50 protein-coding genes (2 of these 50 running past the window's edge) are annotated in these 57,671 nt (G+C 44.1%); 24 read left to right on the top strand and 26 right to left on the bottom strand.

What is annotated here, in order from left to right; genetic code table 11:
- Positions 1-1,130, top strand: the 3' portion of a protein-coding gene (sppA, locus tag B7P33_RS15980; RefSeq protein ID WP_097443229.1) for a signal peptide peptidase SppA. Its footprint begins 628 nt before the window's first position; only the last 1,130 of its 1,758 coding nucleotides appear in the window; the start codon falls outside the window, past its left edge; it ends in the stop codon at positions 1,128-1,130.
- 140 nt (positions 1,131-1,270) lie between these two features.
- On the opposite strand, the gene B7P33_RS15985 is transcribed toward sppA, so the two are convergent.
- Positions 1,271-3,358 (bottom strand): DUF5723 family protein, encoded by a 2,088-nt coding sequence (locus B7P33_RS15985; protein WP_097443230.1) that lies wholly within the window; start codon positions 3,356-3,358, stop codon positions 1,271-1,273.
- A 187-nt stretch (positions 3,359-3,545) separates the two neighbouring features.
- Here B7P33_RS15985 and B7P33_RS15990 point away from each other — a divergent pair, with 187 nt between their 5' ends.
- Both B7P33_RS15990 and B7P33_RS15995 read left to right on the top strand, forming a co-directional pair.
- Positions 3,546-4,271, top strand: coding sequence for a queuosine precursor transporter (locus B7P33_RS15990; protein WP_097443231.1), 726 nt, complete (start codon positions 3,546-3,548; stop codon positions 4,269-4,271).
- Positions 4,272-4,302: 31 nt separating this feature from the next.
- A complete protein-coding gene (locus B7P33_RS15995) occupies positions 4,303-6,984 on the top strand; it encodes an AsmA family protein (protein ID WP_097443232.1) in 2,682 nt (893 codons plus the stop codon).
- A gap of 55 nt (positions 6,985-7,039) precedes the next feature.
- On the opposite strand, the gene B7P33_RS16000 is transcribed toward B7P33_RS15995, so the two are convergent.
- Positions 7,040-7,834 (bottom strand): DUF2797 domain-containing protein, encoded by a 795-nt coding sequence (locus B7P33_RS16000; protein WP_097443233.1) that lies wholly within the window; start codon positions 7,832-7,834, stop codon positions 7,040-7,042.
- A 168-nt stretch (positions 7,835-8,002) separates the two neighbouring features.
- Between B7P33_RS16000 and B7P33_RS16005 the strand changes: the two genes are divergently transcribed.
- Together B7P33_RS16005 and B7P33_RS16010 are read left to right on the top strand one after the other, a co-directional pair.
- Entirely contained in the window at positions 8,003-9,517 is a 1,515-nt protein-coding gene (locus B7P33_RS16005) for a GH3 auxin-responsive promoter family protein (protein ID WP_097443234.1), read from the top strand.
- A gap of 71 nt (positions 9,518-9,588) precedes the next feature.
- Complete coding sequence (locus B7P33_RS16010) at positions 9,589-10,128, top strand: hypothetical protein (protein WP_097443235.1); 540 nt, start codon at positions 9,589-9,591, stop codon at positions 10,126-10,128.
- Positions 10,129-10,207: 79 nt separating this feature from the next.
- Here B7P33_RS16010 and clpX read toward each other — a convergent pair whose 3' ends face one another.
- From clpX to B7P33_RS16045, 7 genes are all read right to left on the bottom strand, one after another.
- A complete protein-coding gene (gene clpX / locus B7P33_RS16015) occupies positions 10,208-11,443 on the bottom strand; it encodes an ATP-dependent Clp protease ATP-binding subunit ClpX (protein ID WP_097443236.1) in 1,236 nt (411 codons plus the stop codon).
- Positions 11,444-11,534: 91 nt separating this feature from the next.
- Entirely contained in the window at positions 11,535-12,215 is a 681-nt protein-coding gene (clpP, locus tag B7P33_RS16020; RefSeq protein WP_097443237.1) for an ATP-dependent Clp endopeptidase proteolytic subunit ClpP, read from the bottom strand.
- 181 nt (positions 12,216-12,396) lie between these two features.
- The gene (gene tig, locus B7P33_RS16025; protein ID WP_097443238.1) at positions 12,397-13,719 is read right to left on the bottom strand and encodes a trigger factor; all 1,323 of its coding nucleotides are present in this window, start codon (positions 13,717-13,719) and stop codon (positions 12,397-12,399) included.
- Between the two features lie 228 nt (positions 13,720-13,947).
- Positions 13,948-14,289, bottom strand: coding sequence for a phage holin family protein (locus B7P33_RS16030; RefSeq protein ID WP_097443239.1), 342 nt, complete (start codon positions 14,287-14,289; stop codon positions 13,948-13,950).
- A 165-nt stretch (positions 14,290-14,454) separates the two neighbouring features.
- Positions 14,455-15,966 (bottom strand): SGNH/GDSL hydrolase family protein, encoded by a 1,512-nt coding sequence (locus B7P33_RS16035; protein ID WP_097443549.1) that lies wholly within the window; start codon positions 15,964-15,966, stop codon positions 14,455-14,457.
- 128 nt (positions 15,967-16,094) lie between these two features.
- Entirely contained in the window at positions 16,095-16,877 is a 783-nt protein-coding gene (locus B7P33_RS16040; protein ID WP_097443240.1) for an alpha/beta fold hydrolase, read from the bottom strand.
- A 58-nt stretch (positions 16,878-16,935) separates the two neighbouring features.
- Positions 16,936-17,649 carry a pyridoxine 5'-phosphate synthase gene (locus tag B7P33_RS16045; protein WP_097443241.1) on the bottom strand — a complete coding sequence of 238 codons (714 nt, stop codon included), beginning with the start codon at positions 17,647-17,649 and terminating at the stop codon, positions 16,936-16,938.
- Positions 17,650-17,730: 81 nt separating this feature from the next.
- Here B7P33_RS16045 and B7P33_RS16050 point away from each other — a divergent pair, with 81 nt between their 5' ends.
- The 8 genes from B7P33_RS16050 to murI all read left to right on the top strand — a co-directional run bounded on the left by B7P33_RS16050 (position 17,731) and on the right by murI (position 25,784).
- Positions 17,731-18,387, top strand: coding sequence for a CBS domain-containing protein (locus B7P33_RS16050; RefSeq protein WP_097443550.1), 657 nt, complete (start codon positions 17,731-17,733; stop codon positions 18,385-18,387).
- Positions 18,388-18,391: 4 nt separating this feature from the next.
- The gene (locus B7P33_RS16055) at positions 18,392-19,267 is read left to right on the top strand and encodes an NAD kinase (RefSeq protein ID WP_097443242.1); all 876 of its coding nucleotides are present in this window, start codon (positions 18,392-18,394) and stop codon (positions 19,265-19,267) included.
- 109 nt (positions 19,268-19,376) lie between these two features.
- On the top strand, positions 19,377-20,060 hold the full coding sequence (porG, locus tag B7P33_RS16060; RefSeq protein WP_097443551.1) for a type IX secretion system protein PorG: 684 nt from the start codon (positions 19,377-19,379) through the stop codon (positions 20,058-20,060).
- 6 nt (positions 20,061-20,066) lie between these two features.
- Positions 20,067-20,810 carry an isoprenyl transferase gene (locus tag B7P33_RS16065; RefSeq protein WP_097443243.1) on the top strand — a complete coding sequence of 248 codons (744 nt, stop codon included), beginning with the start codon at positions 20,067-20,069 and terminating at the stop codon, positions 20,808-20,810.
- A 1-nt stretch (position 20,811) separates the two neighbouring features.
- Entirely contained in the window at positions 20,812-23,400 is a 2,589-nt protein-coding gene (gene bamA / locus B7P33_RS16070; protein WP_097443244.1) for an outer membrane protein assembly factor BamA, read from the top strand.
- A gap of 99 nt (positions 23,401-23,499) precedes the next feature.
- A complete protein-coding gene (locus B7P33_RS16075) occupies positions 23,500-24,354 on the top strand; it encodes an OmpH/Skp family outer membrane protein (protein WP_097443245.1) in 855 nt (284 codons plus the stop codon).
- 33 nt (positions 24,355-24,387) lie between these two features.
- Entirely contained in the window at positions 24,388-24,897 is a 510-nt protein-coding gene (locus B7P33_RS16080) for an OmpH/Skp family outer membrane protein (protein WP_097443246.1), read from the top strand.
- 101 nt (positions 24,898-24,998) lie between these two features.
- Positions 24,999-25,784 carry a glutamate racemase gene (murI, locus tag B7P33_RS16085; protein ID WP_097443247.1) on the top strand — a complete coding sequence of 262 codons (786 nt, stop codon included), beginning with the start codon at positions 24,999-25,001 and terminating at the stop codon, positions 25,782-25,784.
- A gap of 193 nt (positions 25,785-25,977) precedes the next feature.
- On the opposite strand, the gene B7P33_RS16090 is transcribed toward murI, so the two are convergent.
- Positions 25,978-26,472 carry a dihydrofolate reductase gene (locus B7P33_RS16090; protein WP_097443248.1) on the bottom strand — a complete coding sequence of 165 codons (495 nt, stop codon included), beginning with the start codon at positions 26,470-26,472 and terminating at the stop codon, positions 25,978-25,980.
- Positions 26,469-26,849, bottom strand: coding sequence for a 2TM domain-containing protein (locus B7P33_RS16095; RefSeq protein WP_097443249.1), 381 nt, complete (start codon positions 26,847-26,849; stop codon positions 26,469-26,471). Before B7P33_RS16095 ends, B7P33_RS16090 begins: the two co-directional genes overlap by 4 nt.
- Positions 26,850-26,881: 32 nt before the next feature.
- Between B7P33_RS16095 and B7P33_RS16100 the strand changes: the two genes are divergently transcribed.
- Positions 26,882-27,967 (top strand): aminotransferase class V-fold PLP-dependent enzyme, encoded by a 1,086-nt coding sequence (locus tag B7P33_RS16100; RefSeq protein WP_097443250.1) that lies wholly within the window; start codon positions 26,882-26,884, stop codon positions 27,965-27,967.
- A 30-nt stretch (positions 27,968-27,997) separates the two neighbouring features.
- Here the strand turns inward: B7P33_RS16100 and B7P33_RS16105 are convergent, their stop codons facing one another.
- From B7P33_RS16105 to B7P33_RS16150, 10 genes are all read right to left on the bottom strand, one after another.
- On the bottom strand, positions 27,998-28,279 hold the full coding sequence (locus B7P33_RS16105; protein WP_097443251.1) for a DUF427 domain-containing protein: 282 nt from the start codon (positions 28,277-28,279) through the stop codon (positions 27,998-28,000).
- Positions 28,280-28,287: 8 nt separating this feature from the next.
- Positions 28,288-29,241 carry an L-histidine N(alpha)-methyltransferase gene (locus tag B7P33_RS16110; RefSeq protein WP_097443252.1) on the bottom strand — a complete coding sequence of 318 codons (954 nt, stop codon included), beginning with the start codon at positions 29,239-29,241 and terminating at the stop codon, positions 28,288-28,290.
- Between the two features lie 16 nt (positions 29,242-29,257).
- Positions 29,258-30,418 carry an ergothioneine biosynthesis protein EgtB gene (gene egtB / locus B7P33_RS16115; protein ID WP_097443253.1) on the bottom strand — a complete coding sequence of 387 codons (1,161 nt, stop codon included), beginning with the start codon at positions 30,416-30,418 and terminating at the stop codon, positions 29,258-29,260.
- 76 nt (positions 30,419-30,494) lie between these two features.
- Positions 30,495-31,166 (bottom strand): energy transducer TonB, encoded by a 672-nt coding sequence (locus B7P33_RS16120; protein WP_172435975.1) that lies wholly within the window; start codon positions 31,164-31,166, stop codon positions 30,495-30,497.
- A gap of 221 nt (positions 31,167-31,387) precedes the next feature.
- Positions 31,388-32,224, bottom strand: a complete 837-nt coding sequence (locus tag B7P33_RS16125; RefSeq protein WP_097443255.1) for an energy transducer TonB — start codon at positions 32,222-32,224, stop codon at positions 31,388-31,390.
- A gap of 86 nt (positions 32,225-32,310) precedes the next feature.
- Positions 32,311-33,165, bottom strand: a complete 855-nt coding sequence (locus B7P33_RS16130) for a thymidylate synthase (RefSeq protein ID WP_097443256.1) — start codon at positions 33,163-33,165, stop codon at positions 32,311-32,313.
- Positions 33,166-33,359: 194 nt separating this feature from the next.
- Positions 33,360-34,772 (bottom strand): NupC/NupG family nucleoside CNT transporter, encoded by a 1,413-nt coding sequence (locus B7P33_RS16135; protein WP_097443257.1) that lies wholly within the window; start codon positions 34,770-34,772, stop codon positions 33,360-33,362.
- Positions 34,773-34,778: 6 nt separating this feature from the next.
- Positions 34,779-35,414: a bifunctional nuclease family protein gene (locus B7P33_RS16140; RefSeq protein ID WP_097443258.1), complete on the bottom strand. Its 636-nt coding sequence runs from the start codon at positions 35,412-35,414 to the stop codon at positions 34,779-34,781.
- Between the two features lie 90 nt (positions 35,415-35,504).
- Positions 35,505-36,473, bottom strand: a complete 969-nt coding sequence (locus tag B7P33_RS16145) for an electron transfer flavoprotein subunit alpha/FixB family protein (protein ID WP_097443259.1) — start codon at positions 36,471-36,473, stop codon at positions 35,505-35,507.
- 16 nt (positions 36,474-36,489) lie between these two features.
- Complete coding sequence (locus B7P33_RS16150; protein ID WP_097443260.1) at positions 36,490-37,236, bottom strand: electron transfer flavoprotein subunit beta/FixA family protein; 747 nt, start codon at positions 37,234-37,236, stop codon at positions 36,490-36,492.
- Between the two features lie 192 nt (positions 37,237-37,428).
- Here B7P33_RS16150 and B7P33_RS16155 point away from each other — a divergent pair, with 192 nt between their 5' ends.
- From B7P33_RS16155 to B7P33_RS16175, 5 genes are all read left to right on the top strand, one after another.
- On the top strand, positions 37,429-38,406 hold the full coding sequence (locus B7P33_RS16155) for a pyruvate dehydrogenase complex E1 component subunit beta (RefSeq protein ID WP_097443552.1): 978 nt from the start codon (positions 37,429-37,431) through the stop codon (positions 38,404-38,406).
- Positions 38,407-38,570: 164 nt separating this feature from the next.
- Positions 38,571-41,078, top strand: coding sequence for a DUF5686 and carboxypeptidase-like regulatory domain-containing protein (locus B7P33_RS16160; protein ID WP_097443261.1), 2,508 nt, complete (start codon positions 38,571-38,573; stop codon positions 41,076-41,078).
- Positions 41,079-41,196: 118 nt separating this feature from the next.
- The gene (locus B7P33_RS16165) at positions 41,197-41,724 is read left to right on the top strand and encodes an inorganic diphosphatase (protein ID WP_097443262.1); all 528 of its coding nucleotides are present in this window, start codon (positions 41,197-41,199) and stop codon (positions 41,722-41,724) included.
- Between the two features lie 117 nt (positions 41,725-41,841).
- Positions 41,842-44,091: a sodium-translocating pyrophosphatase gene (locus B7P33_RS16170; RefSeq protein WP_097443263.1), complete on the top strand. Its 2,250-nt coding sequence runs from the start codon at positions 41,842-41,844 to the stop codon at positions 44,089-44,091.
- Positions 44,092-44,173: 82 nt separating this feature from the next.
- A complete protein-coding gene (locus B7P33_RS16175) occupies positions 44,174-44,920 on the top strand; it encodes a glycerophosphodiester phosphodiesterase (protein ID WP_097443264.1) in 747 nt (248 codons plus the stop codon).
- A gap of 28 nt (positions 44,921-44,948) precedes the next feature.
- Here the strand turns inward: B7P33_RS16175 and B7P33_RS16180 are convergent, their stop codons facing one another.
- The 3 genes from B7P33_RS16180 to B7P33_RS16190 all read right to left on the bottom strand — a co-directional run bounded on the left by B7P33_RS16180 (position 44,949) and on the right by B7P33_RS16190 (position 47,680).
- Complete coding sequence (locus tag B7P33_RS16180) at positions 44,949-46,061, bottom strand: acyltransferase family protein (protein WP_097443553.1); 1,113 nt, start codon at positions 46,059-46,061, stop codon at positions 44,949-44,951.
- A 110-nt stretch (positions 46,062-46,171) separates the two neighbouring features.
- Positions 46,172-47,050, bottom strand: a complete 879-nt coding sequence (locus tag B7P33_RS16185; protein WP_097443265.1) for a LytTR family DNA-binding domain-containing protein — start codon at positions 47,048-47,050, stop codon at positions 46,172-46,174.
- A gap of 15 nt (positions 47,051-47,065) precedes the next feature.
- Positions 47,066-47,680 carry a deoxynucleoside kinase gene (locus B7P33_RS16190; RefSeq protein WP_097443266.1) on the bottom strand — a complete coding sequence of 205 codons (615 nt, stop codon included), beginning with the start codon at positions 47,678-47,680 and terminating at the stop codon, positions 47,066-47,068.
- A 168-nt stretch (positions 47,681-47,848) separates the two neighbouring features.
- Here B7P33_RS16190 and B7P33_RS16195 point away from each other — a divergent pair, with 168 nt between their 5' ends.
- Positions 47,849-48,406 (top strand): hypothetical protein, encoded by a 558-nt coding sequence (locus B7P33_RS16195; protein WP_141402501.1) that lies wholly within the window; start codon positions 47,849-47,851, stop codon positions 48,404-48,406.
- A 21-nt stretch (positions 48,407-48,427) separates the two neighbouring features.
- On the opposite strand, the gene B7P33_RS16200 is transcribed toward B7P33_RS16195, so the two are convergent.
- Both B7P33_RS16200 and B7P33_RS16205 read right to left on the bottom strand, forming a co-directional pair.
- Positions 48,428-49,111, bottom strand: coding sequence for a response regulator transcription factor (locus tag B7P33_RS16200; protein ID WP_097443268.1), 684 nt, complete (start codon positions 49,109-49,111; stop codon positions 48,428-48,430).
- Positions 49,108-50,580 carry a sensor histidine kinase gene (locus tag B7P33_RS16205; RefSeq protein WP_097443269.1) on the bottom strand — a complete coding sequence of 491 codons (1,473 nt, stop codon included), beginning with the start codon at positions 50,578-50,580 and terminating at the stop codon, positions 49,108-49,110. Before B7P33_RS16205 ends, B7P33_RS16200 begins: the two co-directional genes overlap by 4 nt.
- 119 nt (positions 50,581-50,699) lie before the next feature.
- Here B7P33_RS16205 and B7P33_RS16210 point away from each other — a divergent pair, with 119 nt between their 5' ends.
- The 4 genes from B7P33_RS16210 to B7P33_RS16225 all read left to right on the top strand — a co-directional run.
- The gene (locus B7P33_RS16210; RefSeq protein WP_097443270.1) at positions 50,700-51,539 is read left to right on the top strand and encodes a GLPGLI family protein; all 840 of its coding nucleotides are present in this window, start codon (positions 50,700-50,702) and stop codon (positions 51,537-51,539) included.
- Positions 51,540-51,643: 104 nt separating this feature from the next.
- Positions 51,644-54,301, top strand: a complete 2,658-nt coding sequence (locus tag B7P33_RS16215; RefSeq protein WP_097443271.1) for a TonB-dependent receptor — start codon at positions 51,644-51,646, stop codon at positions 54,299-54,301.
- Positions 54,302-54,398: 97 nt separating this feature from the next.
- On the top strand, positions 54,399-55,229 hold the full coding sequence (locus tag B7P33_RS16220) for a GLPGLI family protein (protein WP_097443272.1): 831 nt from the start codon (positions 54,399-54,401) through the stop codon (positions 55,227-55,229).
- A gap of 48 nt (positions 55,230-55,277) precedes the next feature.
- Positions 55,278-57,671, top strand: the 5' portion of a protein-coding gene (locus B7P33_RS16225) for a TonB-dependent receptor (RefSeq protein ID WP_097443273.1). 285 nt of this gene lie beyond the right edge of the window; 2,394 of the gene's 2,679 nt are visible here — the first part of the coding sequence; its start codon is at positions 55,278-55,280; its stop codon lies beyond the right edge, outside the window.

Below are 57,671 nucleotides of genomic sequence, written 5' to 3' on the forward strand. Positions count from 1 at the left end.
TGCATTCCGTTTGGGGGGCTATGGCCGCAGAAATTGCTGATTCTCGGAATTTAGATTTGACCGCACTGAATAAAATAGCCGATACCTTGGGTGCACGTTCTACCAAAATGGCCGTGCAAAGTGGTTTAATAGACGGAATCCCATTTTACGATGAGTTCGAGACCATGATCAAAGAAGGTATGGGTAAGGATTCCGAGGAGGATCTAGATTATATTTCATTGGCAAAATACATGCAGGCAGCCAATACCAAAAAACCAAGCACTAAGAATCGCATTGCGGTTATCTATGCCCAGGGCGATATTTTGTTCGGTGAGGGCAATGAAAAGTATATAGGTCAGGGACTCATGACCAAGGCGCTAAGAAAAGCGCGTGAAGACGAAGATATAAAAGCTATAGTGCTTCGGGTAAACTCCCCGGGAGGTTCCGCTTTGGTGTCTGATATTATTTGGCGAGAGGTAGAACTGACCAAGGCCGAGAAACCTGTAGTGGTTTCCATGGGGAATGTAGCGGCTTCGGGTGGTTATTATATTGCTACCGGGGCGCACAAGATTTTTGCCGAGCCTACGACCATAACCGGTTCTATTGGAGTTTTTGGAACCATCCCGAATGGGGCTGAACTTATGGGCGAAATTGGTATCAATGCCGAGCAAGTGGGTACCCATGCCAACTCTATTGATTATTCCTTTTTTGAACCCATGGGCGAAGGCTTCCGAAATCGGGTACAAGAGGGTATAGAAGAAACCTATAACACCTTTTTATCCCGTGTTTCCGAGGGAAGGGGCATGACGGTAGATCAAGTAAATGCCGTGGCCCAAGGCCGTGTGTGGAGTGGGGTAGATGCCCTTGAAAACGGCTTGGTCGATGAATTGGGCGGATTGGAAGATGCTATTGCGGCCGCTGCCGAACTGGCGGAAGTCGATACCTATAGAATTAAAAACCTTCCACATTTTAAAACCGGTTTAGAACGTTTTATGGCAGACCTCTCTGGAGCCAAGGCCGAATTCATGTCCGATATGGTAAAACAAGAGTTAGGCAGCGAAAGCTATGAGGTTTTACAACAGCTCAAGGCCATGTCGCAAAACGCACAGACCATTCAGGCACGTATGCCTTTTGCGTTGGAGATAAAGTAATTGCAAGGAATTACATAAAGGAAGAATGTTAGATTACCAAAATAAAAAGGCCCCAACGCATTGGGGCCTTTTTGTTTATCTATAGTCTACCCATGCCATGGGGCAGGGCGGGGTCAGCGAAGCGGTCTACAATCTAATTTCTACTTGATTAGATTGATCTCTACCCTTCTATTTTGCTTACGACCGTGTTTGTACATATTGGTAGCTATAGGCTTCATCTCACCAAATCCTTTCGATTCCAATCGTGAGGCATCGACCCCGGCACTTACTAAGAAATCCAAAACGGATTTGGCCCGGTTTTCCGAGAGTTTTTGGTTGGTCTCATACGAGCCGATACTGTCGGTATGACCCTCAATACTGAATCGGGCATTGGGATATTCGGCCAGTATGGCTACGATGTCGTTCAGAACGGTATGCGAGGCGTCTTGTATGTTAGCTGTACCCGTGTCGAATAATATCGTTTTGGCGTAATCGTTCAGGGCTTTTTGTACGGTTTCGGTAAGCTCGGGGCAGCCGTTGTTGGCCACGGTGCCCACGGTTTCCGGACATTGGTCGTCTTTGTCTAAAACCCCATCACTATCGGTGTCTGGCCAAGGGCAACCGTTATTGGCAACGGGACCGGCTTCCTGTGGACAACTATCGTCTTGATCCAATAAACCATCACCGTCGGTATCGGGCCATGGGCAGCCTTTGTTTTCTTCTGGACCGGCCTGTTCTGGGCAGGCGTCGTCTTTATCCAAAACATCGTCTCCATCGGTATCTGGCCAAGGACAACCATTGTTTTCTACAGGCCCATGTTTATCAGGGCACTCGTCCAGTTTGTCTTTAATACCGTCGCCATCGCGATCCCGCACTTTGGGTTGGTATACCGGAATCTTAAGACCGGCATATACATCGGCCGAATTGAATTTATCGCTTAACAATACGGTAAGTACCGAGCCAGAACCTATATATAAAGGTCCGGCACGTAATCCGGCTCCCCATTGAAAACCGAACTGTTCTACCATTCGAATGGGTGAATAGAAGCTGAACCATTTGCTCTCATATCTTGGGGTAAGGGCCACTTCGTTCAATTGACGGTTGGCATCTACCCGAGATTTGGAAACCAAGGAAAGGTCGGTATTCAGATTCAAATAAAAGTGATTCGTAAAGCTGTAATCGACATTAGCATGAAGCATGGTCGGCAATTTTGCGGTTACCGCATTTTGGGAAGAGACTTCGGTATACAAATCGTCCAAAGCTTCTTCCAAGGTGTCGTAATCGTCAAAGGCGTCTTCATCTATAGTGGCATTGATATCGTAGAGCTTTTCGGTACCGTTGGGGTATTTGATAGAACCGAAATCGGTTAACGAAAGTCCGGCCTTTAGCTTGTATTTGTTGGCGTATTTGGCCAAATAGGGTCCGTTGTCGGGGTCGTTTAATAAGTATTTGTCCTTGTCGGGCCGCCATTCGTACACGAATCCGATATCGGCCCCAAAACCATTTACTCCTTTAAGGACCTCAAAGTCGTCCTCTTGCAAATTTTCGGAGAAACCATAACGCAGGTTTCCGGTTGAGGTAATGCTGCCCACCGTGCCTTGGCCGGGTATGGTTATACCGTCCGCATCATAATCTACCGACAGGTTTTCACCAGAACCATAGGCCTGTCCAAAACCTTGTAAGTATTTTAAACTGATACCACCCTTTACAAAATGGGCGTCTTTTTGATATAGGATACGGGCGTAAGTAACACCTATTTCTGCCCAACCATGGGCATTTCCGTAGAGATCTTCTTCATCGATCATAAAATCTTGTTCCTCGTCGAAACCGTCGATCAGGGTGTCTAGGTTTTCGCCATTTACATCGTTAATGTTCACCATGGCCCGGGCCCGGGTAAAAATGGCTATCGAACTTTTAGGGTTTAAGTTGAACATAAAAGATGGACCCAATACATCGACATGGGCAATGCCATTATTCGAGCTTTTGGTCGATTTTTCGGCATCTTCCTCAAAATTGAAATCGTCTTCAAAAAGATCCTTGAAGCGAACCGAATACAAATCGTTGCCGCCAAGGGCACTGACACCGATCAGGTTAATGTCGGTTTTGAAGCGGGAGTCGGCAATATTGGCCGGGTTGGCAATTAGTCCATGTACACCACTGTAGTTATCCGTTAAGAAACCGGTGTAAGATTGGGCCAGTAATCCGTGTAGCATACAGAAAAAAAGTACGGGGGTCAAAAACTTTTTCATGGGTTATATGTTGTTGGTAGGCGTTTTTTAGGTTGTTAAATCGTGGACTAAGTAACATATTTCCAAAATACTGGAGCTAAAATTGCTGGATATAGCCCCATTTTTGTTGTGTAAACCAATTCTGTAAAGGTGTAGTTGGCCTGGGCGCGGGTTTGCGCGTCCGCTTAATTTTCGGTAGTTTCCCTCTATGGAAAAAGCGACACTTAGTGTTAAAGACCGCCGATTGGCTTTTAACCTGTACCTGTACCTTGGAGCGCTGTTCATCACTTCATTGGTGGTCTCCAACCTTATCTTCCAGAAATTTTTCCATTGGTACCCATTCGGCGATATAACTGTTTTCGGGGCGCCTTTATTTGAGATTTCCGTTGGTATATTGCCTTACCCAATTACTTTTTTAATAACCGATCTTATTTCTGAGATCTATGGAAAAAAGAATGCCAACCGTATCGTAATCACAGGTATTTTTGCTTCTTTTTTCTCTTTAGGTATTATTTACGTAGCCAATGAGACCGATGCCACCAGTTGGTCGCCGGTAAAGAACGGCATGTTCTCCGATGTGTTCGGCAATACCAAAATTGCGGTACTGGCCTCGATGTTGGCGTATCTGTTCGCGCAATTCATTGATATCCAGATTTATCATTTCTGGAAAAAGCTCACCAAAGGCCGTATGCTTTGGCTACGGAACAATGGGTCTACCTTTGCTTCCCAATTTATAGATACCTTTACCGTAGTCTTTCTTTTATGTGCTTTTGGAGAGATTCCGTGGGAACGTTTTAAAGGACTTTTGATTAGTGGATTTTTATTCAAAATTTTTGTTGCCTTTTTAGATACGCCATTGCTATATTTTTTCGTTTACCTCTTTAGAAAAAGATTCGGACTACAGGTGCAGGAAGAAATCCCCTTGGATAACTAAGACCTTGTAGCCGTTTCAAAAATTGCTCACGATGAAGAAATGGCTCAAAATCTTACTGTCTGTTTTAGTGTTGGTAATCATAGCCTTGGTTGCCATTCCCTATTTGTTCGAAGATCGTTTGGCGCAAATGGTCAAAGATCAAGTTAACGCCCAAATACACGCCGAATTTGATTTTGATGCCGTAGACCTGTCGTTGCTTTCCAGTTTTCCTAAGGCCGAACTAGAATTACAAGGCGTACACATTATTAATAAGGAGCCTTTCGCCGGTGATACTTTGTTCGCAGCCAAAAAAATTGATTTGGCCATGGGGCTTACCCAATTGTTCGGTTCCGACGGACTATCCATTTCTAAACTGGCATTGGATGGGGGTAGGGTTAATGTGTTGGTAGATGCCCAGGGAAATGCCAATTATGATATTGCCAAATCGGATGCGGAAACTACAACAGACGATGCTGGGGGTGAATCAAGCGGTAACACCGAACTAAACTTACAGTATTACGAAATTACCGATAGCCGTATCTCATATAACGATGCTACCCTCGATTTTCATTTGGTACTCGAGGATTTCAACCATAAAGGTTCGGGCGACCTTTCGGCTTTGCAAAGCGAACTGGTAACGGAAACCAAAACCTGGGTCTCTTTGACCATGGATAACACCAAGTATCTAAATAAGAATAGCCTAAGTTGGGATGCCGTTTTGGGCATGGACCTAGAAACCAATACCTATACCTTTAAAGAGAACAAGGCCTTGATCAATAGATTGCCCTTGGTTTTCGATGGGTTTGTTCAACTTTTGGAAAACGGGCAACAGCTCGATATTAGTTTTAATACCCCTTCTACCGATTTCGCCAACTTTTTGGCCCTGATTCCCGAAAATTACACGGCCGATATCTCTGGCGTAAAGACCAGTGGTAACTTTGAAGTATCCGGTTTTGCCAAAGGGGTTATGGGCGAAGAAACCATACCTGCTTTTAGTGTGGATATTGTTTCGGAAAATGCCTCTTTTAAATATCCCGATTTACCCAAATCGGTGGAAAATATCCGCATCGATACCCATATCGGTAATAAAACCGGACGTTTAGATGATACCTATGTAGATGTCAATACCCTCGATTTCAGTATCGGGCAAGATCGCTTTAAAGCCAATGCCGCCGTGCGCCAATTAATGCAGAACCCAAGGGTGAAATCAGATTTGGTGGCCCATTTAGATCTGGGTGGTTTGTCGCAAGCCTATCCCATGCCTGCCGATTTGGATTTAAAAGGCCGCTTGGATGCCGATATGCATATGGCATTCGATATGGCTTCCATAGAAAATGAGCAATACGAAAAAACGGAACTTAACGGCCAGTTCGCCTTACGCGATTTCGAATATGCCGATGCGGCCATGAAAAATCCGGTTCAGATTCAAGAAGCGGCCCTAGCCTTTACCCCTCAAAAGGTAGACTTGCAACGTTTTCAAGGAAAAACTGGGCAATCCGATTTTAATGCCAGTGGTAGTTTGGAGAATTTTTTAGGGTTTATGTTCCGAGATGAGGCCCTGAAAGGCGATTTTACCTTGAACTCCAATACCCTATCCGTACTCGATTTTATGATGGCCGATTCCGGGGAGCAAGAGACAATGGTCTCTGAAACCGTGAATGCCGAAGAAGAACCCTTAAAAATACCGGCTTTTTTGGATTGTACCGTAAAAGCCAATGCGGCCAAGGTAATTTACGATAACCTAAGCCTGACACAAGTAAGCGCCGAAATGCGGATTAAAGACCAAACAGTGCGTTTAAGTAATGTACGGTCCGATCTTTTAGGGGGTAAACTGAGTTTTAATGGATTGGTGGCCACCCAAAACGAGACCCCGAATTTTGATATGGAATTGCAAATGGACGGTTTCGAAATCGGAGGGGTCTTGCAAAACCTGGAATTGTTCAAAATGGTGGCTCCAATAGCGAAAGTGTTGGAAGGCTCACTAGATTCGAAAATTAAACTAAGTGGGGATTTAAAATCTGATTTCACCCCGAATTTGGCCAAAACTTCCGGGGATTTGTGGGGACAATTGGTTGGGGGCGAGCTTAAAGCTTCTAAATCGCCCATGATTGCATCACTAGATAACGAACTGAAATTTTTAGACCTCTCGCAGCTTAATGTTAAAGACCTGCAAGCGGCTTTTAGTTTTCAAGATGGTGCCGTGGCCATGCAACCTATTCAATTGGCCTATAAAGACATACCGATAACCATAAGCGGAAAACACAGTTTAGATGCCCAAATGGGGTATACCATGCAACTCGAGGTACCAGCCAAATATTTGGGGGAAGAGGTAAATAAATTACTGGGCCAACTTGGCGATGAAAGCACCCAAAATCTAAAAGTACCCGTTAATGCCGTAATCGGAGGCAGTTTGGGGGCTCCGGAGATCAAAACCGATTTGGCGTCGGGGACCAAAGACCTGACCAAGCAATTGGTAGATGTGCAAAAGAAAAAACTCTTGGATAAAGGAACCCAAAGCCTAACCGATCTGTTGGGTGGTGGTAACCAAGCCGATTCCACCGAAACGAATAGCTCCGATGTGGTTTCCGATGTGCTTTCAAGTTTGGGTGGTACCAAAAACGATTCTACAAAAGCCAAGGATAGTGTACCCAAAGACGATGCCGTTAAAAAAGCCACCGATGTTTTAGGCGGACTATTCGGTAAAAAGAAAAAAAAGGATAGTACGAATCAATAGTGTATAACAGTCCCGGTTTAGAAAAACTCTGGTTATTCGCAAGTAAAATAAATTATTAACCTATATCCAATCCAACATACAAGCCCTCATTCGCACGTACATTAAAAACATGACCGTCTTCAAATAGTAGGTATTGTCCTTTTATACCTTGTAAAACGCCTTGGTAGTTTCCTGTCTTCTCGAGGTTCAGACTTTTAATTTTGGGCGCATAGGTTTTGGCCGGAAAATGGAGCTGGGTTTCGTCCCTATCCGCCAAAAAGTAAGATTGGGTCTCTTCGGGAATAAACTCCCGAAGTTTTTCACGCCAAGCTTTAAGGTCGGCATCTTCAATGGTATTGGTAACCATTTTACGCCAGTTAGTCTTATCGGCCACATGGGCTTTTAAGGCTACCTCGGTTATTCCGGCCAAATAGCGGTTGGGTACTTCTACGATTTCAATGGCTTCATGGGCCCCTTGGTCTATCCAACGTGTCGGAATCTGGCTTTTCCGAGTCACCCCTACCTTTACATTGCTTGAATTGGCCAGGTAGACGATATGGGGTTGCAATTGCGCTCGTTTTTCATAATCCAAATCCCGGTCTGCTTGGTCTAAATGCGCCGTGCTGAGTTCGGGCCGCATGATCCAATCGCCCGTAGCGGGGCTATCGAAAAAGCAGCTTCTACAAAAGCCTTGGCGGTATATGGGCCGGTCGTTGCCGCAGTTCAGGCATTGGGTTTTGACAAAGTTTAGGTGTAAGGTTTTACCCAAAAGCGGGTTCATATGTAAAAAATCGGACTCGAATTCTAGAAAATATTGAATGGGATCCTCAAATTCGGTCCTCATTTTGCGTAAAACACCTTCAAAAAGCATGGAAAACTATTTTGGGTCCTATTCGGTTTGATAAAATCGATTTTAGGACTTATTTTTATTTTTATCGTTTGGGCTGTTGATCAGCTTGGTTAGATGTATCCGAATGCACCATTTTTTTGATGGTTACAGCTACAGCTAATCTCGATTATCGAGTAAAGATACCCAAAAATGCCTATACCCTTATTCAATTCCATAGCCTCTTGGTTGCTGAAAAAGCGTTTTCACCAAATCGAATTATTCCTAAAGTATCCGGAGGAGGTACAGCAAGAAGTGTTGCAACGCCTGTTGCAAATGGCACGTAATACCGAGCTAGGGAAGCAGTACGGTTTTTCAGAAATCAATTCCTATGCCCAGTTCGCTGAAAGGGTTCCCGTTTCGGCCTATGAAGATATTGAGCCCATGATAGAACGCACCCGCAAAGGGGAGCAAGATTTGTTTTGGCCAACCCCTATTAAATGGTTTGCCAAAAGTAGCGGTACCACCAATGCCAAGAGCAAATTTATTCCGGTAAGTTCTGAGGCTTTGGAAGACTGTCATTACAATGCGGGTAAAGATCTTTTATCGCTTTATCTGAACAATAACGAAGAATCGCAATTGTTCAAGGGCAAGGGGCTTCGCTTGGGTGGTAGTAAAGAGTTGTACGAAAATAACGGCACCTATTTCGGTGATCTCTCGGCCATTCTGATCGATAATATGCCTTTATGGGCCGAGTTTAGCAGCACTCCAAGTAATAAAGTATCGCTTATGGGCGAGTGGGAGACCAAATTGGGTGCCATTATTGCCGAGAGCATTCAGGAGAATGTGACCAGTATGGCCGGGGTTCCGTCTTGGATGTTGGTCTTATTGAATCAGGTATTGGAAGAAACGGGTAAAGACCATTTATTCCAGGTATGGGAGAATCTTGAAGTATATTTCCATGGTGGGGTTAGTTTTGCCCCATATCGAGAGCAGTACCGAAAATTATTACCACGCAAGAGCTTTAAGTATTATGAAATATATAATGCTTCGGAAGGCTTTTTTGCCATTCAAGACCGAAATAACTCGCACGAACTATTGTTGATGCTCGATTACGGTATTTTTTATGAGTTCATTCCCATGAGTACTTATGGTACCCCAACTGAAAAGGTAGTGCCGCTGTGGGAGGTGGAAATGCATACCAATTATGCCGTGGTCATTACAACCAATGCCGGACTTTGGCGTTATTTGATTGGGGATACGGTAAGGTTTACTTCCTTAAGTCCGTATAGGGTGCGTGTCACAGGCCGAACCAAACACCATATCAATGTATTCGGTGAGGAACTGATTATTGAGAATGCCGAAGATGCCCTGAAAAATGTTTGCGAAAAGACCCAGGCCGAAATTGCCGACTATTCGGTGGCTCCCATTTTTATGTCGGGCAAGGAAAAAGGGGCGCACGAATGGATGATTGAATTTAGAAAGCCTCCCGAAAGCATGGGGTATTTTACCGAATTGCTAGATAATGCCCTTAAAAGCTTGAATTCTGATTATGAGGCAAAACGTTATAATAATATAACCCTGACCATGCCTAAAATACATTGCGGTCGTAACCATCTCTTTCATGATTGGTTAAAGGAAAAAGGTAAATTAGGAGGCCAGCATAAGGTGCCTAGATTGTCTAATTCTCGGGACTATATCGAGGAATTGATCCAAATGAACCAATAAAACGGGTCTTTCTACGTTAATTTCCCATATTGAATCCACAACACAGAACAACCCTGAAAAATTAATGGATTATGGGAACAAAACTACTTATCATTTCGGATATGTGGGGTGCCAAAGGAGGGCATTGGATTACATCCTATTTAGGTTACCTGCAACAGTACTATGATATTTCGTTCTATGATAGCCAGCAATTGGCCAATCTAGACCTTACCGTGGGTTCCGAAGACAACATTATGGACGCCTTTTTCAATGGCGGAATCGATAGGGCCGTTACACATTTAATGGCCAAAGAACAAGAACCTGCCCATATATTAGGTTTTGGGGTAGGGGCTACCATTGCTTGGAAGGCTGGTTTGTCGGGTATGCCTATGGAATCGCTTTATGCCATTTCACCAACACGTATTCAGTTAGAAGCCCAAAAGCCGCAATGCGGACACAATATTCTTTTTGGTGAATACGACCTGTCCAAACCAACCTATGAATGGGCCGATCGTATGTGTGCCGAATTGGAGATTTTCCCCAATTTTGGCCGTAAGCTGTATACCGATGAAAAGATTATCCAAAAAATCAGTCAAGATCTCTTGGCCCAGATTATTAAGAAAGCTGGTTAAGACCCGGATACTGAATAGAAAAAAGGGCAGTGATTTTGATCACTGCCCTTTTTTTATGTTTTGAAATCACATTGAAGCCTTAACTCACCGCTTTTAGTTTGTTCATGGTTTCTAGTGATAATTTCTTTTCAGCATAGGGTTTACTTACCTTGAATTCTTTTTCTTCGCTGCTTGGCATTTCGAACATAGCATCGGTAAATATAGCCTCACAAAGCGATCGAAGTCCACGAGCACCTAGTTTGTATTCTACCGCTTTTTCAACAATATAGTCCAAAGCTTGGTCGGTTATCTTTAATTCAATACCGTCCATTTCGAACAATTTCTCATATTGTTTTATAATCGCATTCTTGGGCTCGGTAAGAATGGCACGAAGGGTTTTAGCGTCTAGCGGGTTCATATGGGTAAGTACCGGTAAACGCCCAATAATCTCAGGAATCAATCCAAATTCCTTAAGGTCTTTGGGTATAATGTACTGTAGAATGTTTGAACCATCTAATCGGTCTTCGGCCTTAGAGGCACTATAACCTACGGCCTGCATATTCAAGCGCTTGGTAATAATGCGTTCGATACCATCGAAGGCACCACCGGCAATGAACAATATGTTTTCGGTGTTGACTTCTATAAACTTTTGGTCGGGGTGTTTACGTCCTCCCTTTGGTGGTACGTTCACGACCGTGCCTTCCAAAAGTTTCAACAAGCCTTGTTGAACCCCTTCGCCCGAAACATCACGGGTAATCGATGGGTTATCGCTCTTACGGGCGATTTTATCAATCTCGTCTATAAAAACGATCCCGCGCTCCGCCTTTTCCAAATTATAATCGGCAGCCTGTAATAAGCGGGTCAATATACTTTCTACATCTTCCCCTACATAACCGGCCTCGGTCAATACCGTGGCGTCTACAATGGCCAATGGTACATTTAACATGCGGGCAATGGTCTTGGCCATAAGGGTTTTACCGGTACCCGTTTGCCCAACCATTACAATATTACTTTTTTGGATTTCTACGTCGTCTTCGGCCTTAACGGGCTGCAAGAGGCGTTTGTAGTGGTTGTATACCGCTACCGACATAACCCTTTTGGTACGTTCTTGACCAATAATGAAGGTATCGAGGAATTCTTTTATTTCCAGAGGTTTCCGAAGGATAAGCTCGGCAGATAGGTCTTGGTTCTTCGATTGTTGCGTTTCTTCGGCAACAATACCATGGGCCTGTTCTATACAACGATCACAAATGTGGGCATCCAAACCTGCAATTAACAGGTTGGTTTCCGGTTTTTTGCGTCCGCAAAATGAGCATTCCAAATTTTCTTTCGCCATAATCCTTGATTAATTCGTAATAGCCAGTAGGGTTTCGAATTTGTGTTGCGTTATAAGCAAAAGCCTTGCAACAGTTTGTTTTAAGTCGATATTAGCTTCTTTCCCTTACCAAAATTTCGTCGATCATACCATAGGTTTTGGCCTCTTCGGCCTTCATCCAGTAATCACGATCACTGTCGGCCGCTACTTTATCGAAAGTCTGACCGGAATGGTCGGCAATAATATGGTATAACTCGTCTTTTAGTTTTAAGATCTCACGGGCCGTAATCTCAATATCACTGGCCTGACCTTGTGCACCGCCTAAGGGTTGGTGGATCATTACACGTGAATGCCTCAATCCGCTGCGTTTACCTTTTTCACCGGCACATAAGAGTACCGCGCCCATAGAGGCGGCCATTCCTGTACAAATGGTGGCCACATCGGGTTTAATGAACTGCATGGTGTCGTAGATGCCCAAACCGGCATACACACTTCCACCAGGGGAATTGATGTATATCTGAATGTCTTTGGAGGCATCGGCACTTTCTAGGAATAATAACTGCGCCTGGACGATATTGGCAATATGGTCGTTGATGGCCGTTCCCAAAAAGATGATGCGATCCATCATCAACCGCGAGAAAACATCGAATACCGCAATATTCAATTGTCTCTCTTCAATAATGTTCGGGGTCATGCCTACCGGATACATCGCACTGATGATGTCGTCGTAATAGGTGCTGCTAATGCCCTGATCTTTAATGGCGAATTTTTTAAATTCTTTTCCGTAATCCATGTAGAAACGAAATTTTTTATCCCTATCAAAGGGTGTTTTGTTCGAATTGTATTATCCGAAACGATTAAATCCGTGTTTTCGTGCCGTGAACCGAAGCTTTTCGATTAGGTGGCCTACCATAAAAAAGGTGCCAAAACGTAAATTTTGGCACCCTAAAGATACTTATTTTTCTTTTGCTCGATTAACCGTAAACTTCTTTTACGAAATCTTCATAACTGAGCTCTTTGGTCTTCAGATTGGCATTTTCCTTGAAGAAATCCAACATTTTCTTACTCATCAATTGCTCAGAAAGACGTTTAACCTCGTCTTGGTTCGAAAGAATACGGGCGGCAATACTGTCCAATTCTTCTTCGGCCGGATCTAGTTGACCAAATTGGGCCATTTGAGTCTTGATGAAACCTTTGGCGAATTCCTTTAACTCGTCGAACTGTACCTGAAGGTCATTGTCTTTAATGATTTTACCTTCGATCAATTGATAGCGTAGGCCTTTTTCCGATTTGGAGTACTCTTCAGTAGCCTCTTCTTCGGTCAATTCCGTTTCACCGGTCATTTGAATCCACTTGGTCAAAAACTCGGCAGGCAGGTCGAACTTGGTGTTGTCAATCAAATGCTCGGTAACATCGTTAAGTAATTTTTGTTCGGCTTGCTGGGCAAACTGGCCTTCGGCATCTTCTTTGATCTTGGTACGCATTTCTTCCTCAGAAGTAACCTTGCCTTCCCCGAACAACTTATCGAAAAGCTCTTGGTTCAATTCCGCGGCCTCCCTTTGGTTGATTGCGCTAATGGTAAAGTTTACCTCTATATCCAAGCCTTCGGCCTTTTCACGATCAATACCCAGTGCGCTAGACAATAGATAGTCTTCTTCGAAAAGTCCTTTGGTTTTTACCGTTACCACATCACCGACTTTTTTACCAGTGAACAGGCCTTTGTTCTTTTTGGTCTTAATCTTGTCAAGCTCGATTGTGGTGCTGTTCTCTATTTCTTCGGCTTCATTGCTGAAAGTTCCGGAAATTTCGTTGTCAACGCCAACTACATCCTGGGATACCAACTTACCATATTGCTTGCTAATACGCTCAATTTGCTCGTCGATCATTTTGTCGTCGGCAACAATTTTATATTGGGTAATGGCTTTTTTGCCTTTCAAGTTTACATCGAACTCTGGGGCCAAACCCAATTCGAATTCAAAGTCCAAGGTTTCGGCATCCCAATCGAAATCGTCTTGCTGCTTAGGAAGCGGGTTGCCCAAGACATCCAATTTTTCCTCAGTAAGGTATTTGTTAAGGTTGTCTTGCAACAATTTGTTCACTTCGTCTACCAAAACGGCTTTGCCGTATTGCTTTTTGATCAATCCCATAGGTACATGGCCCTTACGGAATCCTGGAATGTTGGCCGATTTTTTATAATCCTTCAAAATACCATCTACCTTGTCTTGGTAATCGTCTTTGGTAATGGCGATCTTTACTACGGCATTCAAATTGTCAATCTGCTCTTTGGTAATGTTCATCTTCGTCCGATTGTTTTACTTCCCTCGATATTCGAGATTCATTGCTTTAGAAACTTGGGATTATATTAACCAATAATGCCAAGTGTCCATACCTTAATTGTTTTCCGCTGTGCGACCATGTGTTTAAACACTAAATGGCAGCTTTTACAAACGGTCTGCAAAAGTAGTACAATAAATAGAGCTGGACAAGTTTTTAACCTTCTGTAACCCAAGGATTAAAATCGCTCCCTATTCTTCTTTTAAGAGGGAATGCAGTATGCTTTGTAAAATGGACAAGAGTAAACTGAACAATACGGCCCACCAAATACTGTCTACGCTAAACCCACTTACCAAATTGTCGGCCAAAAGAATGATTAACGCGTTTACGATCAACAAGAATAGGCCTAGGGTAATGATGGTTACCGGAAGGGTAAGTAAAACCAAGATGGGTTTAACCAAAAAATTGAGAAAGCCGAGGACTATGGCAACTATAATGGCGGTACCATAGGAATCTACCCCAACCCCGGGTAGCACTTTAGCTAAAATAACAACGGCCAATGCGGTTAATAAAAGACGTAAAATAAGTTTCATAGTGTGTGATTTTGGTGCCAAAAAAAAAGGTGCCCGTTTGGGCACCCTTAATATACATTTTTGTTGGCACTGCCAAAAGGTTTTAAGAGCTCGAGGCGTCGAAATAAAAATCTCATTTCCCTCGTATGCCTCGTTCCGATAGCTATCGGGATTGTGGCAGAGTGATTACTGTAAGTAAAGTCCGGTATAGGCCAAGGGGTCTACATGTGGGAAATTTGACCCGTGTTTGGCGTTTATGGCATCTAAAAACAAGTTGGCCAATAAGGCGTACCCTCTAGGTGAAGGGTGTACCCCGTCTAAAGAAAAAGCACCTCCTGTGGCGTAGGTTGCGGTAACTGTGGTTCCGTCTCTCATAGGTATACCGGTGGTGGCCACAACTTTTAGATAGGCATTGGCATCAACAACGGGCAAATCGTATTGGGCTCCAAAATTGTCAATCGATTCGTTTAATAAATCGGTGGCATTGGCAATGGCGTCCTGTTCTTCTGGGGTTAACACCCATTTGTCGGCCAATGGAATGGCAACACCATTAATTGAGGTAGGGTTGTTCGGATCGGCCAAGGTGCCGATAATGGTTTGGGCAGTAAATACCAAAAGATCATCGGCAGTAGCTTGGCGCATATTTACCAAAGCCGGGTTAACGCCGGTAAGATCTGTTAAATCTTCATCTAGGATTACCACGGCATTATTTGCCCCTGCGGCAAAAGAAATGGTTCTTTTGGCCAATTCCTCCTGACTGATCATACCCAAACCGGCCAATTGGGCCAATCCGCCATTATAAGCGGCGTAAGCACCGTTCAATAGTGTAGCGGTCGCTTCGTCTAAAGGTACCGGATTGTGGGGTACGGTGGTAAAGAACGGAATGGTGGTTACATCGGGTACATTGGCCAAAACCCCTTTGGCGCCACCGGCCATTAGGCCTTGAATGTACTGGTTGTATACATTATTGAATACATTGATATTGGTCAGGTCGTTTCCGCCATATGTGCTAGGGTCAATGTTATTGGTTTCGTTATGGTCTTCGCCATCTCCACCGGCGGTAGCATAACTCAATACGTCGTTATTACCAATCCAAAGGGTGAAAAAAGTAGGCTGTTGGGCCAAGGCATCTCCGATAATCGTAGCATCTGGGGCACTGGCCATACGAGCGTAATACGGGTTTGCCAAACCAAGCGGTACCCCTTGTACGTTACCATAACCGGGAGCGGCCAAATGGAAACTTTTGGCGCCAGGTACGCCCATATTGTTAAAAGGCCCCGAGATAACATTCGAAATCTCCGTGGCACCTTGACCGTCTACAGGCGTAGGAGCAGGGCTTCCGGTTGCAAATGACAATATTAATCGGTTACCTAGAACGGGTTGTCCGCCCAAGGTGGCACCACCAAGGTTATCGGCCATATAGGGTAGGTTAAAATTTCCGCCCCCGGCCAATTTAAATTGGGTGGCCAGCATATTCGGAAAGGAAGCATCCTGGCCGTTTACGAACAAAGCACCGTCTGAGAAGCCGGCGGTCAAAGAGTTCCCGATACTTACATAGTTGGAGACATCGGCTGTGCCACTGGTATAATCCACAGGTTCGGGCGGGGCCGGTGGGGGAGGTGTTCGGTCAAAATCATGGTCATTACAGGAAACTGCCACTAGTCCGACAGCGGCTAGTAGCATAGCATACTTCTTCATCGATAGGTAATTAGTTAAAATAATCTTAGCGTAACGTAAATACAACATTACCAAAATTAACCAAAATTGCGACACTTGCAATTAATGCGGCAAAAAATTATGCACGCATAATAAAAATGCAGAAAAACTTACGATTTTAAAAACGCTAACGATTTTTCGAAAAACACCATTGGGTTTTCGGCATGTAGCCAATGTCCGGCATTGGGTACGGTCTCGATCATCGCTTCTGGAAAATGCCTTTTTATATTCGCCCGGTCAGTTTCTTGAATGTACTCCGATCGATCCCCTCTTAAAAATAAGGTAGGGCCATAATAAACATCGGTGCTGCCAATGTTTTCGCCAATTTCCTCCATACGGTTGGCCAGTACGGGTAAATTGCAACGAAAACCGAAGGTTTTGTCTTCGGTCCTATACAGGTTTTTCAGTAGAAACTGTCTAATGCCCGGTTCTTTAATGTAATCAGAAAGTGCCTCGTCGGCACCTTTTCTGCTTTTAACTTGGGTTAGATCTATTGCCTGAAGGCCATTCAATATCTCATGGTGGTGGGGCGGATAAAACCTAGGGGCGATATCGGCCACGATTAATTTTGTGGTATGGTTAAAGTAGTCGCAAGCAAACTGCATGGCTGTTTTACCGCCCATGGAGTGGCCTAAGATACAGGCCGAATCGATATGGTTGGTATGGATGTAGTTGTGAAGATCCTCGGCCATGATTTGATAATCAAAATCCGAAGAATGAAAACTTCTGCCGTGATTACGTTGGTCTAATAAATGTACTTCAAACCCAGCTTCTGCATACTTCATGCCTAGGGTTTTCCAGTTATCGGACATGCCTAAAAACCCATGGAGTATAATTAGGGGTTGGCCGGTGCCTAAGACATTGGCATATAAACTAGAACTACTTTGCTGCATAAACTCCAGATTGAAGGTTTGCTTTTGTTTTTGAGGGATTGTAATCTATTGTAACCGTTTATCGAAGGCGGTCCAGATACATGTTTACTACATTCTCGAGCCCTAGGTAAAGCGACTCGCAAATTAAGGCATGACCAATCGATACTTCCAGTAAATGGGGTATTTGTTGCTTAAAGAAACGCAGGTTTTCCAGGTTCAGGTCGTGCCCGGCATTTAGGCCTAGTCCTACTTCATGGGCTTTTTCGGCGGCTTTTATATAGGGGGTAATGCCATCGTTGTTTCCTAGGGCGTACTGTTCGGCAAAGGCCTCGGTATACAGCTCTACACGGTCTACCCCTGTTACGGCCGCGCCTTCTATCATTTTCTCTACAGGATCTACAAATATAGAGGTGCGTATGCCGTTTTCCTTAAAAGTAGATACAACATCGGTCAGAAAATCGCGATGGTTTAGGGTGTCCCAGCCAGCGTTAGAGGTGATCGCATCGATAGCATCGGGCACTAGGGTTACTTGGGTGGGTTTTACTTCTAGTACTAAGTCGATAAAAGAAGGGATTGGGTTGCCTTCAATGTTGAATTCGGTATTGACGATACTTTTTAAGTCCCGGGCGTCTTGGTAACGAATATGTCTTTCGTCGGGCCTAGGGTGTATGGTTATACCTTGCCCGCCAAAGCGCTCTACGTCTTCGGCTACCTGAAGTAAGTTGGGTACATTGCCTCCCCTAGAGTTTCGTAGGGTGGCTATTTTATTGATGTTTACGCTAAGTTTTGTCATTCGATGGATTGTTGCCGCAAAATTACGAATTCCGGGGTATTTGCCGCAAAAATGAGTAATTTGCAACATAATTGGAAGTGTATGCAATTACAAGCGCATCTTATTACTACTTTGCCTGTTTTTGGGCTGGAAGATTCAATAGCCGATATTATCGAATTTTTCAGTACTACAACCTATTCACACGTGGCCGTGGCCAATGAAGAAGGTTTGTTGGGGCTTTTGGCCGAAGACGATTTGGAAGCTTATAAAGAATGTAAGGTGGTGGCCGATTACCAATATAGTATGGAGGCCTTTTTTGTAAAGCGCGAAACTTCTTGGTTCGATGTTATGGAGGAGTTTTCCCGAAACGAAGCCAATCTGTTACCGGTATTGGATGGACAACGAAAAGTGTTGGGCTATTATGACCTGTCGGATGTGGTCTCCATGTTCATCGATACGCCTTTTTTTACGGAGCCGGGCAGTATAGTGGTATTGGCTAAAGGGGTTAAAGATTATTCCTTTAGTGAGATATCGCAGATCGTTGAAGGTAATAATACCCGATTGTTAGGTGGCTTTGTGTCTGAATTTCGGAATGATGTGGTCCATATTACCTTAAAGCTAGGGGCTGATAATTATAACGAGGTACTCCAAACCTTTAGGCGATATGGGTATAGTATCGAATTTGGGAATGATGATGATAAGTTTATTGAAAGCCTAAAGGAGCGGTCCAATTATTTGAGTAAATACTTAAACGTATAGCACATTGAAAATAGCGGTTTACGGTCAAGCCTGCCAAGAACAGAGTTTAGCTTATGTCTTGGCCTTGATGGAAGAGTTGGATCAAGGGGATTCCCTAGCCATTGAGTCTGATTTTTACGATTTCCTTGGCGGTGCCGACTGTTTGGGCGAGCTGCCCTGTTTTACTTTGACCGAAGGTTTGGATGCTTCCTTTGATATGTTCGTGAGTTTTGGTGGCGATGGTACAATTTTACGTGCGGTAACCTTTGTGCGTGATTTGGGGATACCTGTTGTTGGCGTGAATACTGGTAGGTTAGGGTTTTTGTCGACCTTTAAAAAAGAAGAGGTAAGGGAGGTGATAAAAGAATTCCGTGCGGGAGACTATCGTTTAGAGCCTAGGGCTTTGATACAGGTGGTAGGGCCTGAGGCCGAATTGTTCTTGCCTACCAATTTTGCCCTCAATGAAATTACGGTAAGTAGAAAAGATACTACCTCTATGATTACGGTGGAGACCCATTTGAATGATGAGTATCTTACCTCGTATTGGGCCGATGGCCTGATTATATCTACACCAACGGGCTCAACGGGTTATTCGCTAAGTTGCGGTGGGCCGGTAATGTCGCCCATGGCAGGTTCTTTGGTCATTACCCCAATAGCACCCCATAATTTAAATGCCCGCCCCTTGGTGGTGTCAGACGATACGGTGATTCGCTTAAAGGTGTCGGGTCGCGAAGATCATCATTTGGTGTCTCTCGATTCGCGTTTGGCTACCGTGGCCAATGGCACCGAGATACGTATTCAAAAAGCGCCGTTTACGGTTCCGTTTATCCAGTACAAACGCGAGAGTTTTTATAAGACCTTGAGGCATAAACTGCTTTGGGGTGAAGACGTTCGCAATTGACCCCTCTTATACAATAAATAGCTTTAAAAGTTGTTAATCAAGGAAGGGAAATACCATTCCTATAGGTTTAGGTAAGCCTTTAGGTATGTTGTTTCGAACTTTCGATACTATGAAGAAAATAACTTGGGGTCTTTTTATGCTCGTATCTTTTGGGTTACATGCCCAAACTTTTGAGGTAGGGGCGTTTTTGGGCGGAACCAATATGATCGGTGACGTAGGCAGTATGAATTTTATTTCACCTTCGGGGCCAGCCGTTGGCGGGATCTTCAAGTGGAACAAAAGTAAACGCTATGCTTGGCGTGCCTCGGTAATCTATGGCGAATATACCGCTGATGATTCTAAATCCGATTTGGCGAATAGACAACAACGTGGTTTTGAGATTTCCAATTCGCTTTTAGAGGTGTCTGCTGGTTTAGAAGTAAATTTTGTAGAGTATAACCTGCATAAACTAGGTCCGGCCTTTACCCCTTATCTGTATACAGGGGCTACCTATTTCCGATACGATTTTAAATACTTTGCCGGCCAGCTTCAAGATTTTGGCCAACGCGATGGCGCCTTTGCCATACCTATGGTGGTCGGAGCTAAATACCGGTTGGGCCAGCGCTTCGTTCTGGGGGCCGAAATTGGGGCCCGATATACCTTTACCGATAACCTCGATGGCAGTAATCCGGAAGGTTCAAATGTCGAACAATTTAGATTTGGAAACATTTTAAGCGACGATTGGTATGTTTTTTCAGGAATTACTCTCACCTTTGCCTTTGGTGAAAAGCGATGTCAGGATTGCTTTGAGTAATTTATTATGGATACATATCAACATCTGCGTGAAAAAGCTTTGCCAAAGCATATCGCCATTATTATGGATGGTAATGGGCGTTGGGCAAAAGAACGCGGTAAACTTCGAGTGTTCGGACACGAACACGGTGCCAGGGCCGTAAGGCGCACTGTTGAAGAGTGTGCCCGGATAGGCATTGAAAATCTTACACTTTACGCATTTTCTACAGAAAACTGGAACCGACCCAAACTAGAGATCGAGACCTTAATGCGCTTATTGGTAAGCTCGCTTCGTAAAGAGCTAAAGACCTTGGCCGATAATAACATACGCCTTAATGCCATTGGTAATATGGATATGTTGCCCAAGTTGGCCAAGAAAGAACTGAACGAAGTCATTGAAAAAACAGCCCAAAACACCCGCATGACGCTTACCCTTGCTTTGAGTTATGGCGCCCGCGAAGAGCTGAAACAGGCAGTAAAATCAATAGCTTCCAAAGTTAAAAATAATATAATTTCCCCCGAAGATATTGACGAAACCATTATTAATACCCATCTTTACACGCATGATTTGCCTGATGTAGACATGCTTATACGTACCAGTGGGGAACAACGTATAAGTAATTTTCTTTTATGGCAAATTGCCTATGCCGAGTTATATTTTTTGGATATATTTTGGCCCGATTTTAATGAGCAGCATTTGGTAGCCGCCATAGAAAATTACCAAAACAGAGAACGAAGATTTGGAAAGACAAGCGAACAACTCAATACCTGATATGAAAACATTCATGTCATTGAGCAGATTACTGAGTATACTTACCTTATTTACAGCCTTATCACTTAATGCCCAAGAACTGTCCTTTGAGAATGGGAAAAGATATATTCTTGGTGGCCTTACGGTAAGTGGCCTGGAAAGTTATAACGAGCAAACCGTAAAAACCTATACGGGGCTTAGGGTAGGGCAACCCATTACCGTACCGGGCGAAAAGTTAAGTTCTATCATCAATAAACTTTGGGGTCTCGAATTATTCAGCGATGTGGCCTGGTATATTACCGATGTACAGGGCGATAAAATATTCTTGGAATTAGAGGTAAAAGAACGGCCTACGCTTAGCAAAGTAACCGTTTATGGTATCAAAGAACGTAAGGTACAAGATATTTTAGATGATACCGATCTAAAAAAAGGAAAGAAAATTACTGAAAGTCTAATCGCCAATTCCAAAAATTATTTGCGTAATAAATACCGCAAAGAGGGATATTTAAACGCTAAGGTACATATCGCCACCGCCCCAGACTCTTCAGAGACCAATGCACAAAGCATGGTGATCAATATCAAAAAAGGGGAGAAGGTCAAGGTTAAGGAAATCGTATTTGAAGGTAATGATCAACTCAAGGCCAAAAAACTGCGTAAGGCCTTAAAGAATACGAAAGAGAAACGCTTTGGTAGGTTTTGGAAAAAATCAAAGTATATAGAAGCCGATTTTGAAGAAGATTTGGGTTCGCTTATAGATGCCTATGCTGAAAATGGCTATAGGGATGCCCGTGTATTATCGGACACCGTATATACCATAGACGAAAAATTGATAGGCATAAAAATTAAGGTAGAAGAAGGTAATAAGTACTATTTCGGTGACATCGATTTTGTTGGAAATAGTGTGTATACCGATCAACAATTGGCCCGGGTATTGGGTATCAAAAAAGGTTCTACCTATAATGGGGTGTTGTTAAAAGAGCGTATTGCAGACGACTCCGACCCCGATTCAGATGATCTTACGGCACAATATCAAAACCATGGGTATCTTTTTTCACAGATCAACCCGGTAGAGGTTTCTGCGGTAAACGATACGATCGATTTTGAGATTCGTATCATTGAAGGTAAAGAAACCTTTTTGAACCACATCGATGTGGTGGGTAACGATCGTACCAACGACCATGTTATCTTTAGGGAACTGCGTACACGACCTGGACAAAAATATTCGAAAGCCGATATTATTCGAAGTATTCGTGAACTAGGACAGCTGGGCTTTTTCGATGCCGAGAATATCAAGCCCGATATATTAAACCCCGACCCCAATACCGGAACCGTAGATATCAAGTATAGTCTTGTTGAAGCCGGATCTAGCCAAATAGAACTGCAAGGTGGTTATGGTGGCGGTGGTTTTATCGGAACCTTAGGACTTTCATTTAACAATTTCTCGTTACGTAATATATTTAAAGGTAAAGAGTATAAGCCTGTTCCTATGGGAGATGGCCAAACTTTGGCGATACGGGCCCAGGCCAGTAGAAGTTACAGGGTATATAGTCTTAATTTCTCGGAGCCATGGTTAGGAGGTAAAAAACCAGTGAGCTTTACCACCACCCTATCACGCACCGAACAATTTGGTTATGATTTTCAGCGTAGGGAACGCATAGATGGTCAGTCGTTTACCGTAACCGGAATTTCTTTCGGACTAGGTAAGAGGGTACGTTGGCCCGACGATTTTTTCTCCATATCCCATGGGTTGTCTTACCAGTTGTATGAGTTTAACAACTATAGGATCCAACCTTGGAATATTGGTAATGGATCTTCAAATTCTTTAAGTTACACCTTAGGTATCTCAAGGAATTCGGCTGGCCCGGGTAGAATTTTTCCTTTGTATGGATCTACCTTCTCGCTTTCGGGTAAGTTTACACCGCCTTATTCTTGGATCAGTGGTAAAGACTGGGGGCCGCTTAAAGAAGAACGCGATGATCTTATAGAAAAGTTCGCCGACGGAAGCGGTACGCCTGAAGATAATGCCCGTTTTGAGGAAATCGAGGAAGAACGTTTAAAATGGGCCGAATTCTGGAAAGTTAAGTTTAAAGGGGAGTGGTTTACCCGTTTAGTAGATAAATTGGTGTTACGTACCAATGTAGAACTTGGTTTCCTGGGTAGTTATAATAGCGATTTGGGCGACGTACCTTTTGATCGTTTCTACGTAGGGGGCGATGGTCTTGGAAACTTTACCTTAGACGGTAGGGAGTCTATTCAATTACGTGGTTATGAGAACAACTCCATAACCCCGTATAGCGATATTACCAACCAGCAAACCGGTGGTGTAGTGTACAATAAGTACTCTATGGAACTGCGATATCCATTGACCTTAAAACCAACCGCTTCCATTTATACCCTCGCTTTTATGGAAGCAGGTAATAACTTCAACAATTTTCGTGACTTTAATCCGTTTGAAGTTAAAAGATCTGCGGGCGTAGGACTTCGAATCTTCATGCCTGCATTTGGTTTATTGGGTATAGATTTCGGATATGGTTTCGATCAAGACTATCGTCCGTCTTCAAACGGACCTAGTGGTTGGCAGACCCATTTTATAATCGGACAACGTTTCTAAATGAAATAGCTGTTTACCTTTGAGCCAAGATCTTTATATTGATTTTTAGGAGTTTAACAATTTTGGCACGATATTTTCTGAGTGTAAAACAGCAATAAGATGAAAACAAAGGTTCTTTTGGTTATTGTAGCGCTTTCCGTTTCGGTATGCGCTTGGGCCCAGCGAGGTGTCCGTATCGCTTATGTAGATATGGAATATATTCTCGAAAATGTAGAAGAGTACCAACAGGCAAGCGATCAACTAGAGGCCAAGGCCCAAAAGTGGAAGTTGCAGATTGAACAAAAGCAGGCTGTAATAGACCAGATGAAAAAAGATCTACAGGCCGAAAAAGTATTATTGACCGATGAGCTGGTAGCTGAAAGGCAAGAAGAGATACAGATCAAAGAAAAAGAATTGATCGACTATCAGCAGGATCGATTTGGGCCAAATGGCGATTTGGTTTTACAGAAACAAATGTTGATTAGGCCCATACAAGATCAGGTTTTTGCTGAGGTTCAGAAGCTAGGCACTAATAAAAAGTACGATTTTATTTTTGATAAATCGGCAGATGTCGTAATGTTGTATTCCCAAAAAAGGCATGACATTAGTGATCAGGTACTACGGGCTATATCCCGGACCCGAAAACTAGCCAAGCCCAAAGGGAAAAAGACCGATCAGAATAGGATCGATCGTTTAAACGCCGAAGCTGCTGAAGATGAGATGACCGATGCCATGAAAGAAAGGTCTGATCGTGCCAAACAAGCACAAGATGCCAAGGCAAAGACGGCCGAAGAACGTAGGGCACAACAATTAAAGTTGCGCGAGGAACGTAAAAAGGCCTATGAAGAACGAAGGAAGAAGTTGCTCGAAGAGCGTGAAGCGAAACGAAAGGCCAAATTAGAAGAACGAGAGAAGGCCAAGAAAGATAACGAAAAAGAAGATTCCGATGATTCCAAAGAATCGACGGGGAATTAATAAGAACGAGAAATAAATTTGAATACCTATATCATGAAACACTTGAAAAAATTAGCTGTTGTATTGGTACTTTTTGTAGCTGCTACAAGTGCAGTACAGGCCCAAAGTAAAGTGGCCCATATCAATGTACAGGAGCTACTGTCCCAAATGCCGAAAATGAAGAATGCCATGGAGGAGCTTAAGAAATTGGAAGCTACCCATAGGGCAACCTTAGAGGCTTCTATGACCGAATTGAAGAACAAATACACCCAATACGAAAACGAGGCCGCTTCTAAATCCGATGAAGAGAACCAAAAACGTGCCCAAGAACTACAGGGGTACCAAAAAGGCATCCAAGAAGCCGAGCAAGCTGCAGCACAGGATATCAATAAAAAACGTGGTGATCTGCTAGGTCCAATAACCGAAGAGGCTAAGGCCGCTATTGAAAAAGTAGCCGCCGCTAAAGGTGTTGACTATGTTATCGATGCCTCTCAAGGTGGAGGTTTGATAGTTGCCAAGGGTACCGACCTAATGGCTGATGTTAAAAAAGAATTGGGCTTCTAATAAAAGAAGTACGACAATAGTAAAAAGGCCTCGATTCGAGGCCTTTTTTTGTATCTGATGTTTTCGAATTCCATAAATTTAATGCCATATACGTTAATTCTATGAGCCAAGCATCAATAGGTATTTTTGATTCGGGGGTAGGGGGTATGAGTATCACCCGTGAAATACAAAGCCTTTTACCGAAGGAACAACTGCTGTACTTGGCCGATAGTAAAAATGCGCCTTACGGCCCCAAAGGCGATGCGGCTATTAGGGCCTTGGCCAATAAGAATACCGAAATATTGTTGTCAAAAGGATGTAAGATGATTGTGGTGGCCTGTAATACGGCGACCACAGTGGCTATTTCTGAATTGCGTAGTACTTATAAAGTTCCATTTATAGGTATTGAGCCGGCCATAAAACCGGCGGCCCTGCAATCCCATTCCGGTGTGGTGGGGGTGTTGGCTACACGGGGTACGCTGGCCAGTAGCTTGTTCCAAAACACCTCGGCCCTACATGCCAGTGGTATTACCGTGGTAGAACAAGAGGGTAATGGTTTGGTGCCCTTAATTGAGGCTGCAGCTTTTGATTCCCTTGAATTAAAACGATTATTGTCGGCTTATATAGCGCCCATGGTCGAAGCACAAATTGATGCTTTGGTGCTGGGTTGTACCCATTATCCGTATTTAAAGCCCTTGTTAAACCAGTTATTACCTGAACATATTCAGATAATCGACTCCGGTATGGCCGTGGCCAAACAAACTTTTAGGGTTCTTGATGAGGCCGGGTTATTGGCTGATCAAAAAGTCTTGGATTCTGAGTTCTATACCAATACCGATTTGGATTTGCTCCGTAAATTCATGCAAATATCGGGTTGTAGCGGAAAAACAAGTTTTCTTGATTTTTAGAGCCTGTTTAAATTTTGTTTTTAGAATTTGTTATAGGCCATTCCCGCCTGCCGGACGGGCAGGTTAGTGCCAATTGAGACGTAAAAAACGGAGTTTGGCAGCGCCAAATGAGTATTTTATAACAAAAAGTGGTGATAAAAGAGCCATAACAAAGCTGAAGGGTAAAACTTAAACAGGCTCTAAGAACAGGGTTTTACCTTCTAATGTAGGTCAAATACGTAAAGGCAAAAGCATGACGTTCATCAGCAGGATGCAGTTCCTCTTTTTCCAAAATCCAATCCGCAAGATCTATTTCTGGAAAATAGGTGTCACCTTCCACCTTCGTATGTACACGGGTCAATTCAATTTTATGGGCCATGGGTAGCATTTTTTTATAGATTTCGCCTCCGCCTACTATATATGCGATAGCTTTATTTTGGGTAAGTGCTACAGCTTCTTCAATAGAATGCACCACCGTACAGTCTTTTGAGTCCACCTTATAGGATTGATCCCGTGTTATAATAATGTGATGCCGATTGGGTAAGGTGCCGGGTAAACTTTCAAAGGTCTTTCTGCCCATGATTATGGGATGACCCGAGGTCAGCTGTTTAAATCGTTTGAAATCGTCGGGTAATCGCCATACCAAATCGTTGTCCTTGCCCAAAACATGATTTCCCGATGCGGCCGCGATCATGATCAATTCGGTCATTCCGATTCTTTTTTTTTCTCCAGTGGTAAAACCTCGTCTACCTTTTGTTGAATTTTTACCAATCTCTTTTTTTGTACTTCCATAAGGCGGGCATATTGTTTTTCTTCCCACTCCTTACCTATAAATGGGCTTAAGATAAAAACCGATACCATATGAACACAGAGCAAGAACCCCCAGGCAAAGGCCACCCAGATAAACCAGTCGTGGGTTTGCCCATAGCCCAAAACCTTATTGGCCATAAAGCTGAATACCAGCCCGATTAAATACCAAACGGCATGGGTGTAGAACCATTTTTTTTGACGGATCCGTCTTTTGGCATGGATGCCCAATTCCGGGTCATCCATATCAGGTTCAGTGTTGGTCTTTTTAAAAAACATGGATTGGCTATCTTTAGCACAAAGATAACCAATTGGATATAGCTGCCCTATCGGCCCATTTTCCGGCCACAGAAACTAGCACGTATTTGAATACGCCCGCTACGGGCCTATTGTCACGACTCCTTTTGGAGTGGCGGCGGGATCATGATCAAGAGTTTTTGTTGAAAGGTAGTGGGTTTAAGTCCCGTTATTTCCAAGATATGCAAGGGGTGCGCCAGACCGTATCCGATTTTTTTGATGGGGAGGTGGCCCGCGTGTCCTTAGTGCAGAATTTTACCTTAGCGCTTAATGCTTTGGTTAGGGGTTTGGCCAGTACCGAAAAGGTGCTGGTTTTCGATTGCGACTATCCTTCGCTGTGGTGGCCGTTTAAAGAGCAGGGTTGTGAGTTGGTTCAGATTCCGATCGATACCCCGCCTAACGAACTTTTGGACCGTATCAAAAAAGAAGGAATTACGGTTTTCGCCTTTAGTTTGGTGCAGTATTTAAGTGGTATTCCCATGGATTTGGATTTGGTGAAGGAGATTAAATCCCGGTACCCTGAGGTATTGCTTATTGCCGATGGCACCCAGTTTTGTGGTACCCAGGCTTTTTCATTTGCCGATAGCGGTATTGATATTTTAGGGGCCAGTGCCTATAAATGGATGCTAGGCGGATTCGGTTGTGGGTTTTTTATGCATAAAGAAGGTGTCGAAGATCGACTTCAAATTTCACAGATCGGCTACCATGCCGCCCGATACGATATGGAAAACACCCGGCCCGCGTTGGCGGCGAGGTTAGAACCCGGCCATCTCGATACCTTGAGCTTTGGTAGTATGGCTTTTTCATTACGGTTTTTAGGGCAAATCGGGATGCAAAAGGTAGCGGCCCACTTAAACGAATTGTCCGAAAAATCGAAAGATGGTTTGGCAGCCTTGGGTCTTTTGGACCAACGGATCGGTCTAGAGGCTAAACATACTACGATTTATAACGTAGCTGGGGTACCGGGGCTGGACGAATATTTAGTGGCCAATGGCGTAGTTTGCGCTCCCCGGGGCCCTGGGGTGCGCGTCGGTTTCCATATCTATAATACTTTGGATGATGTCGATCGCTTTTTAGGTCTGGTTAAGGCTATTCGTTAAACGATTTCCCAAGGCATCATCCTATAAGGTTTATTCAATTACCTGAACCCCTTTCCAAAAAGCTACCCGGCCCTTAATGCCTTTGGCCAAGGCACTGGGTTCTGCATAATACCAAACGGCATCGGTATTGGTCTTGCCATCAACCACCAAGGAATAATAGGAAGCCTGCCCTTTCCAGGGGCAATGGGTGTGAGTGGCACTATCTGTCAAGAATTCCGAGTTCACGCTTTCCAAGGGGAAATAATGGTTGTTTTCAATGAGCAAGGTGTCCTCACTTTCCGCAATTAGCTGTCCGTTCCAAATGGCTTTCATAATACTTTTTAGACGTTAGGTTTTAAAATGTAGTTGCCATATTGGTCGTTGCCATCGGTAAATACTTCCACGATTTCCAAACCAGATTCAGAACAAAGCCAAGAGATGGTGTTATGGTCGTATTTCTGCGAAATTTCGGTATGTATGGTCTCCCAGGGTTCAAAGCTTACATCAAGACCGATTTTAGGTATGCTTACTTGTTGTTGTCTTTTGGAGACAAGAAAACTCTTGGCTGTGCCAGTCTCCGGGTCATACACCTCCCAATGCAAAAAGGCATCCAAATCAAAATTACCGCCCATTTCTGAGTTGATGCGGCTCAGTATATTTTTATTGAAAGCTTCCGTAACCCCTTGGGGGTCATTGTAGGCATCCAAGATCCGTTGTGGATGTTTTTTTAGGTCGAACCCAATGCACAGCAAATCTTCGGTATTCATGGATTCCCGTAGTTTTTTAAGGAAATCCAAGGCTTGTGGGTGCAACAAGTTGCCAATATTGGAGCCCATAAAGAGAATGACCTTACGGCTTCCCATTGTTTTTAGCTTGGCCAAACTAGTAAAGTAAGTGTCGTTCAATGGGGTGTAATGCAGTTGCGGGAACTGCCTTTGTAACGACTGTCCCAAACCTGTAAGGGCCGAACTACTGATGTCAATAGGGGTATAAGAGAATTGGGCTCCAGATTCGAGAAGTTCCTGTAGCAAAATCTTGGTTTTACTACCGTCGCCTGCGCCTAGTTCGCAGAGTTGAAAAGGAGTGCCAAGGGCCGTAAATTGATCGCATAGCTGTGCTTTGTGGCTGTTTAAAATAGCGGTTTCCGTTCGGGTCAGGTAGTATTCCGGCAGGCCCATAATCTGTTGAAAGAGCGCATCGCCCGTACTGTCGTAAAAGTACTTGGACGATAAATGCTTGGGGTAATCGGTCAACCCTTTATGGGTATCCCGTTCAAAATCGTTGGTAAAAGTCATGATTGATGATATGGTTTTATAGGTGTCGGGCCAAACGTATACCGGTATATTGCCAACGCAGATCCGGCTGGAAAAAATTACGATATGTATGACGACTATGCTGCGCAGGTGTTGCAACCGAAGCCCCACGCAATACCTTTTGGTTTACCATAAATTTGCCATTGTATTCCCCAAGGGCGCCATCGGCCTTTTGGTAACCCGGGTAGGGGAGGTAGGCGCTTTCGGTCCATTCCCAGCGTTGGCCCCACGCTACATGTTCATTTGCGGCCTCCCATTCGAATTCCGTAGGTAATCGATAACCGGCCCATTGGGCAAAGGCATAGGCTTCGTAATACGAAATATGAGTAAGCAAGGCTTTTGGGTCGATTGGCTGTAAACCGGAATAAGTATAGTGTTGCCATTGCCCATCGATTTTATGCCAATATAAGGGAGCTTCTATACCTTGGTTTTGCACCCAGTCCCAGGCCTCGGCATGCCAATAGCCAAAATGTTTATACCCTCCGGCTTCGATAAATTCCAAATACTCGCCTTGGGTAACCAGTTCCGAACGGATTTCAAACGCGGGTAAAAATACCTGGTGGACCCCCAATTCGTTATCGTAACAAAACCCCTGTGTTTGATGACCTATAGTGTACAGACCTTCATGGATTTGCACCCATGTGGTGGGTTTGGCTACCGGAAACTCCTCATAATCCATGACCAAGGACGGCAGAAGTGGGTTATGTCCTAAAATATATTTGATGTCGGTACACAACAATTCTTGGTGTTGTTTTTCGTGATGAGTGCCGATTTCTATGGTGTCCAACACCTGTTGGGGTAAGTCTGTGGCAAAAAGGCGGTCCATATGCTTGTCAACATTATGACGATAGCTATAGATTCGGTCTACAGTAGGCCGACTCAGATTACCTCGGTCGGCACGCATTACCCGTTTTCCGGCGGTTTCGTAATAACTGTTGAAAACAAAAGCGAAATCAGGGTCGAAGGGAGTGTATTTGTCAAGAAAAGGAAGCAAAACAAAGGTCTCGAAAAACCAGGTCGTATGCCCCAAATGCCATTTGGGTGGCGATACGAAAGTCTCAGGTTGTACTACATAATCTTCAGTCTCTAGTGGAAAGCAGATTTTGGCAGTCTGTTGTCGGGTCTGTTGGTAAAACGAGGCTAGTGCAAGTGTATCCACCTAAAAAGGGTTTCTTAAAAGGTAGGGAAAATGAGATAGACCTTACAGTTGAAACGGAATATCCTATAGAAGGGGTTTATAGTCGGAAGGTTATGGGTATCGCAAATGGGATTTTTACGGGCTTCCCGTTTATCTTTCCAGGAATCATTTTAGGTAATTTGCCAACGATACGGTCGGCTTCCTGGGTTAATAATCGGTGGGGGCCTTTGTATCGTTTGTTCCGGATTATACCGTCTTCTCCAATGGTGAACATAATGCTTACTTTACCACTAATCCCCATTTCCATGGCTTGTTGCGGGTAATTGAAATGCTCAGAAATATGTTCTTTCATTTTCTTATTGAAACACATTATGCGTTTCTGGGAATTAAGTTTGGGTTTGCAGCCTGGAAAAAGTGGGATTTCTTCAATAATGCCACCAGAATAAGGTCTATATTCAGTAGGTTCCAATTCAATTGGGGCCATATTTTCACTTATATTGAAGGCATAGGTGAAATAATGTTTAGAATCCCATTTAGGGTCTTTCAGGTTCTTGATATCCAAGCCAATGAAATCCCTAAGTTCTTTTTTTAAGGCTATGATGCCTGAAGGGGTTAATTCTTCATTTAGGTAAGATTCCATTGATTCATAAAACATACTCTTACCTTTCTTGTCTGCTTTTAGGTTGATGCTAAGGGATAAGGTGTCGTTTTTCGAAATGACAAATTCTTTATTTGAAGCCACAAAGGCAATGACCCGTTCACCGATCAACTTGTTTAGACAACGTGCGTTGTCTTTAGTGTTTTTACAATCCGGATGAACAATTTGTTCTTGGGGATAGTAAATTGAATGGATATCTTGAGCTAACGTTGTACTCAGACTAAATGAAATAAATAGGAGAAGCCATGGTTTTTTAGTCATCATTAAAGGGGGGTGGGTTTCTACGGTTACGCATTAACTAAAACAATTAGACGTTGGGTGCTATTCGGGTCTTAATATTTATCGGAAATTATGGTATTGTGTTGAATAGTACGGATGTTAATGCTGTTGCGTGTGGTATGCTGAAAAACGATGACACTCGCTTTACTAGGGTCTTTTGAAATAAGTTTTGCGAACCGTTTTTCAATATAGCTGATTATGGCTTTATCTGCAGATTTTTTACCGGTTTCGGCATAGGCATGTAGGGAACCTGATTCGACGTCGTAATAAAAAATGGCGTCATAACTAGTTTCGAGTTTGGTCTTGCTATGAACTTGCTTCGTTACCGGTAAACTACGACTCATTTCACGGCTCAGGCTCGTTTTAAGACACTTGGCAATGTTGGTAGAACCTTCGCAACCAATAAAAACGGGAGGGTTTTTCACTTCACTGATAAATGGGGTTTCCAAGATGTTTTTATCCGGGAATTTTAGTGCCAATTGATGGCGCATATAATGTTTTTGTAGAAATTTTATGGGATAGGTAACCTTGATGGGTTTTTCAAATACTGTGTCCGATAAACTTTTAAAAGAAGGAAGCTCGGCCAACAATCTTTTGGCCTCCGGCTCAAATACAGGGTGGGTACTTCTCAATTTTGTGTTAGACACCTCTCCAAGTGAGTCTATTTCGAAGTATACATAAACATTACCCGTTAGTTTTTCGGTACTGGCATCTGCCGGGTAGACTATGTTTTTAGCCAAATATTGTTGCAGGCTATTTTCCAAACAGGTTTTATCGCCACGCTCTTTCGCGCAGGGATACCCTTGTAGTTGTAGGGAGGTGTTGGTCTGGGTTTGGGCAAGCGTTTTTAAACAGCAGATTAAAAGGGCTAAAAGTATTACAGGTCGCATGTTGGTTTGGTTTTGGCTGACCTAAAATTACTGTCTAGTCCTGAATAAAACAAAAAGGGACGACTTGTTTTTATTGACTCTGTTAGTTATACGGCCACCACGCCTTTGATGTGTGGATGTGGGTCGTAGCCTTCCAGGATGAAATCGTCAAAGGTAAAATCGAAAATATCGGTTATTTCCGGGTTCAATTTCATTTTAGGTAGGGGGCGTGGCTCCCGGCTCAATTGTAATTTGATCTGCTCCATATGGTTGTTGTAGATATGGGCATCGCCAAAAGTGTGAATGAATTCACCGGGCTCATAACCGCAGGCTTGGGCCATCATCATAGTGAAAAGGGCGTAGCTTGCAATATTAAAGGGTACGCCAAGGAAAATATCGGCACTGCGCTGATAAAGTTGTAGGGATAGCTTTGGTTTTGCATTTGCTCCCCCGTCGGGGGTTGGGGGGCTTACATAAAACTGAAAAAAGGCATGGCAAGGGGGTAGGGCGGCCTTACCGTTGGCAACGTTTTCGCCAAAGGAAACCGAGGTGTCGGGCAGTACACTGGGGTTCCAGGCAGAGACCAGCATGCGTCTGCTGTTCGGGTTGGTCTTCAGGGTGTGGATCACTTCTTTGATCTGGTCGATCTCTTCGGAGTTCCAGTTACGCCATTGGTGGCCGTAAACCGGACCCAAGTCGCCTTTTTCATCGGCCCATTCGTTCCAGATACGTACCCCGTTCTCCTGTAGATAGGCAATATTGGTATCACCTTTTAAAAACCATAAGAGCTCGTGGATGATACTCTTTAAATGTAGTTTTTTGGTGGTGACCATAGGAAATCCTTCCGATAGGTCGAAACGCATTTGGTAGCCAAAAACACTTAGGGTGCCAGTACCGGTACGATCGCCTTTGGCAGCCCCTTCGGTCAATACATGTTGTAGTAAGTCGTGGTATTGTTGCATAAGCCTTCTTCCATTTTCCGCCTTACCGATAATTTTCGGTAGGGGAAACCGTCTTTAAGTTAAACAAAACTAATAGCATGTAAATATAAGCTGCTGGCCTTTGTTGTTTCGTCGGAAGCGACCTACAGTTTTACCAAACTTATCAACGATGGGCGATATGGCCTAGGGAATCGCGATAATTAGGGGAAAAGAGGTTATCCCAAAATCATACCGGCAATGGTAGCCGAAAGTAAAGAGGCTAAAGAACCTCCTAATACGGCTTTAAGGCCAAATTCCGATAAGGTCTTTCGTTGTCCTGGGGCCAAAGAGCCAATACCACCGATCTGAATACCGATCGAGGCAAAATTGGCAAAACCGCATAACATATAGGTGGCCATGATAATAGACTTATTGTAGGTGAAATGTGTAGCGTTACTTACATCTTTTAAAGTGGCGAGTTGCGTATAGCCAACAAATTCGCTAGAGGCCAATTTAATTCCAAGTAATTGGCCCATAAGCATAACGTCTTCCGTGTTTACGCCTATTAACCACATTAGAGGGGCAAAAACCGTACCTAGGACAGCTTCTAGTGAGAAGGAATCATAAGGTGTGTTTGCGGCCATCCATTCGTTGAAGCCGCCAATACCGCCAAGTAACCCAAAAAAACCATTGATCATGGCAATAAAAGCCACGAAAACCAATAACATGGCGCCTACATTTACGGCAAGCTTTAAACCTTCGGTGGTCCCATTACTTATGGCGTCCAATATGTTTGTGCCGATTTTTTCATTTGAAACGGTAACTTCCGTATCAATGGCTTCAGTCTGCGGGTACAATATCTTGGAAATTACAATGGCACCTGGCGCCGCCATCACAGAAGCGGCCAACAAATGACGCGCAAATTCTAGGCGAAGGGCTTCGTCCGTTCCGCCAAGGAATCCGATATATGCTGCCAATACACCGCCTGCAACGGTTGCCATCCCTCCGATCATAACCAACATGATCTCCGAACGGTTCATTTTTTCTAGATAGGCCTTTATTAGTAAGGGTGCTTCAGTTTGGCCTAAAAATATATTTCCGGCTACCGAAAGGCTTTCCGGACCCGAAATACCTAGGGATTTAGTAAGTAGCCAAGCCATGGCCTTAACCACTTTTTGAATAACACCTAAATAAAATAGCACGGAAGTAAGGGCTGAAAAGAATATTATGGTAGGAAGGATCTGAAAGGCGAATACGTAACCAATGTTTGGGTTTTCCACATTCAATAGATTGCCCAATAAAAATTGACTGCCAGCCATGGTGTAGTCTAAGATGCTAACAAAAACACGGCCCAACGATTCAAAGATCCATTGTACTGCGGGTACTTTTAGAATGCCAACCGCTAGTAAGAGTTGAATACCCAAACCAATACCTACTGTTTTCCAGTTGATCCCTTTTCTGTTGGCGCTAAAAGCATAGGCGATTGCTATTAAGGTAAGCATACCGATTACCCCACGATAAAGGCTACTTATGGAAAAGGAACTGGGAACAAAGCCATCCGTTTCTTGAACATTTATTATGGCAGAAGCCGCTAAAGGAATGAAAAGGCAAACTATGATAGTTAGCAAACGGGTAACCTTGCTATTCATGGTAAATTATTTGGTATGTTTCGATATTTCGTCGCGGAGACGGGCAGCTTTTTCGTAGTCTTCCTTTTGTACGGCCTTTTCCAATTCTTTTTGGAGTTCGGTAAGGCTCATGCTTTGATACGGATTGGCGTCACCCTTGGCCAGTGGTACGGTTTCTTCTTCCTGTAAGATTTCGTCTACTTCAATGGTCTCATCGTCCGAATCTTCGTCTTCTTCATCCTTGGCAGAGAATTTAAGATAGATTCCGGCCTTGTCCAAAATGTTCTTATAAGTGAAAATCGGGGCTTGGAACCGCAGGGCCAGACTAATGGCATCCGACGTACGTGCGTCGATAATCTCTTCGACCTGATCGCGTTCACAAATGATACTAGAGTAGAACACCCCATCGACCAGTTTATGGATAATGACTTGCTTGATCACGATATCGAAACGATCGGCAAAGGTTTTAAATAAGTCGTGGGTAAGGGGCCTTGGCGGCTTGATTTCTTTTTCCAATGCTATGGCAATGGATTGTGCTTCAAAGGCACCGATTACGATCGGCAGCTTTCGGTCACCATCCACTTCATTCAGTATCAAGGCATAAGCTCCGTTTTGTGTTTGGCTATAGGAGATGCCCTTAATTTTCAACCTTACTAGACTCATATACTGTAAAAATACAAAAAGGGTTGTTTGGTACGTAGGCGGGTGTCCTATGAGACCAAACAACCCTTAGCGGGTCACAATTTATGAAAATTACCCGTTTTGGGCCTTAAATTCCTTCAATTTTTCGATAAGCTTAGGTACAACCTCGAAGGCATCACCTACCACCCCGTAATCTGCCGCCTTAAAGAAAGGGGCTTCCGGGTCGGTATTGATCACTACTTTGACCTTTGAGGCGCTTACCCCGGCCAAATGCTGTATGGCGCCCGAGATACCTATGGCGATATACAAGTTACTGGCAACGGGCTTCCCGGTTTGTCCAACGTGTTCGCTATGGGGTCTCCAGCCTAAATCGGATACCGGCTTGGAGCAAGCGGTCGCTGCACCCAATACCTCGGCCAATTCTTCTACCATACCCCAGTTCTCTGGTCCTTTAAGACCACGGCCTCCAGAGACTACGGTGTCGGCATCGGCAATGGTAACCTTACCGCTAACTTTATCTACTTCGACACTTTTTGTAGCGGTATCTGCGCTGGACATATCTGGGCTAAACGCCTCTACTTGCGCCGTAGTCGGGTTTTCGATTGCGCCAAAAGCGTTGCCCGAAACCCCAACTACCTTATTGTCGGTGGTAATTTCGGTGTTGGCAAAGCCTTTGTTACTGAAAGCGGTGCGCTTTACTGTAAAAGGAGCCGTACTGCTTGGGGCGGCAACTACATTTGGGGCATAACCTGCCTGTAGTTTTGCGGCCAATATTGGGGCTAGGTATTTGGCATCAGTGCTCGAACTTACGACGATTACGCTTGCGCCTTCTTTTTGTACGGCTTGGGCAATAACATCGGCATAGTTTTTCGCGTTGAAACTTTCTAGACCGGCACCTGAGGCATTCAATACTTTGGCCACCCCATAGGTTCCCAAAGTATCGGCATCACTGGCATTGATGCTTATAGCGGTAACCGAGCTGCCCATTTGCTGGGCCACGGCGTACCCGTATGAGGCTACTTCAAACGCATTTTTGCGTAGGGCCCCGTTTTCTGATTCTGTATATACTAAAACTGACATTTGTTCTGGGTTTGGGTTAGATAACTTTGGCTTCGTTATGCAATAGGTTTACCAATTCGGCCATATTGTCGGCATCTACCATTTTAACAGCGCCTTTCGGAGCTGGTTTTTCAAAGGAAGTGTCTTTGGTAGCATTGGTGGCAGCAGCTGGAGCCAAGACTTCCAATTTCTTCTTACGGGCCATCATTATACCACGCATATTCGGAATGCGAAGGTCACTTTCCTCAACCAAACCTTTTTGTCCGCCGATAACCAAGGGTAAACTAGTCGATAAGGTTTCCTTACCACCGTCTATTTCACGTGAAGCCGTGGCCGAAGTGCCATCTACCTCGAGACCGATACAGTTATTTACGAAATTCATATCCAATAAGGTGGCCAGCATGCCGGGTACCATACCGCCATTGTAATCGATGGATTCACGCCCGGCGATAACCAAATCGTATCCGCCGTTCTTAACGACTTCGGCCAGTTGTTGGGCCACGAAAAAACCGTCGGTAGGTTCGGCGTCTACCCGAAAGGCTTCATCGGCGCCAATGGCCAATGCCTTACGGATCGCGGGTTCGGTAGTGGCTGGGCCAACATTGGCCACGTGCACGGTTGCACCTTGTTTTTCTTTGAACCACATGGCACGGGTAAGCCCGAATTCATCGTTGGGGTTGATCACGAACTGGACACCCGTCGTATCAAAAGCCGAGTTGTCGGCGGTAAAATTGATCTTAGAGGTAGTGTCCGGCACATTACTGATACATACTAATATCTTCATCGTTTTCGTAGATTTTGAATGTGGGATAAAACAGCGGCTAAGATAACCAATTAAATTCAAAAATACTATGCATGCATAATAAATTTATCTATTTTTTTGACATTTCCTTCCAAAGGTTGCCATATTATTTTTCTATTTTTGTTCCTGCTTTTCACGGAAAATCAGATAGATTCTACAATAGATAAAGAATACATGAAGACTATACAATTCAGGGAGGCCATTGCTGAGGCCATGTCGGAAGAAATGCGCAGGGACGAATCCATTTACCTAATGGGTGAGGAAGTAGCCGAATATAATGGTGCCTATAAGGCATCTAAAGGTATGTTGGACGAGTTTGGTGCCGATAGGGTATTGGACACCCCGATATCAGAGTTGGGCTTTGCCGGTATCGGTGTGGGCTCGGCCATGAACGGTAACCGACCGATTATCGAGTTTATGACCTTTAACTTCTCCTTGGTGGGTATCGATCAGATCATTAACAACGCGGCCAAGATCAGGCAAATGTCGGGCGGGCAGTTCAATTGTCCTATCGTGTTTCGTGGCCCGACCGCTTCTGCAGGTCAGTTGGCGGCTACCCACTCCCAGGCGTTTGAAAGTTGGTATGCCAACTGTCCGGGACTTAAAGTAGTAGTACCATCGAACCCAAAAGACGCCAAAGGTTTGTTAAAAGCGGCCATCCGCGACGACGATCCGGTTATCTTTATGGAGTCGGAACAAATGTATGGCGATAAAGGTGAGGTGCCCGAAGGGGAATACACCATTCCGTTAGGGGTTGCCGATATCAAACGTTCTGGTAGCGATGTAACCATCGTTTCTTTTGGTAAGATTATCAAGGAAGCTTATAAAGCTGCTGACACCTTGGCCAAAGAGGGCATTGAATGTGAAATCATCGATTTGCGTACGGTACGTCCCTTGGATTTCAAAACCATTTTGGAATCGGTTAAAAAGACCAATCGTTTGGTGATTTTGGAAGAGGCTTGGCCTTTTGGAAACGTGGCTACCGAGATTACCTATAGGGTGCAAGACGAAGCTTTCGATTATTTAGATGCCCCTATCGTACGTTTGAATACCGCCGATACCCCGGCTCCGTATTCGCCTGTGCTATTGGCCGAATGGTTGCCTAACGAAAACGACGTGGTAAAAGCCGTTAAAAAAGTAATGTACAAATAAGGGCTATCCTTATATAACAGCATAATTTGCTTCGCCGATCACAAGATCGGCGAAGTTTTTTTTAAAAAGGAATACTATTTGATAGCATCTTTACGATTATAACTTAAAGAGGAATGATGAAGGCCGCTTTTTGAAAGGTTCAAAAGGTGGTTCTTATTTGTTTTATGGAGAGACCAACACCATACTTGCTAATCGGATTACTGTTTCTTTGTTCGGTCCTCGGCTTTGGCCAGACCAAGGTGTCCGGAATCGTAAAAGATGAATTCGGTGATCCCGTGGCGTTCGCCAATGTTTTGTTCAAAAACTCTACCCAAGGTACCATTACCAATGATAACGGTCGCTTTTATATGGAAAGTGAAAAACGTTACGATACTTTGTTGGTGTCGTTCATTGGTTTCGAAACCACCGAGGTGCCCCTAGCTTCCAAAGTAAATTACAATATGGAAGTGGTATTGATGGAGGGTAGTGAAAAACTCGATGAGGTCGTTATCTATGTGGGCAAGCAGTCCAAAAAGAATAACCCGGCCATCGATATCCTGAAAAAAATTTGGGCCAACAAGCAAAAAAACGGCCTGTACAAATACAAATATTACGAGCACGATAAATACGAGAAAATCGAATTCGACCTCAATACCATTGATAGCGCCATGATGAAAAGCAGGGTGTTCAAGGGTATGGAATTCGTTTTCGATAATATGGATACTTCCCGTATCACGGGTAAAACCTATCTGCCTATATTCATTAACGAGACCTTTTCCAAAGTCTATGGCGACAATGGTCGTAAATTGGAAAAAGAAGAAGTGCTGGGTACCCGAAACTCGGGCTTTGAGGGTAACCAGTCCATTTACCGTTTTATAGAGGATCTGTACTCGGATTATAATGTATACGACAATTACCTCAAGCTTTTCGATAAGAGTTTTACTAGTCCTATTTCAAAGACCGGGGTCGATGTGTACAACTATGTGCTGGCCGATAGTGCCTATATAGAAGATAAATGGTGTTATAACATTATCTATTATCCTAGGCGGAAGAACGAGCTGACCTTTAAAGGCGATTTTTGGGTAAACGATACCACTTTTGCCCTGAAGCGGATCAATATGCAAGTGACCCGTTCGGCCAATATCAACTGGGTAAAGGATATGTACCTGGAACAGGAATTCGAATTGGTGAACGATTCGGTTTTTTTGCTGAAGCGCGATTATATGCTAAACGATTTTGCCTTCAAGAAAAAGGAAAAGGCAAAAGGGGTCTATGGCAAGCGTACCACGGTCTATGACAATTACTCATTCGATAAGCCTAAACCCGATAAATTCTACAAGACCGAACCCGACCCTTTTAGTCCGGGATTGGCCCAAAGAGATGATGCTTTTTGGGAAAAGAACCGTTTAGAGTCGTTAAATGAGAACGAGAAAGGGGTGTATCAAATGCTCGATACCCTTCGTACGGTGCCCAAGTTCAAGAGCTATTATAATTTGGTGAGTATTTTGGCCTCGGGCTATGTAGAGATCGATAAATGGAACCTAGATTTGGGTAGTGTTTATTCGGTAATCGGGAATAATGAGGCCGAGGGTTGGCGGTTGCGCCTTGGGGCGCGTACCTATTTTGGGCAGAACGATCCTTGGCGCTTACAAGGTTTTATGGCCTATGGTTTTAAAGATAAAAAGGTGAAGTTCGGTATTGCCGGTAAGGTAATGGTCGATAAGAAAAACCGTATCATTCTCTCTGGGGGTACCCGAAGGGCCATAGACCAGTTGGGGGGCAGTCTTACGGCTTCCAACGATGTATTGGGGCGTAGTGTGGCCTCATCCGGCATATTGACAGTTGGGGCCAATAACCGTTTGACCAATATTAAAATGTCTGCCCTGAATGTGCAAATGGAACCCTTTAAAAACGTTCGAGTACAGGTGGGCGCCGCCCATCGCGATATGAAATCGGCCTTGCCCGATGTGTTTAGCCTCGATTATATAGATCCAGAATCCCCAACGGGAATATCATCTACCACCAAGCAATTCGATATACAGACCCATTTGTTGTATACTCCTGGGCGTCGTGTGGTGGGCTATGGCGTAGAACCCAAAACCGTAGACAATAACTACAGTCTTTTCTTTTTGAATTATACCAAAGGGATCAAAGGTACATGGGGCAGCGACTTCGATTACGAAAAATTACAATTGGCCTATGCCCAGCCTTTTACCATTGGTGGTTTCGGTAGATTGAAGACCTCGGTAGAAGTAGGGAAGACCTTTGGCGAGGTGCCTTTAAGTTTGTTGAGTGTGGTACCCGGTAACCAAACCTTCTTTACCATCTTTAATACCTTTCCGAACCTCGATTTTTATGAGTTCGTAACCGATACCTATGCCTCGGTGCATTTGGAACATAATTTCAATGGTCGTTTGTTTTCCCGTATTCCTTGGATGCGTAAACTAAACTGGCGCGAGATCGTTGGGGTAAGAGCGGTTTGGGGCAGTCTTTCCGATGAGAATATTGCCTTGAGTTCGCCTACCAATATTCCGTTAGAGGCGCCTACCGATAAACCCTATTACGAATATTCGGTGGGGGTATCGAATATATTCAAAGTACTTCGGGTCGATTTTAACTTTAGGGGCAATTACCTCGATAACCCTAACGCCCGACCCTTTGCCATTCGCGGTGCGATAGGCTTTAAATTCTAATCGAGACAATTTTTGACAAAACAGGCCGTTTTTATGGTCATTTTAACCTTTTTTGTTGCCCATTTAATGGTAGGGTAACATGACTTACGTATTTTTGCAGCCTTAAAAAACACAAGCTATGAGCGCAGAAGAAATCGCTTCATTCGACGTATTGATCGAAATCCCAAAAGGGAGTAGGAATAAATATGAGTACGATTTCAAATTAAAGAAGATCCGTTACGACCGTATGATCTTCTCTTCTATGATGTATCCGGCCGATTATGGCTTTATGCCAGAGTCTTTGGCCTTAGATGGTGACCCCTTGGATGTTCTGGTTTTGGTTACCGAGCCTACTTTCCCAGGTTGTGTCATGGAAGTCCGCCCGATCGGGGTGTTCCATATGACCGATGAAAAAGGTCCGGATGAAAAAGTGATCTGCGTGCCTGTTTCAGACCCGATCTGGAACAAAATCCATAAGCTTAAGGAGTTGAACCCCCACTTGATCAAAGAGATAGAGCACTTCTTTAAAGTGTATAAAGATCTCGAAGAGAAAAAAGTAGATGTCGGTGGTTGGGGAGACGTTAACGAAGCCAAGGAAATCGTGGCCAAATGTATCCAACGTTATAAAGATACGCAGACTTATGCCAAGCAGACAAGTTTGGATTAAGTACTAGCCTATAAACATACAGAAAAAAGCCATATATCGCACGATATATGGCTTTTTTATATTAAGCTCTATTTTACTACATTAGCAACCTTCTAATTCTAAAAATAACTAATCAATATGGATTTAATCGTAAATTATTTACCGGCTTTTGGTGTGCTGGCATTGGTTTTCGTGGCCGTGAAAAATGCATGGGTCGCAAAACAAGAAGAGGGTGACGAGAAAATGTCGCGCATAGCCAAAAACATTGCCGATGGGGCTATGTCTTTCTTAAAAGCCGAGTACAAAATATTGGCCATTTTCGTTGCCGCCGTTGCCGTACTCCTGTATTTTAAAGGGAACAGTGAGGAAGGTTCTAATGGTATGGTGGCCGTTTCCTTTATTATCGGGGCCATTTGTTCTGCCTTGGCTGGTTTTATCGGTATGAAGGTGGCAACCAAAGCTAACGTACGTACTACCAATGCCGCCCGTACCTCTTTGGGTAAGGCCCTAGAGGTTGCCTTTAGCGGTGGTGCCGTTATGGGGCTTGGTGTTGTTGGTCTGGGTGTGTTGGGTCTTAGCGGACTTTTCATGATCTATAGTGCCCAAGGCTGGGGTATTACCGAAGTGCTTAACGTGCTTTCCGGATTCTCTTTGGGAGCTTCTTCCATCGCCCTTTTTGCCCGTGTTGGTGGGGGTATCTATACCAAGGCCGCCGATGTGGGTGCCGACTTGGTTGGTAAGGTTGAGGCAGGTATTCCTGAGGATCACCCCTTAAACCCAGCTACTATTGCCGATAACGTAGGAGATAACGTAGGTGATGTAGCCGGAATGGGAGCCGACCTTTTCGAGTCTTACGTAGGTTCTATAATCGGAACCATGGTTTTGGGTGCGGTATATGCTACTTTACCTGAGTTCCAAGCATCGTTTAACGGACTTGGTGCGGTGTATTTACCATTAACTCTGGCTGCTGTAGGTATTATCATGTCCATTATCGGAACTTTCTTTGTTAAGGTGAAAGACGGCGGATCGCCCCATAAGGCTTTGAACATCGGTGAATTTGGTTCTGCCGGATTAATGTTGGTAGCTTCTTATTTCTTGATCCAGGAAATGTTGCCTGCCTCTTGGACCGATGGGGGTATCGAATATACGTCTATGGGGGTTTTCTGGGCCACGATCGCTGGTTTGGTAGCCGGATTGTTGGTCGGTAAGGTAACCGAGTATTATACCGGAACCGGAACCAAGCCTGTAAACTCAATCGTACGCCAGTCCGAAACCGGGGCTGCTACCAATATTATCGCCGGTTTGGGTGTAGGTATGATGTCTACCGCCATTCCGATTATCTTAATCGCTGCCGCTATTTTGGTTTCCCACCATTTTGCCGGACTTTACGGTATTGCCATTGCTGCCGTGGGTATGTTGGCCAATACGGGTATACAATTGGCCGTAGATGCCTACGGACCTATCTCCGATAACGCGGGTGGTATTGCCGAAATGGCCGAATTGCCATCTGAAGTTCGTGAGCGTACCGATAAATTGGATGCCGTAGGTAATACTACAGCTGCTATTGGTAAAGGTTTTGCCATCGCTTCTGCCGCTTTAACGGCTTTGGCTTTGTTCGCTGCCTTTATGAAGACTGCCGGTGTAACCGCTATCGATGTTTCCCGCCCCGATATTATGGCCGGATTGTTGGTAGGTGGAATGCTTCCTTTCGTATTCTCTGCCCTTTCTATGAATGCCGTGGGTAGGGCCGCAATGGCTATGATCGAGGAGGTACGTCGTCAGTTTCGCGATATTCCTGCCCTTAAAGATGCTTTGGAGGTGATGCGTGCCGTTGATTCCGATATGTCTAAGGCTACACCAGAACAAAGAGCTACTTTCGATAAGGCCGATGGTGTTGCCGAATACGATAAATGTGTGGCTATTTCTACCACGGCTTCCATTAAGGAAATGGTAATGCCAGGACTTTTGGCCATTATCGTTCCTGTGGCTATCGGTTTCTTAGGCGGAGCCGAGATGTTGGGTGGTCTTTTGGCCGGTGTAACCACTGCTGGGGTATTGATGGCTATTTTCCAGTCTAATGCCGGTGGAGCTTGGGACAATGCCAAGAAAATGATCGAGGAACAAGGTAGAAAAGGTACCGATGCCCATAAATCTGCCGTTGTAGGTGATACCGTAGGGGATCCATTTAAAGATACCTCAGGACCTTCTTTGAACATTTTGTTGAAGTTGATGTCTGTGGTTGCTTTGGTAATCGCGCCGAGTATCGCTGTTTCAGGCGATGCCATGGCCAAGCATACCGAAGATAAAACCGATGAAGCCAAAACGGTTACCGTTGAGGAAACCGAAGAAAAAGAAGAAGATGTGATTGCGTATAACGAAGTACGCTAATCGCATACGAATAGTTGAAAAGCCCTGCGGAAACGTGGGGCTTTTTTTTGGTCGATGCTGGCTCTCTAATTCCTAGCCCAATATGAAATCCCAATTACTTCTGTTATTACTTGCACTTGGCTTATGTGGACACGCCCAAACGGAATACCCATTGCTGATCGCGCATAGGGGCGGCTTGTCCGAAGCCTATCCTGAAAATAGCGAAATGGCTTTCCGGTATTGTATGGAAAAAGGTGTGGCCATGGTCGAAACCGATCTTAGACTGACGAAAGACGGACAGCTGATTCTTTTTCACGATTCCGATTTGCGGCGAATGACCGGAGTAAAAGGGGCGCCGGAAGATTTTACCCTAGCTGAATTGAAAAAAATGGAATTGGGTCAAGGTCAAAAAATACCCATGTTGGAAGAGGCCTTGGTTACTGTTATGGATTCAGATATTCAATTATTGTTGGATATCAAAGCCGGCCCGGACTTGGATTATTCGAACCTTTTCGCGGTATTGGATAAGTACCGTATGAAATACCGGACGTATATAGGAGTGCGTAGGCTAGAGGATTTAAAAGTCTGTAAGCAGTTGGATGCTAAGGTTAAGGTGTTGGGCTTTATCCCGAACCCGGACGCAGCTCCTGATTTTGCGGCCCACGGGGCCGATGCCATCCGTCTTTGGCCTAAATGGGTAAAGAAAGATAGCGCCCTGCTACAAACGACATTAAACTTAGGCAAACCCATTTGGATGACCATGGGTAAAGCTTCCCGTGAATCGGTGTTACAGTATCAGAAAAAAGGGATTCAAGGGTTTATCCATGATGATCCGTTGTTGTTTAGGTAGTGTGCCCAAACCGATTCTGGTTTGATTTTTATCGATTCTTCATCCCAAACAAAGGTCTTACCCATTTCCAAGGTTTTATACCGTAAAGGTAAATAACCCAGCTTCCGGCGAAGGTGCCAAGGACAAGTATGGTGAATTTGGGTACGAACCCCCAGTTTACATCCAATAAAAAGTAGGCTATGATCAGCGTGATGGTCTGGTGTAAAATATAAAACGGATAGACCGCCTCATTGGCCTGGGTGAGTACTCCTGAAGGTTGGTTCAGATATTTGCCTGCAAAACCGAAAAGGGTCAGTATCCAAGCCCAATAATTTATGGGGATCATGCCCAGTTCCAAGGCATAACTAAAATCGGTATCCGCCATTTCCCAAACCGAATAATAAAGCAGGGCGAAGGCTGCAATTCCAATCATCAGCAAGCTTTTACGATAGCGTACCACGGTATTAAAGAAAGTGTCCTTAACGGTCATCAACATAAAGCCATAACCGAACAAGAAAAAGAATTTGGTAAAGGTATACCAATCATCTACCAGGGCATGGGTGACCTCGAATAGGGGTTCCAATACCCATTCCGTTACCATTAACGGAAGGCAGAATAGGAATAACCCGATCGGCGACCCAACCATTTTTTGCAAGCCTTTGATGAACCAATGCTCCGGATGCTTTTTGAAATAGCGGAAAATAGGCAGCCAGAGTAGGGAGTAGGTCAGTAAATAGGGTAAAAACCACAAATGGTGCCAACTGAAATTACCTTCGGGATATACTCCTTCAAAAGCATGGGTGGGCCAAAAATCGAAATAATTGCCGTTAAAAGCCCCAGTGGCCAAACGTTCTATATACACTTGCGGGGGCACGATAAATAGGATACCTACAGCCAGCGGAATACCCAATCGTAGCCAACGTTCTTTGGCAAAAGCTATAGAAGACCGTTTGCCCAAGGCAAAATAGGTACCCATTCCCGAGATTACGAAAAGGATGGGCAAGCGCCAACGGTTTAAAAAATACATGGGTATTTGAAGACTGTCGTAAGATTCCGGGTTATTGATATGCCAGGACCAGGGTACGAAGAACATGCCCACATGGTAGAAAATCAAAAGGGCGAAAACCAATACTCGAAGCCAATCCAGATCGTGTCGTCTCATTGCTGTTTTTTTGGCAAACATAAGCCGCAAAGCCTTTGTTTTATGGGCAATGTGATTAACGACAAACTTTTGTGATGGGGGACAAAGTATCGAAGCTTAGCAGACGATTATTAGTCTACTGCCATACCGTTAAACCAGCCTTTAAAGGCCTCGATTTTGTTGCGGGCCACCAGGGCTTGGTGGTTTTCGGGGAGTAAAAGATACAGGCCTTGGGCATTTCCGGAAACTTTTTTGACTTGATGTAGGTTTACCAAATAAGACCGGTGGGTTCTTTTGATATGTTCGATTTCGCAAAGCTGTTCTTCCAATTTTTTCATGGAGATCCTCCGGAGCTGTTGTTTGATTTGCTCCGCTTCTATCCAGAAAACCGCAACATAGTTCCCCTCGGCACGGGCCATGATAAAGGTTTTAGGGTCTAGGGTAAAACCATCGGCTTGGGTTTGGGCTTTGATCTCAATTGTATTGGCTTTGGGTGTGTTTGGTATCGGAGAAAGCGGGGCACCCAGATTTTCGGCCAATCTTTGGTTTCTGTGGTTTAAAATGAGATATACCGAAGGCACCAATATAAAAACGAATAACGATCCCACTAAGAAGGTATTGCGAACCTCTTCCAAGGCATAGCGCCAAGACCAATTGTTCGGGTTATCGTAGATTAAATCGCGAATTAAGAATTGGGCAAGTCCCAACACAAAAAGCTGCCCGCATAACAAGGCGATTTCTTTGCCTACGGTCCAGTGTTGGGTCGCTTTCTTTTTGGTGTTTACCCAGAGAAACCCTGTATACAGTATTATGAAAGATACCCCGCCATGTACGGCACAAATCCAGAAAAAGGGCATTTTATGCTCCAACGGATTAACCTCAAAAGGCTCGAAGGCATAATTGAATAGCGTGCTCATAACAAAAATGAGCAGACCTAGTTTTAGACTGTTCTTGGGGGTATAGTAGAATACATAGGGCGCTCTCAGGAATTTGTGTGCGTCAAATGCCATGGCCCTAGTCCAGGTTTAAAACAACCCGTGTATTTGGGCGTCTATTTTATTGATTACTTCGCCCAAATGTTCAGGGTCATCTACAAAATCCAGGTCGTCTACGTCTATAACCAACAATTTACCTTTATCATAACTCTCGATCCAGGCTTCGTAACGCTCGTTTAGGCGACTGAGGTAATCTATGGAAATGGAGTTTTCGTAATCACGACCGCGTTTGTGTATCTGTTTTACCAGATTAGGGATGCTACTTCTTAAGTAAATAAGTAAATCGGGCGCCTGAACGAACTTTTCCATTAATTGAAATAAACTGGAATAATTCTCAAAATCGCGATTGGTCATTAGCCCCATGGCGTGCAGGTTGGGGGCAAAGATGTGGGCGTCTTCGTATATGGTGCGGTCTTGAATAATGTCTTTACCACTTTCACGAAAATCGTTCACTTGCCGAAATCGGGAGTTTAAAAAGTAGATCTGAAGGTTAAAACTCCAGCGTTCCATTTGGGTGTAAAAATCGTCCAAATAAGGGTTGTCTACAACGTCTTCAAAATGGGCCTCCCAACGGTAGTGTTTGGCCAATAGTTTGGTCAAGGTGGTCTTTCCTGCGCCAATGTTCCCTGCAACGGCAATATGCATAACGGTTCTCTAGGTTTTTCGGTAGTCCGATTTAAATAAAAGTGCCTGCAATATACGAAGTAAATCGGCTTTGGGAAAGGTGGTACAAGGGAAGACCGTTTTCACAGGATTGGCATGTTTGTTGATACCCTATGCGACATAACGACCAAACCAATGAAAACCAACGCTATGAAATTTCTTTTTATCCCCGTTTTAATTTGCCTTACTGTGTTTACCTCTACCAATGCCCAAACCGCTTTAGATGAACAATTGAAGGTTGAAGCGAAGTTACTGGGGCTTATGGTGGGCTACGAGAAACCCCTCGGGGGCGATTTTCTGTTGAATCTTGGTGTGGGCCAATTAGGTGGGTTTGGGCCTAGTATCAACAGAAACCGCAATGCTGATTTTTATTTTACCACGGCATTTGAAGTGGAACCTAGGTATTATTACAATCGCAATCGTAGACTAAGCAAGGGTAAAAATGTGCAACAAAACGTGGGCAATTACTTGGCGCTTCAATTTATGGGAGTGCCCAATTGGGCAAGTTGGTCTACCAATGGCCGAGATGTAGTTTTTGAAAAATCAGTAACGGCCATACCCACCTGGGGTATGCGACGGAAATTGGCCAAGAATATTGTTTTTGATCTAGAACTGGGTATTGGCTACGGTTGGTGGGAAATTGACGGCAGCCAAGTTGCCTTGAATTTGGGCATTGGATTTGCTTATGTTTTTGGTGTTTCCAACTAAGCCGAATCCGAAAAAGGGAAATCAGCAAACCAATTTATAACCAACGCCCCGTATATTGATGATTTTCAATGCGGGGTCTTTTTTGAGCTTTTTCCTCAATTTGGTAATAAACACATCCATACTGCGGGCATTAAAAAAATCGGACTCCCCCCAAAGGGTGTTCAGAATAACATCGCGATCTAACACCTGATTCCGTTTTTCGTTCAAATGATAGAGTAGTTCAGACTCGCGATGGGTAAGGTGAACGACCGTTTTTCCATGCCATAGTTCTTGTTGTGCCCTGTGGAACACATAATCGCCAATCGTTATATGGGCTTTTTGTTGCTGCCTTGATTTACGGTCTGCTAAAGACTTGATGCGTACGATTAACTCTTCCATGCTAAACGGTTTTTTCAGGTAATCGTTACCGCCTTGGCCAAAACCTGCTACCACATCGGTGGTCTGCGATTTGGCCGTTAAAAAAATAATGGGGGTCGTTTGGTCTATATCTCGAATACGTTGGGCCAGGGTAAATCCATCCAATTTGGGCATCATCACATCTAAAACCAAGACGTCGGGCTTGGTTTTTTGGTATTGCTCCCAAGCTTCTTCCCCATTTTGGGCCAAGCTTACCTGAAACCCCCGACTTTCCAGACTTTCTTGAACGATCATGGCCAAGGCGGGTTCGTCTTCCGCTAAAATGATATGTAATGGCTGGTCTTTCATAGGGTAATTAGAAATCGGGTCATTCCCTTACGCGATTCCAGCGTGATTTGGCCACCGTGCTTTTCAATAATACTTTTGGTATAGTACAGCCCAATACCGAATCCTTTTACATCATGTCGGTTTCCGGTCGGAATGCGGTAAAATTTATCAAAAATCTTACTTCGTTGTTCCTTGTCGATTCCTGCCCCATTGTCCGAAACTTCTAGGGTTACCTTTCCTTGGTCTTTTTTTAGACGGATTTGTATGTTGTATCCACCATATTTCAAGGCATTATCGATGAGGTTGCCGAGTGCGTTTTCGAAATGGAAAGGGTCTATTTCTGCCATTATTGGGGATTCGGGAAGGGTGTATTCTATCGTTTTTTGGGAAGCCAAACTTCGAAATCGCTGAGCTGATTTTTCGACCAAAACATTCAGGTCGGAAGGCTCTTTTTGTAGCAGTAGTTTGTCGCTGTCCAAGGTGGCGGTTTCCAATAGTTTTTCTACCATTTGGTGAAGCTTGCTCAATTGTTCTTCGGAAATACCGAGGTACTTATCGGTAGACTTGGGGTCAGCTTTAAAATGTCGAATGGCTTCGATGGCAGCGGCCGTGGTGGTAATCGGAGTTTTGAATTCGTGGGTAATATTGCTTATCAGGTCGTTTTTAATCTCGGCCAATTGCTTCTGTTTGTTTATGGTGCGATGCAGATAGATCAAGGAAGCGATAACACAAATGCTTAGTATCAGGGAAAGTAAAATACCACTAAGGCTTCGTTTTAAGATTTCTAGGGTAGGGTTACTGAAGCGTAGTTCCAAATCATGGTGGGGTGGTAAAAAGGTGCTTTTTGAAAAGGTGCTCAAGGCCAGGGTTTTGGTAGAATCACTACGCCAACTCTGAAGCAGACTGTCGTTATCGTATTCCACGGCCATAAATTGGATTTCTAAATCCTTTCTCCGGAATTCGCACTGTAACAGGCTATCGAGGTTTTTTAAATCAATGCTGTCGCGCTGAAGCGAGACTATGATTTGATTGGCAAAACCTTGTAATTTACTGACACTGTCCGCCGCTCTGCCCCTAAAAACCCTTACGGAATTGATGCGGTCGGGCTGCATCCAGGTTACGCCATGGTCCGTACTGTCCAAAATCTTGGTAAACCCTTTTATTTGAATGCCCATGGAATCGTATTCTTGTTCAATGTTCAAAAAAATAGAGTCCATATTCATTTTTTTAAGCCTTTTGATATGGACATCATGGTTGGCAATGTCCGGCAATTCTATGGCATCGTCGCCGATAAAGGCCATAAGATCGGTTTTGGCAATTTCGGCCGAATAGGCCTCAAGGGCATTGTCTAGCCCTTCTTGCACTTCAAGTACCAGTTGCTGTTTTTGTTGCTTGTATTGCTGGTAGTTCCAAAACAATTGAATACCCAAGGTCAACACTATGGTCAGGCCGATCAAGAGGGTTCGTAAATGGTTTTGTTTAAGTCCCATAGGCCAAAAATAAGCAGATTGCCGCCTGGGTGACCATCGCTTAACACTCGTTAACACTGCTTAACCATTTTTGAGTACAGGCTGTGCCAAATTTGTGGTCGAATCAAAAACTGAAAGACATGACACTGATACGTATCGTACTTACTTTGGTAATGACACTAATGATTGGGTTTTTAAATGCCCAACAAATGACCGGCCGGGCTGTTTATAAATCCATGAGTAAAATGGAAATCCGCTTAGATAGTACCGAGGCCAGTGCCGCCATGCAGGCCGATTTGCAAGAACAACTCATGGAGGCCATGAAAAAGGATTATGAACTCAACTTTAACAGTACGGAGAGTAACTGGAAAGAACTGCCCAAATTGGATAAAAGTATGGGTGGTGGGGGCATCCAAGTCATCGGAATTGCCTCCGGTGGTGGGGCCGATGGTCTTTTGTATAAGAATACCAAGACCAAAGGTTTCTCGGAGACCCAGGGTATGTTCGGTAAATTGTTTTTGATCGAGGGCGATTTAGAGGAATATGAATGGGAGCTAGGGTCGGAGACCAAACAGATCGGTCAATATACCTGTTATAAGGCCACGGCGGTTCGAAAGTTTATGGCCAGTAGTTTTAGCAGTTCGGACGATGGGGTAGATTCCAGTGAACAAGAGCGCGAACAGACCCTAACGGCATGGTATAGCCCAGAAATTGCGGTTAACCATGGGCCGGATGTGTTTTGGGGCTTGCCCGGACTTATTCTGGAGATAAGTAATGGGGAACGCACTTTGATCTGTAGTCAGGTTATCTTGAACCCTTCAGATGCCAAGGCAGTAGTACCGGCCACCAAAGGTAAAAAGGTTACCGAAGCCGAATATGAAGACATCATGGAAAAGCAAATGCAGAAAATGCATCGTATGCACGGTGGTCGTAAAAAAGGAGACGGACGTGGCAATATTGAAATCCGTATCGGCGGATAAAAATCAATTTTTGTTTCCCTTTTTTTAGTGCCCGTTTAGTTGGCCTTTTTCGTCAAGGCATGACCCCATGTTGACTTTTTTTAATCATCAATCAAAAAACGAATATGTCCAGACAATATAGCTGTGGTCTTTTACTGACCTTTTTTTGCCTATTTCTAAATGCCCAAGAGGTTGTATTAAGCGGAAAGGTGGTCGATAGTACCGGTCAGGGACTCGAATTGGCCAATCTAATGGTATTTGAAATGCCCGATAAAAAAATAGCGGCCTATGGGGTAACCGATACCGAAGGGCGTTTTCGATTTCCGTTAAAAAATAAGGGCAGCTATATGTTAAAAGCCAGTTTTTTAGGATTCGAAACCTATGAGGAATCCTTGAGCGTCGAAGAAGAACGACATTTGGAGATTACCCTAAGCGCGGTACCCAATCAGCTCGAGGGGGTAGAGGTGGTACATGAATTGCCAATTTCGGTTTCCGGGGATACGATAGTGTATAAGGCCGATGCCTTTACAACGGGGAAAGAACGAAAATTGGCCCAGGTTTTAGAGCAGTTGCCCGGTTTTGAGGTAGACGATGAAGGCCAGGTAAAGGTACAGGGTAAAGAGGTGAGTTCGGTTTTGGTAGAGGGAAAAGAGTTCTTTGATGGCGACACCAAAATGGCCACCCAGAACATTCCGGCCGATGCCGTCGATAAAGTACAACTACTTCAAAACTTTAACGACGTAGGCCCATTGGGGGGTGTGAATTCTAGCGAGGCCTTGGCATTGAACATTAAGCTGAAAGAGGGGATGAAAAATATTTGGTTCGGCGATCTTATGGCCGGGGCAGGTGATGAAGAGCGTTATACTTCGCATGCCAATTTGTTTTACAACAGCCCAAAACTGAGTCTCAATTTTATCGGTGATGCGAATAACTTGGGAAAACAGGCCTTTACCCTAAACGATTATTTTAGGTTTAATGGTGGGTTCTCGAGCTTATCGGGTAGCTCGGGTGGCGGTCTACGCCTGTCGCAAGACGATATCGGACTTTCCTTTATGCAAAACAACCGGGCACGATCTATCGATTCGAAATTGGGTGCCTTGAACCTGAATTATAATCCGAATAAAAAATGGACCCTGTCGGGCTTTGGTATTGTTTCCGATACCAAAACCGATATGTTGAGCAGTAGTAAACGTACCTATATTGGTCAAGAAGGGCAGACCGAGAACTTAAACCGTGTGGGTACCTTAAGCAACCGGGCGGTATTGGGAAAATTCAGTACGGTGTACAAACCATCGGGGCGTTGGCATTGGGAATACAATGGCTTTTTAAAGGGAAGTGCCATTACCGATGAGATTGGGCAGGACTCTAAAATCGGGGAACAAAGCAATCGCCTTGAATCTTCAGATGCCCGTGACCCTTTTTCGTTCGAACAGCGGTTATCGGCTTTTTTCGCGAAGAATGAGTCGCATATCTTTTCTTTGGAAATGAACCATAACTATAGGGAAGGTCTTACCCGATTGGATTTGGATTCCGATGAACCTTTGTTTGCTGAACTAATTACATGGCCAGATGATGAAGCCTACCGATTGGGGCAACAAAACCGAGCTTTTACCCAAAGCTTCGATTTGCTATTGAACCACTATTGGGTGCTGGATCGTACGACACATCTCAATTTTAAATTTGGTCACAATAAGCTTTGGCAAGATTATCGAACGGAAACTTGGGCTGCTGATGATAACCCTCCAGGGTTTGGAAATGCCTTGCGCTATGAATATTCAGATAGCTATTTGGGTCTGGGATTTAGGAAAAAGTGGGGTAAACTTACCATCCATCCTGCTCTGAACCTACATCGGTTTAGGGCCCTAAACGAACAAGTGCAACAAAAACAGGAACAAAGCCCTACCCTTTTATTGCCACAATTACAGGCTAAATTCGATTTCGCGGCCAGTAGGTCCTTATCATTAACCTATAGGGCCGGCACCCAGTTCGAAGATGCCCAACAATGGGCCCAAGGGCTTGTGGTATCTAATTACAACACCTTGTTTCAAGGTAATCCGGGCTTGCGCGATTCGCCTTACCACGATTTGGAGTTGCACTATTTTGATTTCAATATGTTCAATTTTACTAATACGACGCTAATGCTGAACTATAGAAAGAATAGGCATGCGCTGGGTAATGAGCTCCAGTTTTTAGGGTTAAATCGAATAAACCGGGTGTTCAATCTTACACAGGCAAATGAAAGCCTGCGCTTCAATGGGGCTTTTGAAAAACGTTTCGAATGGTTAAAAACCGAGCTTTCGGCAGAACTCGGGTATTCCAAACTACATAACCAGGTGAATGGGCAGCCAGATTATAACCGAAGCTTCAACCAAACCTATGAACTTTCGGTAGAAACCTTGTTCAAAGAAGCTCCCAATGTTGAAATCGGGTACCGGCAATTGTTCAATGATTATTCCAGTGCTAATACCTCTGATAGGTTTACCACCCGCGTTCCATTTGCCAATGCCGAGCTGTATTTCCTGAAATCGTTTACCCTTACGGCCGATTATTCGCATTACAATTATAAAAACCGTTCGGGCACTACCCGTACCGATTACGGGTTTTTGAATGCATCACTTTATTTTAGGGCCGATGAGAGTCCTTGGGAGTTTAAATTGGAAGGTCTGAACCTCACCGATAACCGTGAGATACGTACCGATGCCTTTTCACAGAGTATCATTGGAACTACGGCCTATTTAGTGCAACCTAGATATTGGGCATTGAGTATTACCTACGAGTTGTAGATTTTTTTAAAATGGATTAATCCTTTTTGATTTCACTTAGTCTTACTGGAAATACTTCGAGCTTTCTTCAGCTATGGTATCCAAAACTTGACTAAGTATGACACGTTCGCTTTTAATCTTCAGTATCCTTTTTGTAATGGCCCAGGGCAAGGCCCAAGATTTTCAGGGTCAGGCTGTTTATGAATCCAAGACCCAAATCAATATTGATTTAAGTGGTCGTAATATTCCAGAGGATCGTAAAAAACGCATTCAAGAACGAATGAAGCAAATGGGCGAACGTTCGTATGTTCTCGATTTTAACCGTACCGAATCTATCTTTAAGGAAGAAGAAAAGCTCGATAGTCCCCAGGGAGGTAATGGGGGTAGGGGACGTATGTTTATGTCTATGATGAGTGGTGGCGCTGGTGGTGATTACTATAAAAATGTGACCGATGCCCAGTATAAAAATAAAGTAGAGCTCTTCGGAAAAATCTTCTTGATCAACGATAGTTTGCCCACTTGGGAATGGAAATTGGGAAGCGAATCGAAAAAAATCGGTCAGTATACGGCTTATAAAGCTACCGCTATAAAGCAGGTAAGAAGGCCTAATACGGCAGCTATGTTCCGTAGGGGTGCTGCCAGGGACAGCGCAGCTACTATGATCGAGAAAGAGGTCACCGTAACGGCATGGTACACACCTGAAATCCCCATTAATCAGGGCCCCTCGGATTATTGGGGCCTACCCGGACTTATTTTAGAGGTGGCCGATGATGTTACTACTATGGTCTGTTCTAAAATTACTATCAATCCGCAAGATAAAGTGGCGATAAAGGTCCCTAAGAAAGGCAAAGTGGTCAGTCAAGAAGAATTCGACGCGATTGCCCGTAAAAAGACCCAAGAGATGCGGGAGAATTTCAGGAATCGGGGTCCAAGGGGAGGCCGCCAATAAGTTATTTACATAGAACTGTATTTCCGAACCATCAATCAGAACAAGCAGATGCGAACTTTTCTACCCATATTTTGGGCTTTTTTTGCAGTACTTAGCCTTCAAGCCCAAGAAATCACCTTAACCGGCCAAGTTTCCGACAGTACCGGGCTTGGTATAGATATGGCCAATGTTATCGCCATTAACCAAGCCACCGATGGTTTGGAGTCCTTTGGTATTACCAATCATAAAGGGGTATATAAGCTCAACTTAAAATCGGGGCAGACCTATACCGTTAAGGTTAGTTATCTCGGGTTTTCGCCAGCATCGTTCCCGTTTACCGCAGGTGTCCAAGATGCAAAAAGGGATGTTACCCTAGAGGCCCAGGTAGAAGACCTAGATGAGGTAGAGTTGGTGTATGAAATGCCTGTGCAGGTTAAGGGCGATACTTTGGTGTATAATACCGATTCGTTCGTATCGGGTACCGAAAAAAAACTGAAGGATGTGTTGGAAAACCTGCCCGGAGTAGAGGTAAACGACGATGGGCAGATCGAGGTAGAAGGCAAGGCCGTGACCAAGGTCATGGTAGAGGGTAAAGAATTCTTTGATGGCGACTCTAAGCTGGCGGTAGAGAACATACCGGCCAATGCGCTGAGCAAGGTAGAAGTGTTGCGTAACCACAATGAGGTGGCCCAAATGAAGGGGCTTACCAACGACGATGACAATGTTGCCCTGAACATACGCTTAAAAGAAGGGAAAAAGAAATTTTGGTTCGGGGAACTTACCCTGGGCGCCGGCCCCGATGGGCGCTATCTGGCACATCCTAAGGTATTCTATTATAGTCCTAAATTCAGCCTGAACCTACTTACCGATCTTAATAATGTGGGCGAGGTGCCCTTTACCCGACGCGATTACCGCAATTTTACTGGCGGTATGCGGTCCGTAGGGTCACGAACCGGAAGTTCGATCAATACCGGTGGCGACGCCTTGGGCTTGGCAACCATGCAGAACAATAGGGCCAAGGATATCGATACTAAATTCGGGGCGCTTAATTTTAGTTACGAGATCCAAAAAGGTTGGGATATTAGTGGGTATGGGATCTACTCCTATACAGGTACTTTAATGGAATCGGCCCGAGAAACCACTTTTATTAATGATGGGGTTACCGAAAACGCGGCTACCCGTACCGATCAGACCGTACATTTGGGTCTGGCCAAGTTCAGTTCGATCTATAAACCCAATGATAATCTACAGCTCGATTACGATATCTTTTTAAAGGCATCGGACGATCATGAGGATATTGAGGTACTGACAGTTTCGGATATTACGGATCAGGTGGAAGAAACCCAAGCCCAAAAACCGATTTCGGTAAACCAGAATATGAATCTGTACTATACCTTGAACGAAAAAAATGTGTTTGCGGTAGAAAGTAGGTATCTACACCAAGATGAAGATCCTTTTTATAATGCCATTCGTGAAGAATTCGCCTTTACCGAACTCTTTCCGGTGGACGAAGATCAGTCGGTTTACGATATGAGCCAGAACAAACGTATCGTTACCAATAAGGTAGATGCCAAAGTCGATTATTACTATTTGCTCACCCCAAAAAGTAGCCTGAATTTGAGTTTGGGAACGGTACAAAGCAACCAAAACTTCGATTCCAATATTTACCAAATGCTAGATAATGGCAATGAATTTTCTATGGTAGGTGACGAATTCGGCAATAGGGTCAATTACCATGTTTCCGATATATTTTCCGGGGTACATTATAAATGGGTTAGCGGTATCTTTACTTTTAATCCGGGGCTTATCTTGCATCAATTCGATGCTAAGAATACCCAGTTGGGTACCACCGTTCACGATAAGAAAACGGCATTACTGCCCGACCTATATATAAACGCCCAACTGGAAAAATCGGAGAACCTTAGGTTTAATTATCGGGTGACCCGCACCTTTACCGACATCAATAAATTTGCCGAAGGTTATGTGCTGAATAGCTATAATTCGACCTATCGAGGGAATCGGGAACTCGAAAGTGCCCTTAACCATAACCTCTCGTTGAACTTTTTTAGTTTCAATATGTTCAACTTCACCAATATCTTTGGTAATATTACCTATACTAAACGTATAGATGCGCTTAAAAACGGAACCATTCAAGAAGGTATCAATAGGGTGGGTACGACCTTGAACTCGAATTTTGACGATGAGTCGCTATCAGCTAGCGGTAGGTATGAGCGTATTTTCGGAAAGATCAAAGGATCGGCCCGGGCCAATATGAGTTGGTCTTCAACCTACAATAATATTAACGGTGAATGGAATACCTCCGAATCCCTGACCCAAAACTATACGGTTTCCTTGGCTACCAATTTCAGGGATAAACCTAACTTGGAAATGGGGTATAGGTATACGGCCAACGATTTTGAAAATGGTCGTACCCAATCTACTTTTTATACCCAGAGGCCCTTT

This window comes from Sediminicola luteus, from assembly GCF_002514735.1.
Taxonomy (GTDB): domain Bacteria; phylum Bacteroidota; class Bacteroidia; order Flavobacteriales; family Flavobacteriaceae; genus HQA918.

Excerpts from the sequence above, each read along its gene's own strand:
- B7P33_RS16155 (WP_097443552.1), top strand. The coding sequence starts at position 37,429 with ATGAAGACTATACAATTCAGGGAGGCCATTGCTGAGGCCATGTCGGAA.
- B7P33_RS16040 (WP_097443240.1), bottom strand. The coding sequence starts at position 16,877 with ATGCAGCAAAGTAGTTCTAGTTTATATGCCAATGTCTTAGGCACCGGC.
- B7P33_RS16220 (WP_097443272.1), top strand. The coding sequence starts at position 54,399 with ATGACACGTTCGCTTTTAATCTTCAGTATCCTTTTTGTAATGGCCCAG.
- B7P33_RS16195 (WP_141402501.1), top strand. The coding sequence starts at position 47,849 with ATGAAATTTCTTTTTATCCCCGTTTTAATTTGCCTTACTGTGTTTACC.
- B7P33_RS16010 (WP_097443235.1), top strand. The coding sequence starts at position 9,589 with ATGGGAACAAAACTACTTATCATTTCGGATATGTGGGGTGCCAAAGGA.
- B7P33_RS16200 (WP_097443268.1), bottom strand. The coding sequence starts at position 49,111 with ATGAAAGACCAGCCATTACATATCATTTTAGCGGAAGACGAACCCGCC.
- B7P33_RS15995 (WP_097443232.1), top strand. The coding sequence starts at position 4,303 with ATGAAGAAATGGCTCAAAATCTTACTGTCTGTTTTAGTGTTGGTAATC.
- B7P33_RS16095 (WP_097443249.1), bottom strand. The coding sequence starts at position 26,849 with ATGTTTTTTAAAAAGACCAACACTGAACCTGATATGGATGACCCGGAA.
- B7P33_RS16175 (WP_097443264.1), top strand. The coding sequence starts at position 44,174 with ATGAAATCCCAATTACTTCTGTTATTACTTGCACTTGGCTTATGTGGA.
- B7P33_RS16190 (WP_097443266.1), bottom strand. The coding sequence starts at position 47,680 with ATGCATATTGCCGTTGCAGGGAACATTGGCGCAGGAAAGACCACCTTG.
- B7P33_RS16145 (WP_097443259.1), bottom strand. The coding sequence starts at position 36,473 with ATGTCAGTTTTAGTATATACAGAATCAGAAAACGGGGCCCTACGCAAA.
- B7P33_RS16045 (WP_097443241.1), bottom strand. The coding sequence starts at position 17,649 with ATGACAAAACTTAGCGTAAACATCAATAAAATAGCCACCCTACGAAAC.
- B7P33_RS16180 (WP_097443553.1), bottom strand. The coding sequence starts at position 46,061 with ATGAGACGACACGATCTGGATTGGCTTCGAGTATTGGTTTTCGCCCTT.
- clpP (WP_097443237.1), bottom strand. The coding sequence starts at position 12,215 with ATGGATTACGGAAAAGAATTTAAAAAATTCGCCATTAAAGATCAGGGC.
- B7P33_RS16160 (WP_097443261.1), top strand. The coding sequence starts at position 38,571 with ATGGAGAGACCAACACCATACTTGCTAATCGGATTACTGTTTCTTTGT.
- B7P33_RS16185 (WP_097443265.1), bottom strand. The coding sequence starts at position 47,050 with ATGGCATTTGACGCACACAAATTCCTGAGAGCGCCCTATGTATTCTAC.
- B7P33_RS16135 (WP_097443257.1), bottom strand. The coding sequence starts at position 34,772 with ATGAATAGCAAGGTTACCCGTTTGCTAACTATCATAGTTTGCCTTTTC.
- B7P33_RS16150 (WP_097443260.1), bottom strand. The coding sequence starts at position 37,236 with ATGAAGATATTAGTATGTATCAGTAATGTGCCGGACACTACCTCTAAG.
- B7P33_RS16140 (WP_097443258.1), bottom strand. The coding sequence starts at position 35,414 with ATGAGTCTAGTAAGGTTGAAAATTAAGGGCATCTCCTATAGCCAAACA.
- B7P33_RS16165 (WP_097443262.1), top strand. The coding sequence starts at position 41,197 with ATGAGCGCAGAAGAAATCGCTTCATTCGACGTATTGATCGAAATCCCA.
- B7P33_RS16210 (WP_097443270.1), top strand. The coding sequence starts at position 50,700 with ATGACACTGATACGTATCGTACTTACTTTGGTAATGACACTAATGATT.
- clpX (WP_097443236.1), bottom strand. The coding sequence starts at position 11,443 with ATGGCGAAAGAAAATTTGGAATGCTCATTTTGCGGACGCAAAAAACCG.
- tig (WP_097443238.1), bottom strand. The coding sequence starts at position 13,719 with ATGAACATTACCAAAGAGCAGATTGACAATTTGAATGCCGTAGTAAAG.
- bamA (WP_097443244.1), top strand. The coding sequence starts at position 20,812 with ATGAAAACATTCATGTCATTGAGCAGATTACTGAGTATACTTACCTTA.
- murI (WP_097443247.1), top strand. The coding sequence starts at position 24,999 with ATGAGCCAAGCATCAATAGGTATTTTTGATTCGGGGGTAGGGGGTATG.
- B7P33_RS16215 (WP_097443271.1), top strand. The coding sequence starts at position 51,644 with ATGTCCAGACAATATAGCTGTGGTCTTTTACTGACCTTTTTTTGCCTA.
- B7P33_RS16035 (WP_097443549.1), bottom strand. The coding sequence starts at position 15,966 with ATGAAGAAGTATGCTATGCTACTAGCCGCTGTCGGACTAGTGGCAGTT.
- B7P33_RS15990 (WP_097443231.1), top strand. The coding sequence starts at position 3,546 with ATGGAAAAAGCGACACTTAGTGTTAAAGACCGCCGATTGGCTTTTAAC.
- B7P33_RS16205 (WP_097443269.1), bottom strand. The coding sequence starts at position 50,580 with ATGGGACTTAAACAAAACCATTTACGAACCCTCTTGATCGGCCTGACC.
- B7P33_RS16130 (WP_097443256.1), bottom strand. The coding sequence starts at position 33,165 with ATGCAACAATACCACGACTTACTACAACATGTATTGACCGAAGGGGCT.
- B7P33_RS16000 (WP_097443233.1), bottom strand. The coding sequence starts at position 7,834 with ATGCTTTTTGAAGGTGTTTTACGCAAAATGAGGACCGAATTTGAGGAT.
- B7P33_RS16050 (WP_097443550.1), top strand. The coding sequence starts at position 17,731 with ATGCAATTACAAGCGCATCTTATTACTACTTTGCCTGTTTTTGGGCTG.
- B7P33_RS15985 (WP_097443230.1), bottom strand. The coding sequence starts at position 3,358 with ATGAAAAAGTTTTTGACCCCCGTACTTTTTTTCTGTATGCTACACGGA.
- B7P33_RS16005 (WP_097443234.1), top strand. The coding sequence starts at position 8,003 with ATGCCTATACCCTTATTCAATTCCATAGCCTCTTGGTTGCTGAAAAAG.
- porG (WP_097443551.1), top strand. The coding sequence starts at position 19,377 with ATGAAGAAAATAACTTGGGGTCTTTTTATGCTCGTATCTTTTGGGTTA.
- B7P33_RS16090 (WP_097443248.1), bottom strand. The coding sequence starts at position 26,472 with ATGACCGAATTGATCATGATCGCGGCCGCATCGGGAAATCATGTTTTG.
- B7P33_RS16065 (WP_097443243.1), top strand. The coding sequence starts at position 20,067 with ATGGATACATATCAACATCTGCGTGAAAAAGCTTTGCCAAAGCATATC.
- B7P33_RS16030 (WP_097443239.1), bottom strand. The coding sequence starts at position 14,289 with ATGAAACTTATTTTACGTCTTTTATTAACCGCATTGGCCGTTGTTATT.
- B7P33_RS16170 (WP_097443263.1), top strand. The coding sequence starts at position 41,842 with ATGGATTTAATCGTAAATTATTTACCGGCTTTTGGTGTGCTGGCATTG.
- B7P33_RS16075 (WP_097443245.1), top strand. The coding sequence starts at position 23,500 with ATGAAAACAAAGGTTCTTTTGGTTATTGTAGCGCTTTCCGTTTCGGTA.
- B7P33_RS16105 (WP_097443251.1), bottom strand. The coding sequence starts at position 28,279 with ATGAAAGCCATTTGGAACGGACAGCTAATTGCGGAAAGTGAGGACACC.
- B7P33_RS16080 (WP_097443246.1), top strand. The coding sequence starts at position 24,388 with ATGAAACACTTGAAAAAATTAGCTGTTGTATTGGTACTTTTTGTAGCT.
- B7P33_RS16125 (WP_097443255.1), bottom strand. The coding sequence starts at position 32,224 with ATGCGACCTGTAATACTTTTAGCCCTTTTAATCTGCTGTTTAAAAACG.
- B7P33_RS16110 (WP_097443252.1), bottom strand. The coding sequence starts at position 29,241 with ATGACTTTTACCAACGATTTTGAACGGGATACCCATAAAGGGTTGACC.